The following is a 57,165-nucleotide window of genomic DNA, read 5'->3' on the forward strand; positions in this document are numbered from 1 at the left end:
TTTCCCACGGCACACTGTCATCCTTCATCCCCTGCAACAGATGCACCGGACAGGTGATGCCCAGCGGGCCGGTCATGACAAAGTTGCGCGGGCCATCCTCCAGCAACTTTCGGGTAATCACGTACGGCTCGTCAGAATATTCCGACGGCTGCGCCCAGAAGCCCTTTTCCTCAATATCCTTCAGGCCCTCGGGCGGCATGTCTTCCTTCATGCGGGCGGTGAAATCGGGCGCGGCGGCAATGCCGATGAAGCCCTTGACCCGATCCGGACGGAGCAGGGCCATGCGAAGCCCGATCCATCCCCCCATGGAGGAGCCAACCACGATTTGCGGTCCGGCGGTGCATTCGTCAAGCACGGCCAGTGCATCGTCCGTCCAGCGGCTGATGGTGCCGTCCTCGAAATGGCCTGTCGATTGTCCGTGCCCCAGATAGTCAAAACGTGTATAGCTTCTTCCCAGTCCCGTCAGGGCCTGTTCGAGAATGGTTGCCTTTGTTCCCTCCATGTCCGACATGAAGCCGGAACAGAAGATGACCCCCGGTGTGGACCCCGCTGTGTGATGGTAGGCGACGGACTGGCCATCGGGACGCGGCAGCATTTCCGGATCGGTAGACGGGCTGTTGGGAAGTGTCATTGGTATAACCGTTTTGTGCAGTTTATGAAGAATATTGAAATGCAACATAGCACCGGGAATGAGGCAAAAGAAACCCGCCGCCCCGTTGTTTTGCAAATTTTGCCAAACCTGAACGGCGGCGGTGTGGAGCGGGGCACCATCGAGATGGCCGCCGCGTTGAAGGACGCAGGCTGGACGCCGGTGGTGGTGTCGTCTGGCGGGCGGATGGTGTATGAACTGGACCGCATCGATGCGGTTCATGTGACCTTGCCGGTGGCGTCCAAGAACCCGTTTGTCATGCGGCGGAATGTGCGGCGCCTGCGCAAGGTGATCCGCGAGTATGGTGTCGATATTGTCCATGCCCGCAGCCGTGCCCCGGCATGGAGTGCACGGGCCGCTGCCCGCAAGGAAAAGGTGCCCTTTGTCACCACCTTCCATGCGGCCTATACGCGGGGCGGCTTCCTGAAGAATTTCTATAACGCGATCATGGCCAAGGGCGACCGGGTGATCGCGATCTCGAACTTTATCGCCGATCATGTGCGCACCCACTACAAGGTGCCGGAAGACCGGCTGGTGACCATTCCGCGGGGCGTTGATTATCACAAGTTCAACCCCGCCGCCGTCAGTGCCGAACGGATCATCAAGATGGCCACGGACTGGGCGCTGCCCGACGGGGTGCCGGTGGTGATGCTGCCGGGCCGACTGACGCGCCTGAAGGGGCATGTGACCCTGATCGAGGCGCTGGCACGCATGAAAACCCGCGAGTTTCTGGCCCTGTTTGTCGGCGCGGGCGAGGGGCGCGAGGCCTATCGCCGGGAGTTGAACGACCTGATCGAACGGCACGGCCTGCAGGGACGGGTGCAGATCAAGGATTATTGCCACGATATGTCCGTCGCCATGATGCTGGCCGATGTGGTGGTGTCGGCAACGCTGGTGCCGGAAGGCTTCGGGCGGGTCTCCGTCGAGGCGCAGGCCATGGGCCGCCCGGTGGTGGCCACGGCCCACGGCGGATCGCTGGAAACGGTTCTGGACCGGGAAACCGGCTGGCTGGTCCCGGTTGATGACCCGGATGCCATGGCGGAAGCGCTGGACGAGGCGCTGGGTATGTCGCCTGAGGCACGGCAGAAAGTTGCCGCTCGCACGCGGCAATTCGTGATCGACCATTTCACGATCGAGAAAATGTGCGCCCGGACCCTTGAGGTCTACCGCGATGTGCTGGCGGCGAAGCAGGACCCGTATGACCAATAGGGCGCAGAATATTCTGGTGATCAAGCACGGGGCGTTCGGCGATGTGGTGCTGGCTCAGGCTTTGTTTCAGGCCATTCGCGCCCATCATCCGGCGGCCCGGATCACCCTGCTGACAACCGCCCTGTTCAAGCCCTTTCTGGAAAAGTCCGGCCTGTTCGATGACATCTGGGTGGATGACAAGCCCAAGCTGTGGCAGGTGCGCCGCCTGCTGGCCCTGAAACGGAAACTGCGAAGCGGGAATTTCGACCGGGTCTATGACTTGCAGACATCCAGCCGGTCCAGCTCGTATCTGAAGCTGTTTCCCGCAGGGCGCCGCCCGGAATGGTCCGGGGTTGCGCCGGGATGCAGCCACCCGCACCGGAACCCGAATCGTGGCCGCCTGCATACGGTGGAGCGTCAGTCCGAGCAACTGGCCCAAGCCGGGATTACGGATATGCCGCCCGCTGATTTCTCGTGGGCCATCAAGGCGGCCCGGGATTTCGCGCTGCCGGTCCCTTATGCCCTGCTGGTGCCGGGCGGATCGGCGCACCGGCCGGAAAAACGCTGGCCGGCCGCCTCATATGGGGCGCTGGCCGGGCATCTGGTGTCGCAAGGGGTCACCCCGGTGCTGATCGGCGGCAAGGCCGAGGCGGATGTGCTGGCGGAAATTTGCGGGATCTGTCCCGAGGCGATCGACCTGTCGTCCAAAACCAGTCTTGAGGATCTGGCCGGTCTTGGGGCAGGGGCGGCGCTGGCGGTTGGAAACGATACCGGCCCCCTGCATATGATCGCGGCGGTGGGCTGTCCGGTGACGGTTCTGTTCTCGCGGGCGTCCGACCCGTCGCGGGCCCGGCCACGGGGGCAGGCGGTGACGGTTTTGCAGCGCGATGACCTTGCCAGCCTGTCGCTGGACGCGGTAATTGCGACCCTGCCATCCGGTGCCTGAGGGCCGATCTGCAACTTGTCGGGGGAAAAACCCGTAAAATCCTTGGTTTTCTGTGGCAATCGCTTGACATCGATTGCCATATTTTTAAAGTCGCATTTCTCGAAACCAGGTTCAGTTCAGGGTATTGTTCGGAACCCAACATAGTGGTGGTATATTTTGCAAAACGGAAAAGTGAACATTACGCTTCCAGATGGCAGCGTTCGTGTGTTTGACGGGCCCCTGTCGGGCGAAGCGCTGGCAGCGGATATTGGGCCCGGACTGGCCAAGGCGGCAATCGCCTTGCGGATCGACGGCGAGATGAAGGATCTCAAGACCGTTCTCGATACCGACACCACCGTTGAAATTGTCACCAACCGCGAGGAAAGCGACGATGTTCTGGAACTGATCCGCCATGACGCGGCCCATGTGATGGCCGAGGCGGTGAAGGAACTGTATCCGGAAACACAGGTTACCATCGGCCCGGCCATTGAAAACGGGTTTTACTACGACTTTGCCCGCGACAAGCCGTTCACCCCGGAAGATCTGGAAAAGATCGAACAGCGGATGCACGAGATTGTCGATCGTGACGAATCCATCGACCGCGAAGAATGGGACCGCGACGAAGCGGTGAAATTCTTTGAAGGTCAGGGCGAGAAATACAAGGCGGAAATCATCGGCTCGATCCCGGCCGACCAGCCGATCGGCATTTACCGTCAGGGCGAATTTCAGGACCTGTGCCGGGGGCCGCACCTGCCGTCCACCAAGAAGCTGGGCCATGCGTTCAAGCTGATGAAGCTGGCCGGTGCCTACTGGCGCGGCGATTCCAAGAACGAGATGCTGCAGCGTGTGTACGGCACCGCGTGGCGGAACGAGAAGGAACTGAAAGCCCATCTGCACCGTCTGGAAGAGGCCGAACGCCGCGACCACCGCAAGCTGGGCAAGGAAATGGACCTGTTCCACATGCAGGAAGAGGCCGTCGGCATGGTGTTCTGGCACGAACAGGGCTGGACCCTGTACCGGACCCTTGAAAACTATATCCGGCACAAGCTGGAACTGGCCGATTACAAGGAAGTGAAGACGCCGCAGCTGGTGGATCGCAAGCTGTGGGAGGATTCTGGTCACTGGGACAAGTTCCGCGAGAACATGTACACCACGGAATCAGAGGAGCGGACCTTCGCCCTCAAGCCCATGAACTGCCCCTGCCATGTGCAGATTTTCAATCAGGGCATCACCAGCTACCGCGACCTGCCGCTGCGCATGGCCGAGTTCGGCTCCTGCCACCGGTATGAGCCGTCCGGGGCGCTGCACGGTATCATGCGGGTGCGCGGTTTTACGCAGGATGATGCGCATATCTTCTGTACCGAGGACCAGATCACCTCGGAAACCGAGACTTTCTGCGAACTGCTGCTGGATATCTACAAGGATTTCGGCTTTACCGAGGTGAAGGTGAAATTCTCGGACCGTCCGGAAACCCGGGCCGGTGATGATGCCATCTGGGACAAGGCGGAAGGGTCGCTGAAAGAAGCGGTCGAAGCCACGGGGCTGTCCTATACGCTCAACCCCGGAGAGGGCGCGTTCTACGGGCCGAAACTGGAATTTGTCCTGACCGACGCCATCGGCCGGGACTGGCAGTGCGGCACCCTGCAGGTGGACTTCGTGCTGCCGGAACGCCTGAAAGCCAGCTATATCGGCGAGGATGGGGCCAAGCACCGTCCGGTCATGCTGCACCGGGCCATCTTTGGGTCCATGGAACGCTTCATCGGCATCCTGATCGAGGAATATGCCGGACGCTTCCCGCTGTGGCTGGCGCCGACCCAGTTGGTGGTGGCGACCATTACCGACGAAGCGGACGAGTATGCCCGTGAAGTGCTGGCAAAGGCCGCCAAACTTGGCCTGCGCGGCAAGCTGGACCTTCGGAACGAGAAGATCAACTATAAGGTTCGGGAACATAGCCTTGCCAAGGTTCCGGCCCTGTTGGTTGCCGGACGCCGGGAATCGGAAGAGGGAACCATCTCTGTCCGTCGCCTTGGCGACAAGCACCAGAAGGTGATGAGCCTTGATGAGGCACTGGCGCAACTGGCCGAAGAGGCCGCCGTACCGGGTTCCCGATAACGGAGCGGAAACAGGAACAGAATATTGACGGCCTGTTGAAGGAAATTCTGGCACCGGGCCCGTAACAATGTAAAATAAGGGCAGGTGATGGGTGTCGCCATCACCTGACTTCTGTCGAAATAACGAAGGAGAAGGTAAATAGCTCGTCCACAGAGAAATGCGGTTCCGGCCAAGGACGGCCCCCGCACGAACGAACAGATTGACAATGCCGAAGTACGCCTGATCACCGAGGAAGGCGACAATATCGGCGTCGTCCCTATTGAAGTGGCGGCGGGCCTGGCAGATGAAGTGGGACTGGATATTGTCGAAGTCTCCCCCGGCCAGATACCTGTCTGCAAGATCATGGACCATGGCCGCGCCAAGTTTGAGGCGCAGAAAAAAGCCGCCAAGGCCCGGAAAAAGCAGAAAACCGTCGACATCAAGGAAATCAAGATGCGGCCAAACATCGACCAGCATGACTATGACGTCAAAATGCGGGCGGTGGAAAAATTCATTGGCGGTGGTGACAAGGTCAAGCTGACCATGCGGTTCCGCGGGCGTGAAATGGCGCACCAGGAACTGGGCATGGAACTTCTGAAGAAGGTTCAGGCCGAGACCGTGGAAATTGCCAAGGTAGAGCAGCATCCGAAGATGGAAGGTCGCCAGATGACAATGGTGATCGCGCCCGTCAAATAATCCGAATTCTTCCGGAAGACAGGCCGATTCCCCATCGGCCTTTTCCCTCCGGTGGTTCATCAGAAACAATTGGTGAAACAAGGCTTGAATAAATTCGCAAGCCTCGTTATAACCCTCGTCTCGCAGAGCATTCCGGCCAATTGGGGCTGCCGAGTTTGCTCTATTGCTTCAACGGTTAATTAAAGGAAGCCAAAAATGCCCAAGTTGAAAACAAAGAGTGGCGTTAAAAAACGTTTCTCTCTCACAGCCAGCGGAAAGGTCCGTGGCAACCAGGCTGGTAAACAGCACGGTATGATCAAACGGACCAACAAACAGATTCGCAACCAGCGCGGCACGACCATTCTTGCCGACCAGGATGCCCGGATCGTCAAAAAATTTCTTCCATACGGCTAAGGAGAGTAAATCATGGCACGTGTAAAACGCGGCGTGACTACTCACGCACGTCACAGAAAAGTTATCAAGGCAGCCAAAGGTTACTATGGTCGCCGCAAGAACACCTTCCGCACGGCAGTACAGGCGGTTGAAAAAGCCGGTCAGTACGCATACCGCGACCGTCGCGCCAAGAAGCGTAGCTTCCGCGCCCTGTGGATCCAGCGTATCAATGCCGCGTCCCGCGAGCTTGGTATGACATACGGCAACTTTATGCACGGCCTCAAGCTGGCCGGCATCGATCTGGACCGTAAGGTTCTTGCCGATATTGCCGTACGCGAGCCTGAGGCCTTCAAGGCATTGGTTGAAGCTGCTGAAAAGGCATCTGCCAAAGCCTGATTTTGATCGGGCCCTCGATTAGGTTACAAGCTTAGCTACTAGACTTATTCGACGACCACTTTATTAAAAGGGGGCCCACTGCAATGGGTTCCCTTTTTTATTTGCGAGTGATGATGCAGGATATTGAAACGCTTGAAAGCGAGTTGCTGGGGGAGATCGGCAACGCAAAAGATCTCGACGCCCTTGAGGCAGTCCGGATTTCCGCCGTCGGCAAAAAAGGCCGTCTTAGCCTGATGATGAGGGGCCTTGGACAGATGGCCCCCGAAGAACGGCAGGCCGTTGCGCCGAAACTGAACGGTCTGAAACAGACGGTTCTTGACGCCATTGACGCTGCCAAGTCCGACCTGAACCGGGCGGCGATGGAAGCCCGTCTGGCTTCGGAGCGGGTGGATATCAGTTTGCCCGTTCGGCCAGAAATGCAGGGCCGCATTCACCCGATCAGTCAGGTGACTGACGAAATCACGGAAATTTTCGCGGATATGGGCTTTACCATTGCGGAAGGCCCGGACATCGAGGACGATTTCCACAACTTCACCGCGCTCAATATCCCGCCGGAACATCCGGCCCGCCAGATGCACGACACGTTCTATCTGCCGGAAAAGGCGGATGGCACCCGTCAGTTGCTGCGCACGCATACATCACCGGTGCAGATTCGCACCATGCAGAATATCGAGCCGCCGCACCGTATCGTGGTGCCGGGCCGCACGTTCCGCTGCGATTCCGACCAGACCCACACCCCCATGTTCAACCAGATTGAAGGCCTTGTCATCGACAAGACCAGCCATATGGGGCACCTGAAAGGCGTTCTGAAGGAATTCTGCCGGGCTTTCTTTGAGGTGGATGATGTGGAGATGCGGTTCCGCCCGTCCTATTTCCCGTTCACCGAACCGTCCGCTGAAATGGATATCCGCTGCACCTTTGCCGGCGATCACATCAAGATCGGCGAGGGCGACGACTGGATGGAAATTCTGGGTTGCGGCATGGTCAACCCGAAGGTTCTGGCTCATTGCGGGTTGGACCCCAATGAATATCAGGGCTTTGCGTGGGGTATGGGCATCGACCGGATCGCCATGCTGAAATACGGCATTCCTGACCTGCGTGCTTTCTTTGATTCCGATCTGCGCTGGTTGAAACATTACGGATTTGTTCCTTTGGATATCCCGACACTTGGGGGAGGGCTGTCACGATGAAATTCACTGTCTCATGGCTTCGTGAACATCTGGAATTCGACGCCTCGCTGGACGCCCTGTCCGAAAAGCTGACGGCCATCGGGCTGGAAGTTGAGGAAATCACCGACCGGGCCAAGGAACTGGAAGCCTTCCGGGTCTGTCATGTGATCAAGGCTGAACAGCATCCCGATGCGGACCGCCTGCGCGTCTGTCAGGTGGATACCGGCACGGAAGTGGTGCAGGTTGTCTGCGGTGCGCCCAACGCCCGGACCGGTATGAAGGCGGTTTTCGCCCCGTCCGGTGTCTATGTTCCGGGGACCGACCTGTTGCTGAAACCGTCCAAGATTCGCGGCGTTGAAAGCAACGGCATGCTGGTCTCCGAACGTGAAATGGGCATTTCCGACGAGCATAACGGCATTATCGACATGCCGGAAGATGCCGAGATCGGCGCCAGTTTCGCGGTTCTGGCCGGTCTGGATGACCCGATCGTGGAAATTGCCATCACACCGAACCATCAGGATGCCCTTGGCGTTTACGGGATTGCCCGTGACCTGGCGGCTGCCGGTTTCGGGACGCTGAAGCCGCTGAACACGGCTGCTGTTGAAGGGGTGTTTGACAGCCCGATTGGGATTGAGCTGAAATTCAGCGGCGAGAAACCGCTGCCCTGTTCAAAATTCCTCGGTCGCTATGTGCGCGGTGTCAAGAACGGCCCCAGCCCGAAATGGCTGCAGGATCGTCTGACCTCTATCGGATTGCGGCCGATTTCCACACTGGTGGACATCACCAATTTCTTCACGTTCGATCTGGGCCGCCCGCTTCATGTGTTCGATGCGGACAAGCTGTCCGGTAACATCCAGCCGCGCATGGCCAAGGCCGGGGAAACCCTGCTGGCGCTGGATGGGGATGAATACACCCTGTCCGCCGAGGATTGCGTGATTGCCGATGATGCCGCCCCGCAAGGTATTGGCGGGATCATTGGCGGGGAACTGAGCGGCTGTACCGACGAGACCGTGAATGTGTTTATTGAGGCTGCGCTGTTTGACCCGATCCGCATTGCGACGACAGGCCGGACACTGGGCGTTGAATCCGATGCGCGTTACCGGTTCGAGCGGGGCGTTGACCCGGATTTCGTTGAAACCGGCATGGAAATGGCAACCCGTATGGTCATGGAACTGTGCGGCGGCGAACCCAGCCATGTTGTTTCTGACGGCACAGGCCCGGACTGGAAAAAACAGGTGACCTTGCGCAAGGCGCGGGTTCAGGAACTTGGCGGTGTCGAGGTTGCAGAAACCGAGATGGTGGCCATTCTGGACCGTCTGGGTTTCAACCCGCAAGACAAGGGCGAGACAATCGTTACGGATGTGCCGTCCTGGCGCATGGATGTGGACGGGGAGGCCGATCTGGTCGAGGAAGTCCTGCGGATCGTGGGCTACGACCACATCCCGACCGTACCGCTGCCGGCCCTGAGTGCGGTTGCCAAGCCGTCTGTCAATCTGGGGCAGCGCCGGGTTCGGATCGCCAAGCGGGCGCTGGCCGCACGCGGGATGATCGAGGCGGTGACCTATTCCTTCCTGCCGCGCGCCCATGCCGAGCTGTTCGGTGGGGTGAACGAGGATATTGTCCTGTCCAACCCGATCAGTTCCGATCTGGACGTGATGCGTCCGTCCCTGTTGCCCAACCTTGTGGCCGCAGCCGGTCGGAACCAGTCCCGTGGTTTCCATGACATCTGCCTGTTTGAGGTGGCCGGGGAATATCATTCTGACCAGCCGGACGGACAGCGCACGGTTGCCGCCGGTATTCGGACAGGCCAGACAGGGGGCCGCCACTGGGCGGGCGCGGGCCGGGCATTTGATGTGTTCGATGCCAAGGCCGACGTTCTGGACCTGCTGGAAGCGGTGGGCGGACCTGCCTCGACGGCGCAGGTGGTGACCGGGGCCCCGGAATGGTATCACCCGGGCCGGTCCGGCGTGATCCAGTTGGGGCCGAAGAACCGTCTGGCGGTCTTTGGTGAATTGCATCCGGCAGTTCTGGAAGCCATGAAGGTCAAGGGGCCGATCATGGCGTTCGAATTGTATCTGGATGCGGTGCCCCTGCCGAAAGGGGAGCGGAAAACCGCCAAATCGCCGCTTCAGGTGTCTGACTATCAGGCCGTGGAACGGGATTTCGCCTTCCTGATGGATCAGGATGTGCCGGCCGAGAAAATCCTTCGGGCCGCCCGCGGGGCGGACAAGAAGCTGATTGCGGACGCCACGATCTTTGACATCTATGAAGGCGACAAGGTGGAAGCGGGCAAGAAGTCCGTCGCCCTGTCCGTGCGCCTTGAGCCACAGGACAAGACCCTGACCGATGAAGAGATCGACGCGGTGTCGGCCAAGGTCGTCATGAATGTTGAAAAGACCAGCGGTGGTACTCTTCGCCGCTAGGGAAAACAAGAAGTGAACCGGCAAGGGGGGCGTGTAAGCGGCCCCCTTGCGTCTTTCAGGAGAACAGTTGTGTCACAGGTAATTCCCGCCGGGTTCGAGGCGTTTGACGGGATCAAGGGGTTTGTTGAGACAACCGGCCCCCTGTTTATGAAAACAGAAGAAGGCAAGGCCATTCTGGGCCTTCGCGTTGAGGAACGGCATTGCAATATCGCTGACATTTGCCATGGCGGCATGTTGATGACCTTTGCGGATATGCAGCTTGGTGTGGGCTCCCAGTTCGAGACGAAGGTGGGCAAGTTCCTACCGACGGTCCATATGAGCTGTGATTTCGTGGCACCGGCGCCGCTGGGATGCTGGCTGGAGGGGCGGACAACCGTCCTGAAGCAGACCCGCAAGACGATTTTCGCGACCTGCCTTCTGACAGCAGACGGGGAAACCGTGTTCAGCGCCAGTGGCATCATGAAGATTCCCGGTGACGGGAATGGAAAATTCAACGATATTGTGCTGCCTAGGCGCGGATAGATATTGCATCCCCTTTAAACTATGTTACTTGGAGACTAGGCGCTCCGCTTGTTTCATTTGACGGCTTGGAAGATGACAGACCTCAGCAAAATCAGAAATTTCTCGATCATTGCCCATATTGACCATGGCAAGTCCACCCTGGCGGACCGGCTCATTCAGGATTGCGGCGGGCTCGACCAGCGGGAGATGCAGCAGCAGGTCCTCGATAACATGGATATCGAGCGCGAGCGGGGCATTACCATCAAGTCCCAGACCGTGCGTCTTCTCTATACCGCGAAGGACGGAGAGACCTATACGCTCAACCTGATCGACACACCGGGCCATGTGGACTTTGCCTATGAGGTTAACCGGTCCCTGTCCGCGTGTGAAGGCTCGCTGCTGGTGGTGGATGCCAGTCAGGGCGTTGAGGCCCAGACCCTTGCCAACGTCTATCAGGCCATCGAAGTCAACCACGAGATCGTTCCGGTCCTGAACAAGGTGGACCTGCCAGCCGCCGATGTGGACCGGGTGTCCGAGCAGATTGAGGAAGTGATCGGCATCGATGCGACCGATGCCATTGCCGTATCCGCGAAAACAGGCCTTGGGATCAACGAGGTTCTGGAAGCCGTGGTCAACCGCATGCCGGCCCCGACCGGTGATCGGGACAAGCCGCTGCAGGCGCTGCTGATCGATAGCTGGTATGACGCCTATCTGGGTGTTGTGGTCCTGTTCCGGGTGCGCGAGGGCTTTATTCGCAAGGGTCAGAAGATCCGCATGATGGAAACCGGCGCGTCCTATCTGGTGGACCGGGTGGGTGTGTTTACGCCGAAGGGCCTGATCGTCGACGAACTTGGTCCGGGCGAAATCGGCTTCATGACCGCGGCCATCAAGGAAGTGGCGGATACCAAGGTGGGTGATACCATCACCGACGACCGTAAGCCGGCCGCCGCGCCGCTGCCGGGCTTCAAGCCGAACCAGCCGGTGGTGTTCTGTGGCCTGTTCCCGGTCGATTCCGCTGATTTTACCGAACTGAAAGCCAGCCTTGGCAAGCTCCGCCTCAATGACGCCAGTTTCTCCTTCGAGGCGGAAACCTCCGCCGCGCTCGGCTTCGGGTTCCGTTGTGGCTTCCTCGGCCTGTTGCATCTGGAAATCATTCAGGAACGGCTGGAGCGGGAGTTCGATCTGGACCTGATCACCACCGCACCGTCCGTGGTCTATCACCTGTATATGACCAATGGCGAGCGGATCGATCTTCATAACCCGGCGGATATGCCGGACATCATGAAGGTGGAGCGGATCGAGGAGCCGTGGATCAAGGCAACCATCATGGTGCCGGACGACTATCTTGGCCATGTTCTCAAGCTGTGCGAGGAAAAGCGCGGCGTCCAGTTGGACCTGACCTATACGGGCAACCGGGCGATGGTGGTCTACAAGCTGCCCCTCAACGAGGTGGTGTTCGACTTCTATGACCGCCTCAAATCCGTCAGCCGGGGCTATGCCAGCTTTGACTATGAAATGTATGCCTATGAGCAGGGCGACCTTGTGAAGCTGAGCATTCTTGTCAATGCGGAGCCGGTGGACGCGCTGGCCATGCTGGTGCACAGAAGTCAGGCGGAAAACCGGGGGCGCCAGCTGTGTGAGCGTCTGAAGACCCTCATTCCGCGCCAGCTGTTCAAGATTGCCCTGCAGGCGGCCATTGGCGGCAAGGTGATTGCCCGTGAAACCATCAGCGCCATGCGCAAAGACGTGACCGCAAAATGTTACGGCGGTGATATCACCCGTAAGAAAAAGCTGCTGGAGAAGCAGAAGAAGGGTAAGAAGCGGATGCGCTCTGTCGGCAACGTCGACATCCCGCAGGAGGCCTTCCTGGCCGCCCTCAAGATGGGCGACGACTGATCGGACCTGATGCAGGCCCTGTCCCCGGTGGGCAGGGCCTGTTTTCTATCTCAGGAACCGCTTGGGCTTGTTGCGGCGGCTCCGCCAGAGGCTGAGGGCCAGCAGCAGGCTCCCTGGCACCAGAAACACCGCCCACGCCGGCAGCAACAATACACTCAGAATGACAGGGTCCCAAAGGACCGGGTGCAGATAGCGCTGAACGACCGCCTGAAGCAGGTTGAGGCTGGACGAATCTATCATGAACCAAAGCTGTCCCAGCAACTGGGGCGTCCATTCCCCGGCCTCCAACGACGCGACAATCTCGGCGCCGCCCAGTAACAGGGCCAAAATGATCAGGCCCCACGCAACAATCTTCAAAAACACGTGCAACGTCCCCCCGAGGCCGTTTTGTCCGATCGCGGGAAAAATCCCCGTTTTTCGGCACTATTGCTCACTTTCGTTCCGATATTTCGGGTCAGCCTAGCCATAAACAGACAGCGGGTAAATGATTTTCAATTTTTTACGGTTTGTGGGCTTGCATTCTTCGTCTTGTTGGGTATATTCCCCCGGTCCCGGTAATACCGGGCCCCGCGGAGGGGTGGCCGAGTGGCTGAAGGCGCACGCCTGGAAAGTGTGTATACGGCAACACCGTATCGGGGGTTCGAATCCCCCTCCCTCCGCCATTTTCTCTTTCCTGACATAGCGATATACTGTTCCGCCAAGTGGTCCTACTTGCTTTAGGTGGCTGCATATCTTGCGAAGTCGGCAGTCAATCCTGTAGCTGGGCCTTCATTTAAAGATTATGGCTTTTTACAGTGTGCAGAAGCCAGGTTGGGGAGGTGAATTATGGGTTTGTAGCTTTATGATGAGCTTGTCTTTTGGCGGTGCTGTATTTTGGTTTTGCCTTGCTCTGGCTTCAGCGTGAGGCCTGATTATTCGCTTGAAAGTTTTAAAAAAAACTATATCTACTAAATAAACCTTAGGTAGGTCGCATTCATTATATTAGTTGTCACATAACGATCTGGTTGTTCGTTTTAATTTGTGAAAAGCTACATTAAAAAATCTTAACCAAGTATAAATCTCAACTAGTGTAAATTGACTTTACCTAGATTTTGGGCTTATTCTGCCTTGTAAAGGGGTTGTGAGACATGTCGAAAACAAATAAATCCAAGGGACAGGCATTCCTCTCTGGCTTTTTGCTGGGAATGAGTGCGACTGGTTTTGTTCAGGGTTCTCATACTTATGCAATGAAGCGCCACCCAGTTGGTGGGTTGAATTCAGATTGGGTCGCTGTCGGTAGCGATATGCGTCGGGGGATGCGCAAAGTTGAACAAGAACAGTTGCGAATTGGAACGTACTTTAGAGGACGAAAATCGGCATAATCCAGAAGCTGATGGTATGACACAGCCAGATGATTATGTGACAGTTCCCGAAGAAGAAATCGAAGAAGTTGTAACTGGGTCGCTTGCTAAGGCAGTGAAGGAGGCTGGGCTTCAGAGAAAGTTGCGCAAGCAGGATTTGCAGCGGCTATCTAAGAAGATGACAGAGTTTGCTGCTGTTGGAATGTCAGCGACAGTGGTTAGATCAGGCCCTCTCCCGGCTCCTGAAGAGTTTGCCAAATACGAAGAAGTTCAGGAAGGGACTGCTGATAGAATAATTCGATTGACCGAGAAGGAGCAATCTCATAGGCATGAGATTGAGGAAAGGCAGCAATCTCAGGATTTTGTATTCTCTACTTTAGGCTTGATTTTAGGTTGGCTATCGTTTGTTACTTTGGTAGGTGGCGCAATGTATGGTGGATATATTGGCAATAAATGGCTTATTGTAAGCTGTTTATCTCTTGCCGCGCTTGGTGCTATTGGCCAGTTTGTTAAGGCCGCAATAAAAAAGAAAAAGTAATTTAAGTCACCGACTAAAGATAATTGAAAGCATTTCAAGCCTATAAGTCTCTTACTTTTTAGGTTCCAGAGAGAATTTAAAAAGCGAGGCACTTTGGGGTGCCTCGCTTTGTAGGGGATCAGATCAGCCGTAGCGGTAGGGGACGCCGGCTTTTTCCATGACCTTCTGGTATTTCTTGAAGATTTCGACGACCTTGGCGGCGCGTTCGTTTTCGGAGGCGAGTTCTTCCCAGAAGCTTTCCGCATCCTTCACAACGGTTTCCCATTCCTGTGCCGGGATGGTGGTCAGTTCCAGCTTGTCGCCGTTGACGCGCAGGTCGGCTTCGCCGCCCCAGTACCAGACCTGACGGTAGTAGTGGGACTGGTCCATGGTGATCTTGAACAGTTCCTGCAGGTGCGGCGGAACCTTGGCCCAGCTTTCGGAGTTGGCGAAGTAGGAGCCACACCATGCACCGGTGACGTTGTTGAGGAGGCCGTATTTACAGATGTCGGCCCAACCCACTTCATAGGCTTCGGTAAAGCCGCACCAGGCCACGCCGTCCAGTTCGCCGGTCTGCAGGGCCACTTCCACGTCTTCCCACGGAACCGTGACCGGGATCAGGCCATAGCGGGACAGGAAGCGACCGGCGGTCGGAACACCAAAGACGCGCAGGCCGCGCATGTCCTCGATGGAGCGGATGGCCTTGTCCTTGGTGAAGATGTGAAGCGGATCCCAGGCGCCGGCACCCAGCCATTCAACACCTTCAATCTCGTCATAGGCGGATTTCCAGATTTCGTTCAGGCCATAGCGTTCGAACAGCACCGGCAGGTCGAGGCTGTAGCGGGTAGAGAACGGGAAGTACCCGCCAAAGGCCGCAACATCCGCCGGGGACGCCATGGTGGCATCGTCGGACTGAACCGCATCGAGGGTACCGTTCTGCAGGGCGCGGAACAGCTCGCCGGTGGGAACCAGCTGGTCGGCGTAGAACAGCTCGATTTCCATTTCGCCGTTGGCTGCCTTGTTAAAGGCCTCGATCTGCGGCTTGATCACATGGGCGCCGAGCGGGGCACCGGAATAGGTTTGCAGGCGCCACTTGATCGGGGCCTGTGCCCGGATGATGTTCGGTGCTGCGAAGGTCGCGGCACCGGCGAGACCGGCTGTGGTCAGAAACTTTCTTCTTGTCGTCATTGAAACCTCCTTGTTTGCTGTTTCTTGGGTGACATTGGGTAATCAGAACTTATGGGTTATTTCCCGTAAACCAGATCGGGAAGCCACATGGCAATGTTCGGGAACATCATGAGCAGGGCCAGCGCCACCACCATGACCATCACGAACGGGATGATCGATGAATAGATGTCCCGCAGCCCGATTTCCTTGGGGGCCATGGCCCGCATCAGGAACAGGTTGTAGCCGAAGGGCGGCGTCATATAGGCGATCTGGGTGGTGATGGTATAGAGAACGCCGTACCACACGAGATCGAAGCCGAGAACCTTCACCAGCGGCACATATAGCGGCGCCACAATGACCAGCATGGCCGTGTCATCGAGGAACGTGCCCATCAGCAGGAAGGAAAGCTGCATCAGGATGAGGATGGTCCACGGGGACAGGCCGAGCTGTTCGGTGAACAGGTTGTCGATGGCCTTGACCGCGCCAAGACCGTCAAAGACCGCGCCAAAGCCAAGCGCCGCCAGCACGATCCACATGAACATGCAGGAAATGGCCAGCGTGTTGCGGACCGACACCTCGAACACTTCGCGGGTCATGCGGCCCTTCAGGATGGCCGCTGCCATGGCCGCCAGCGCACCGATGGCGGAACTTTCCACCAGACTGGTCCAGCCTTTCAGGAACGGGATCATCATGGTGAAGAAGATGCCAAGCGGCAGCAGACCGGCCAGCAACAGCCGGTATTTCTCGGCCTTGGTGACGGAGCGTTCCTCTTCCTTCAGGGCCGGGCCCAGTTCCGGCTGCACCTTGCAGCGAATATAGATATAGACAATGAACATGGCCGCCATCATCAGGCCCGGAACCACACCGGCAAGCCAGAGCTGGCCAACGGGCTGGCGGGCAATCATGGCGTAGAGCACGAGAACCACCGAGGGCGGGACCAGAATGCCGAGCGAGGACCCGGCCTGAATGACCCCGGTGACCATGCGTTTGTCATACCCCCGCCGTAAAAGTTCCGGCAGGGCGATGGTCGCCCCGATGGCCATGCCGGCAACGGACAGGCCGTTCATGGCAGAGACCAGGACCATCAGGCCGATGGTGCCAATGGCAAGGCCGCCATTGATTGGCCCCATCCATACATGGAACATCCGGTACAGGTCTTCGGCGATCTTGCTTTCAGACAGGATGTAGCCCATGAAAATGAACATGGGCAGGGTCAGCATGGGATACCATTTCATGACCTTCATGGCCGCGGCGAACGGGATGGTCGAGCCCCCCGTGCCCCACAGGGCAAGGGCCGCAAGGGCGGCGATGCCCCCGATGGCACCAAAGACCCGTTGACCGGTCATGAGCATCAGCATCATGGAGGAGAACATCAGGATGGCGATAAGCTCATAAGGCATTACAGTTTAACTCCGCGGATTGTGGCGATGTCTTTGATGAGTTCGGAAACGGCCTGAAGCAGCATCATGGTGATGCCAAAACACATCACGACCTTGACGGGCCACATATAGGGGCGCCACAGGCTGGCGCTGCGTTCCTTGAATTCAACGGCATAAATGGTGGATTCGATGCCGCCATAAAGCAGGACGCCCAGATAGAAAATAAGAAGCAGGACGGTGATACTGTCCACCCACGCCTTCTTGCGCACGGACCAGTTGCCATAGAACAGGTCCATGCGGACGTTGGAGCCAAGCTGGATGGAGTAGGGACCACCCACCAGATAATAGGCAACCAGCGCAAACTGCGCCAATTCCAGTGTCCAGAAGGAAGGGACGACAAAGGCGGCCTTGGAAATGGTGGACCATGCCAGAATGGCCATCAGCACGAACAGGCCATACATCATGATCCTGCCCAGGCGATAGTTAACCTTGTCGACGATTGATACGTAGTGTTTTGCGAATTGATACATCCGTGCCCCCTCCTTTTCCCTACTGCGCGGTAATCACGGTGACGCCGGCCGCATTCAGGGCATCCAGGAAAGCCGGGTCGGGAGTTTTGTCGAGTATGAGGCGATCAATCTGATCCAGGCCGCATACGTGAAATGTGGATCGATGGTTGAGCTTGGAGCTGTCGGCCACCACGGTGACCTGTTCTGCCGCATCGATCATGGCGCGGGCCACCTGCGCCTCGCTTTCCGAGAAGTCGGCGGCCCCCTTGTGGTCCAGTGTTCCCACTGTCAGGACCGCATGGTCGGCCCGGAACTTGCCAACTTCGGCAATGGTGGTGGAACCCACGGTCTGGTCGTTGTCGTGGCGATACCGTCCCCCCAGCATGATGGCGTCAGACTGTCCCGGTCCCGCCGCGAAGACATGGGCAATGCGGGCGGAATTGGTGATCACCGTCAGGTTCTTGATCCGGGAGAGTGCTTCTGCGCAGATCAGGGTGGTTGATCCGGTGTCCATGAACAGGGACTGGCCGGGCGAGATGGTGCGGGCAAGCTGGTCGGCAATGATCTGTTTGGCAAGGGTATTGCGGGTCAGGCGCTCCCCGAAAGAGCCTTCATCGGAGGGGGTGATCCTGACAACGCCGCCATGCACTTTTCGAACCTGACCGGCCTCTGCCAGTGCGTTCAGGTCACGCCGAACGGTTTCCGGGGAAGTGGAGAATTTTTCGGCAAGTTCTTCAACACTTGCCTTCCCCCGGCGTTCAACAAATTCAAAAATTGCAGCTTTTCGAGGCCCCGGCCGTAAAGCCTGTCGCCTTCCTGACATGTCTAAAAGCCCTCCAAAAAGTTGCTAAATAATCTATATTTTCTCGCAAATGTGTCTACCTAAAAATGACCAAATGGTCACCGGCTTGTAATATTCTTTTAAAATCAGTATTTTAGTTGTTGTCATTTTTGAATTTTTTCGTCCTGATTGGTCATCTTATGTTTTTCTACTTGTCAGGCGAGCCGGATTTTGACTACCAATACCGAGAAATTTGATGAACTGGAAAAAACCTGTGAGACACCGACACGATGGCTGAGCCGCAGACTGCATCCCGGAAATTTGACGTCGCCATCATCGGGGCGGGTGTTGTCGGCTGCGCCCTTGCCAGACGATTGACGCTGGACGGCGCCCAAGTGGTCGTTCTGGAAAAGGCGCCGGACGTTCTGGACGGCGCGTCCAAGGGCAACAGCGCCATTTTGCATACCGGTTTCGACGCCCCGCCGGGGTCGTTGGAGCAGGCCTGCATTGCACGGGGATACCGGGAATATCTGGACCTGTCCGAAGAACTGGGCCTGCCCATCCTGAAAACCGGGGCCCTTGTTCTGGCGTGGAATGACGAACAGGTGGCCAAGCTGCCCTCCCTGATGGAGAAGGCCCGTAAAAACGGGGTTGAGGATGTGGAGGAACTGGACCGGGCTGACATCCTGAAACGGGAGCCACACCTGTCGGAAACGGTGGCGGGCGGGTTTCTGGTGCCGGGCGAGTATCTGATTGACCCGTGGACAACGGCCCATGCCTATTTGTTGCAGGCGCTGGAAAACGGGGCCGAGGTCCGGCGGGATGCCGAGGTTCTGTCCGGCAATTTTGATGGGGCCGGATGGACCCTGTCCACCACAGCCGGGCCGGTGGAGGCCGGGCAGGTGATCAACTCTGCAGGTCTGTACGGGGATATTGTGGACCAGCGGCTTCTGGGTCAGTCCAGCTTCAAGGTGACACCGCGCAAGGGGCAGTTCGTGGTTTTCGACAAGACCGCCGCTGCGCTGGCGTCGGCCATCCTTTTGCCGGTCCCGACGGAAAAGACAAAGGGCATCGTGGTATGCCGGACCATTTTCGGCAACCTGCTGGTTGGTCCAACTGCCGAGGATCAGGAAAGCCGAACCGATGCGTCCACGGATGCGGAAATGCTGCAAGGCCTGCGCGACCGGGGGATCGAGATGATCCCCGAACTTGAGGCGCAGGAAGTGACAACCGTTTATGCGGGATTGCGCCCGGCAACGGAGTATCAGGATTTCCAGATACAGTATCGGGAAGATCAGGCATATGTAACGGTCGGGGGTATTCGGTCCACCGGGCTGAGTGCGGCCCTTGGAATTGCCCGGCATGTGTCGGAACTGATGGGCGCAGAGGCCCGTTTTTCCGGGCCTTTGGAGGCCCCGATCCTGCCCCGCGTGAACGCGCTGTCAAATTACCATGAGCGGGATTGGGAGCGACCGGACAATGGCGGAATTGTCTGTCACTGTGAGTTGGTGACCCGGCGGGAAATCGAGGCGGCCCTTGACGGGCCCCTGCCGCCAGCCACCCTTGCGGGCCTGAAACGACGGACGCGGGTGTGCATGGGCCGATGTCAGGGCTTCTATTGCACAGGGGAGCTGGCAAAAATCACCGCAGGACGGTTCAAGACACCAATAGGCGATAAAAAATGATGCGTCGTGACACTGATATACCCGAAACCTGTGATGTGGCCGTTGTTGGCGGCGGCACATCGGGATTGGCCCTTGCCGCCGAATTGAAGCGGTTGGGGATCGGGTCCGTTGTGGTTCTGGAGCGCGAGCAGGACGCGGGCGGCATTCCCCGCCATTGCGGGCATTATCCCTTTGGGGTGCGGGAGTATGGACGGCTTTTGAAGGGGCCGGAATATGCCCGTCGCAATGTGGAGGCCGCGGTCAAGGCCGGGGTCGCCATTCATACGCAAACGACAGTAACAGCCCTGCATCCGGACGGGGAATTGAGCCTGTCCACACCGGCCGGGGTATGCACCTTGAAGGCGCGCCGGGTTGTCCTGTGTACGGGCGTGCGGGAAAGCAGCCGTGCCCAGCGTTTTGTGGGCGGAGAGCGTCCGCAAGGGGTGATGTCCACGGGGGCGTTGCAGTCGCTGGTCTATCTTGGCGGGATGCGGCCGTTCAGAAATCCTGTCATTCTGGGATCGGAACTGGTGTCCTTTTCCGCCATCGCCACCTGCACGCATCTTGGGATTCGGCCCGTTGCCATGATCGAGGAGGAATCGCGCATTGTCGCCCGCCCGGTTTTCAGGCCATACCTGATGATGCATCAAGTGCGTCTGTTTACCGGTGCCCGGAAAACCCGGATCATCGGTCGGGACCGGGTCGAGGCGGTGGAATTTGAAAATGCGTCCGGGGCGCTGACCCATATCGAGACGGACGGGGTGATCATTTCCGGGCGCTTCCGCCCTGAATCTGCCTTGTTGCGGGCCAGTCATCTGGAACTGGATAGGGGCAGCGGGGGACCGGCCATCGACCAGTTCGGGCAATGTTCGGACCCGGCCTATTATTCCACGGGGAACCTGCTGCGACCCGCGGAAACATCCAGTTGGTGCTGGCATGAAGGGGTGGAAACCGCCCGTAATATTGCCGAAGACCTGTCCGGGTCGGCCTGGACCGTGCGGGGATCGGTTTCCTTGACGATCAGCGATCCGGCTATCCGGTTTGTTGTTCCGCAACGCCTGACGCTGACGGATCGCCCGGGAGGTATGACACAGATGCAGGTGGGGCTGAGCGCGCCGGTGCAGGGGCGGATGAGCGCGAAAAGCGGGGACCGGGAAATCTGGTCCGCCCGTCTTCATTCCCGCCCTGTGCGCAGAATTCTTTTCCCGCTGGACCCGTTGCGGACAGCCTCTCTTGAAAAGACAATCGAACTATCCGTTTCAAGGAGGGGGTAACGTGAAAATTGCCGGTATTGATCAGGGCACCACAAGCACCCGCGCCCTGTTGGTTGATTCAGATGGCCGCATCGAGGTGGTTCATTCGGTGGAGCATCACCAGCTTTACCCCCGCGAAGGATGGGTGGAGCATGACCCTGAGGAACTGATCGCCAATATTCAGGCTTGCGTTGCGGCAGCGGGCAAGGTGGATGCCTTCGGGATCGACAATCAGGGGGAAAGTTGCCTTGCCTGGGATGCCCGGACCAAGGAGGCGTTATCGCCGGTGATTGTCTGGCAGGATAACCGGACACTGGCGGAAATCGAGCGCCTGAGGGAAGAGGGGCGGGAGCCTGAGGTTCTGGCGCGGGCGGGATTGCCGCTGGACCCGTATTTTTCCGCCAGCAAAATGGCGTGGATCGTCCGGAATATCCCCGAGGCGGCAGCGGCCCTGTCGCGGGGGAGCTTGCGGCTTGGGACGACGGATGCGTTTTTCCTCGACCGGTTGACGGGGCGCTTTGTCACCGATGTGAGCACGGCCAGCCGGACATCCTTGATGAACCTTGAAACCCAGTGCTGGGACGAGACGCTGTGTGCGCTGTTCGGGGTTCCTGTTGAAACCCTGCCGGACATTGTCCCGACAACAGGGGATTTCGGGGCGCTGGACACGGAATACGGGCCTATCCCCGTGACCACCAGTGTGGTGGATCAGCAGGCCGCCCTGTACGGTTTCGGATGCCGCCAGAAAGGCGATGCCAAGATTACCTTCGGGACCGGGGCGTTTGCCCTGATGGTGACGGGGGCGGAAATTGTTCGTGACCCGGAGGCCGGACTGTTGCCGACGGTAGCATGGCAGAAATCCGGCGAGGCGCCGGTTTTCGCTGTGGATGGCGGGGTGTATACGGCCAGTGCCGCGCTGAACTGGGCAAAGGGACTGGGGCTGTTCAAGGACCTGTCGGAGATCAATTCCTTCTATACCCCGTCGGCCATCGGCACCGGGCTTGCCTTTGTTCCGGCGCTGGCCGGTCTGGGGTGCCCGTACTGGGACCCGCGGGCGCGCGGGGCATGGGTCGGGCTGTCGCTGGATCACAAGCCGCTGCAATTGGTCCAGTCCATTCTGGAAGGGGTGGCCTTTCGCGCCGCCGAGGTGATCGAGGCCATGAATGCCTGCGTCCCGGTTCGGGAGGCCCTGTCCATTGATGGCGGCATGAGCAAGAACCCCTATTTCGTGCAGTTTCTGGCCAATGTAACCGGACGGGAAATCCGCCCAGCCATCATGCCGGAACTGACCGGGCTTGGGACCGTGCAACTGGCGGCCGATTATCTCGGTTTCAAGCCGGCCACGGTGTCGCAGTTCAGCGAATGCAAGCCCGCCGCGGATGGCCGGGGTGATTTGCGGCGGTTCAAGGAAATTGTCGAGCTGTCTCGCGCTCTTGGGAAACAGTAATCAGGTCAGGGCCTTGCGGCGCTGCCATGCTCGTTCAAGATGGTCATGCAGCAGGCGGGATAGGGTGTCCGGCTCCTCGTGGGCAATGGCGTCAAGAATTTCCTGATGCTCCTCGTTGGCCTCGACCCGGTGGTCGGGAGACAGGTTCTTGCCCGCAAGGCTGATATGGACGCGGCGCTGCAGGTTGGTGGCGATTTCCAGCAGGGTCTTGTTGTGTGAGGCTTCCATCAGGATGCGGTGGAACTCGGTATTGGCAAGGGACCATTCAAGGGCGTCGTCCGGTCCGACACGATCCTGCATTTCCTTGTGCAGGACTTGCAGTTCGGCCATTTCCTCGAACGAAATGTTGCGGCAGGCCAGTTGCCCCAGCTTTTCCCAGATCCAGCACATTGTGTGGACCATTTCGGTGACTTCTTCCTTGCTGGGCAGGACCACTTCGGCGCCGAAATTGGGCCGGATGCGAATAAGGCCCCGTTCGGCCAGCGTCTTGAAGGCTTCGCGCAGCGGTGTACGGGACACCCCCAGACGATTGGACAGGTCCTGTTCCCGCAGGCGGTCGCCTCCCCGTAGCTGGTTGGTGGCGATCATGTCTTCAATCACACTGACAATTTCAGCGGAATAGGACTTGGCGCGCAGTCGTTGTACAGAAGTGCTCATATCTTCAGGACCATATTCTTGATTCGCGCCCTGTATAGCGAAAACAGGACGCGACTTCATTCTTCTTTCAGGTCAGGGGGCGGAAAACATCAGGAACTGTTGCCTTCCGCCTCCTTGATCCGCTGTTAGAGGCCCAGCATCTGCTTGGACAGGATGGTTCGCTGAACCTCACTGGAACCGGCATAGATGGTGGACGCCCGACCGTTCAGGTGCTTGGCGGTCACGGCCTGTGCATATTCCGGCCCGACAAACCGCTTGTTGCTGGACGGCTCCCGGGTTTCCGGCTCGTTCGGAACGGCGTAATAGGAAATGGCATCCATTCTGAGTTCAGACAGGCGCTGCCCGATCTCGGACCCCATCAGCTTGAACATGGAGGCTTTCGGGCCGGGGTTCTGACCCTGACTGAGGGCGGACATGAACCGCTTCTCGGTATATTCGGCAGAGATGACCTCAACCTCAAGGTTGGTCAGCCGGCGACGGAAATCGTCGTCTTCCATCAGGCTGCCGCCCATGCCGTTGCGTTCCATGCTGGCGATTTTCCGGATGTCGAGGATACCGGCCTTCAGGGCCGGGGTATAGGCAACCGCGCCGCGCTCGAATTCCAGAAGATACTTGGCCACGGTCCAGCCTTCATTTTCGGCGCCAACGCGGTTGGATTTGGGAACCCGCACATCGTCGAAGAAGACCTGATTGAGGTCATGATCGCCGGACAGCATGATGATCGGCTGAACGGTCACGCCGGGGGCTTTCATGTCGATCAGCAGGAAGGAGATGCCTTCCTGTTTCTTGCCTTCGTTGGAGGTCCGGACCAGACAGAAGCACATGTCGCCATAGTGGGCGCCGGTGGTCCAGATCTTGGTGCCATTGACGATATAGTCGTCCCCATCGCTTTTCGCCTGTGTCTGCAGGGAAGCAAGGTCGGAACCGGAGCCCGGCTCGGAATATCCCTGACACCAGTTCAGTTCGTGACGGGCGATTCGCGGAAGATGCTCGGCCTTCTGTTCGTCGGTGCCGAACTTGTGAATGATCGGGCCAACCATGCGGAAACCCATGCTGTTGACCAGCGGGGTACCGGCCAATGCGCATTCTGATTCGAAGATATAGCGCTGCACGCTGTTCCAGCCCGGGCCGCCCATTTCCTTCGGCCATGTATAGGCCAGCCAGCCCTTCTGACCCAGAATCCGGGCCCATTTGTCACCCGTGGCCGGGTCCGAACGGACCGCGCCGCCAAGGGCTGTGTTGTATCGAATGTCTTCTGTCAGGTTTTCTTTCAGAAAAGAGCGTACTTCCTCCTGAAAGGCCTGATCCTCTTTACTCAGTTTTAAATCCATCTAACCGCTCTCTTGTTATTATTTTTCGTTTGTTTCACAAATTTTGGAATTTACCAAAATTCAATATTGCACATTGTATACAATTTTGCTAGTAAGATACTCGTGACGCTCAAAAGTCCGATGAATGCAAAGAATAATAATAAAAAGGGCAATCTGACAGGTAATCCATTTCAAGTGTCATTTCGGTATCAAGCTGAACCTTCTTGCTACCTCTTCCTGGACCGGATTATCTATCAGATTCACGGAGGCTCTGGGCGTCACATCCCCAGCCTCGAATCGCCGATACAGTTCAGGAGTTTCCCGTGAGCAATACTGATACCGAAAATAGCTATGATCCGTTTCAGCATAAACTTGTTCCGACAAAGACATTTGATGAACTGAAGGTCGGGGATCGGTTCCCCATTCCCTCCCGGACGCTTGGCGATGCCAACTTTGCCGCGTTCCAGCTTGCCTCCGGGGACAATCACCCGATCCATTACGATGACGAATATTGCCGGAAGCTGGGCTATTCCGGTCTGCTGGCGCACGGCTTTCAGGTCCTGATCCAGACAGCCCCCGGCGCCGGTCTGTTCCCTCATGTTCTGGGGGATATCATGATTGGCTTTATTGATCAGTCCAGCCGGTTCCTGAAACCGTTGGTCAGTGGTGACACGGTCTATCCCATGCTTGAAATTTCCGAGCTGAAACGCCAGAAAAGCACGGGGATCGTGACCTTGAAATCAACAGTTCATAATCAGAGGAATGAACTGTTGATGGAGGGAGAGCAGCGGTTCCTGGTTCGCCTAGGCTAGGAACTCACGCTAGAAATACGAGGCAATCCGCTCATTCATCATTTCGGTTGTACCATCGGTATAGGCTGAGATTTTCGCGCAGATCATATGATGACCGAGACGATTTTCCTCCAGCAGTCCATTCGCTCCCATGGACTGAATGCACGCCGCTATTGCCGGGATCGTGACCTCCCCCGATACCTTCTTGGCGATAGCGGCGCTTCGCACGGCATCCTGTCCCGCATCAATCAGGCCCGCCGCTTTTTCCGACAGGACATCCAGAATTTCCAGTTTTGTGGCAACATCCGCAAGCGACCAGCCAAGGCCCTGATGATCGATCAGCCGGGTTCCGAAGGTGGTGCGCTCCCGTCCATAGGCGAGGGCGGTTTCAAGGGCATCCTCAACCATGCCGGCGCACATTCCCGCCACATAGGTGCGCGCGCCATTGATGCTGTTCATGGCAATCTTGAACGCCTCGCCCGGCGGGGAGAGCATGTCCTCTGCGGTTAGCCGGTAATCTTCCAGCGAGAAGGTCGCAGCGCCGATGCCCGTGCCGCCCATAACCGCATGGGGTTCGCCGCGCACAAAGCCGGGCCGGGAGGCGTCAATCAGGAAAGAGGCAATGCCGCGCCATCCCTTTTCAGGATCGGTTTGGGCGTAAAGCATGAAGATATCCGCCTTGTCCGCATAGGTGATCCACGCCTTCGATCCATTGAGGACCCAGCCGTCGCCGTCCCGTGTGGCGGTGGTCTGGATCGCGGCAAAGTCACTGCCAGCGCTGGGCTCGGTCAGGGCGGTGCAACCGATCAACTGGCCGGAGCGCACCTGCGGGGCAATATCCTCGCGGTGCCGGGCGACGGGGCTGCTCGCGAGGCGGGCGGCGATATTCTGGCTGTTCACAAGGGCAAAAGTGTGGGACATGGAATGGCGCGCCAACGCTCGCGACAGTTTCAGTTTTTCAGAAAAACTGGCCCCAAGGCCGCCCTGTTCCGTCGGGGTTTCAAGGGACAGGAACCCCACCTTCCCGGCCGCCTGAAAAAGAGAGCGCGGGGTCGATTTCGCCTGTTCCCATATCAGGGCGTTGGGGCGCAGAATTTCGGTTCCAAGGGTATCGGCGATATGCTGGAGATCGGGGCGGAGCGCGGTCATTTTCTTTCCTTTTTTCCGTTCAGGGTATCAAAGCCGGACGCCAAGGCAAGCGCCTTGCCCCGCAAGTGGCGAGATTTCCGCAATGAAGAAAAAAGCCGCCATTGCCGATTGTTCGGAAAATCAGCCATACCTTATTTTCCGGGTTTCTGTAGTATGGGCGGTCGGGTCCGGCCTGACCCGCATGAAGGATGAGAGTGGCAGGTGACATGAAAACAGCAATTCGCGGCAGTATCGTTTCTTTCCGGGATGACCCTTTTCTCGTTGGGGAAGAGGATTTCCTCTATTACGAGCAGGATGGGCTTGTGGTGATGGAGGCCGGGAAAATCACGGCGGTCGGCCCGGCGGACAGGTTGCTGCCGACCCTAGGAGATGATGTGCCCGTAACCCGCTATGGGGACGGGTTGATCCTGCCGGGGTTTATCGATTGTCATGTGCATTACCCGCAAACCCAGATCATTGGCGCCTATGGCAAGCAGCTTATCGACTGGCTGAACAAATACACCTTTGTGGCAGAGCAGAATTTTTCCGATCGGGATCATGCCTCGCTGGCGGCGCACCTGTTCCTGAAAGAGGCGCTGGCCAGCGGGACGACCACGGCCTCGGTTTTCTGTACGGTGGACCCCGTATCGGTGGATGCGTTCTTTGAGCAATCCGTGCGGGCCGGAATGCGCAATATCGCCGGTAAGGTCCTGATGGACAGACATGCCCCGGCCGCCCTTCTGGATACGGCGCAAACCGGATATGACCAGACCAAGGCGCTGATTGAAAAATGGCACGGCAAGGGCCGGTCCCTTTACAGTGTGACGCCGCGCTTCGCCCCGACCAGCACGCCGGAACAGATGGAAATGACCGGCGCCGTCTGGAAAGAACATCCGGGCACCTATCTGCAATCCCACATTTCAGAAAACCTGAAGGAAATCGAATGGGTCAAGGAATTGTACCCGGATCAGCAGGGGTATCTGGATGTGTATGAAGCCTTTGGCCAGCTTGGCCCGCGGGCCATCTATGGCCACGGTGTCCATCTGAAGGAACGGGAATGCCAGCGCCTGCATGAAACCGGCACGGCGCTGGCCCATTGTCCCACATCCAACATGTTTCTGGGCAGCGGCCTGTTCAGGGTTCGAAATGCCGCCAAGGCCGCACGGCCCGTTCGGGTCGGACTTGCCACGGACCTTGGCGCGGGGACCAGTTTCTCGATGCTGCGCACCATGGGGGAGGCCTATAAGGTGGCGCAACTGGGGGGCGCCAGCCTGAATGCCTTTGAGGCCTTTTATCTGGCAACACGCGGGGCGGCGAAAGCCCTCTATCTGGAGGATACCATTGGCTCCATTGCCCCCGGCATGGAGGCGGATATGGTGGTTCTGGACCTGAAGGCGACGGAATTGCTCCGCTATCGGTTGCAGGGGGTGAACTCGCTGGAAGAACAGTTGTTCGTCCTGATGACACTGGCTGATTCGGAGATTGTCCGGGCGACCTATGTGGCGGGGGAAGTGGCCGCCAGCCGAAATTCGGAAAGTGGGCGCGTCAGTTTTTCGAAATTGTAACGTTTCCATTCGTTTTATAGGTGTTTGTCGGGAAAACGCCTTTTATTCCGGCATTTTGGAGTGTCACAAAGGTTTAACGGAACTCCTTTTGACAGTCTCCGGTTGAGAATCAATTCTCCTGATCAAATGAATAAGTAAATCTGATCTCAGGAGGCTTTTCAGTCCCATGATCCAATATCTTGCGGCGCCGTTTCCCGGGCGCCGGAGTATCCAAAACCGTTTCGCCCGTCTCGCCCGCTTTTTGCCCACCCGGTTCCCATCCCTTTCCATTCGGGGAAAGCTGGCCACGTCGTTTGTCTTCATGATCTTGATGACGGTTCTGGGCACCGTGACGGGCACATCGGGCCTGAACGAATTGCGGCGTCACGCCCGTGATGTTGCCGATGTGGTGCTGCCCGCCATGATGGAGGCGCGGGAGCTGCAGGCCTCAATCGACAAGATCAACAGTCTGGCCCCGTCCTATCAGAATCTGAGCAGCAAGGAAGAGGCCGAGGCGCTTTCCGTGCGGGTCTCAAGCCTGTTTGAGGAAGCCTTTGAGCAGTTGAACCGACTGGCCGAGACCGCCGGGGAGGGGCAGGAGGATGCCCGCGTGGCCGGATTTACAGAGAAACTGGTCGCGCTCAAGGCGGGCCAGAAGGCGATGGAGAAAGAGCTTCGGGAAAAACTTGTTCTGCAAGGCACCATCGACAGTCTGGAGGCCCGGCTTGGCAAGGCCCATGAGGCAATCAGTGCCGCCGTCCTGCCGATTACGGTCAATTCCCTGTTCGACCTGCAATCGGTGCTGAACAATCTGGCCACGGTTGACGATACGGTGGCTGTGGGGCAGGCCCTTGCCAAGAACGAGGTGAACAAGGCCTCTTTTGCGGGAACCATGCTGGCCTCGGCCAACCTTATTCTGGGCAATATACGGACCCTTCCGTCCCTTGCGGGGAAAAAGGAGATCGTTCCCCTGATGCGCCAGAATGCACGGGAGGCCGGCCGGCTTGAAAGCGCCTATCGCGGTTTTGTGGGGACACCGGAATATGACATCCTGAAGCAGCCGGTCAGTGATTTTCTGGAGTTCGGGAAGCGCAATTCGGAAAACAACCTGTTCCTGAGATATATGGAACTGGCCGAGTTTGACGCCCGTCTTGCAACTCTGGCCACCCGGCAACGGGAGGGGATGGCCGAGGTGAACGGCTTGATCCAGGCCTTTGCCGAAAAGAATGGCCAACAGGTTCGCGGGGCCATGCAGGCCGTCCAGTCGGAAGCGGCTGCCAGAATGCAGGAGATGCTGGTTCTGCTGGGGGCCATCATTCTGCTGGCCGCCGGGGTCATGTATTTTGTCGTTCACCGCAATATCATTCAGCGCCTGACCGGCCTTGCCGCCAGTATGGCGAGGCTGGCGGCGGGCAATACGGCGGACCCGGTTCACATGAACGGGCAGGACGAGATTGCCCGGATGGCCGCACAGGTGGAAACCTTCCGCCTGACAGCGGTCGAGCGGGAGGCCCTGAACGCCGAGGCGGCCCGCCGGGCAGAGGAAGACAAGCAGCGGGAACGCCGTCAGGCAGAACAGGCCCGTGCCGATGCCGAGCGGGACGCACAGCAGCGCGACGAACAGCAACGCGCCATGGAGGAAATGCGGCTGGCCACCCTGAACAGTATGGCCGAACAGTTTGAGGGGGCGACCTCGGAAATTCTGGCCGGTGTGGTGGCGTCCGCCGCCGGGCTGCAACGGACGGCGGAACAGCTTGCCAATACGGCGACCGATACGGTTGGCAAGGCGGGCGACGTGCGATCCCTTGCGACAAAGGGGGCCGAAAACATGCAGGATGTGTCCCGGTCCAGTCTGGAGCTTCTGGACAGCATGAAGCGGATTTCCGGTCTGGTCGAGAAATCCCGCAGCGCGTCGGACAGTGCCTGTCTGGATGCCAGCAGCGCTTCTGCCGGGATGCGGCAACTGGGCGTTGCCATTACGGAAATCGACAAAAGCGTCACCCTGATCGAGGATATTGCCCGTCAGACCCACCTTCTGGCCCTCAACGCCTCGATCGAGGCAAGCCGGTCCGGTGAGGCGGGCAAGGGGTTTGCGGTTGTGGCATCAGAGGTCAAGAAGTTGGCCAGCCAGACGGCCCATGTCACCAGTGAAATTTCCGAACAGATTCGGGATATCCAGACAGAAAGCCGGGAAGCCGGACGGGCCACGGAAACGGTTCATGAAACGGTCACAGGGATGAACGATATTGTGCGCGAAATTACCCGGACAATCGGGGAGCAGCAGATGTCGGTGACCGGAATTGCCGATGCGATCGGCGGCGCCGCCGCAGAGGCCGAACAAATCCGCTGCCATGCCCGGGATGTGGATGCGTTCGCGCAAGAGTCTCGTGACGGGGTCGAGGAGGCACGGGCGGACACAACGGTTCTGAGTACCCGCGCCCAGGAACTGGCAGGGGAGATCGACACGTTTCTTTCCCGAATCTGTAACGGCTGACCCTGTCGGGGTACGGCTTTCAAGAGGGAAGGAAAGGGGCAGGAGTGATGATGTTGCAGCTTGAAAACAAACAGGGTCAAACCCCGACCATGGCCTGCATCCTGGAGTATGTGCCGGCCATTTGCGAGGAAACCCGGTGCGAGGATGTGGCGGAGATGTTCCGCAAGTTTGAGGGGGTTCACGGGTTTGCCATTGTGAGAGGAGATCGGCCGGTGGGGTTGATCGCCCGGGAGACCCTGACCATTCGGCTGGCAACCCAGTTTGGCCATGCCATCTATGCCAAGCGGCCGGTATGGGAACTGATGGAGGAGGCCCCCCTGATCGTTGAGCTTTGCGAGGATATTGACGCGGTGGAGCGGATGATCACCGATGGGTATCATCACGCCTTGTCCTCCGGCTTTATTATCGTGCAGGATGGGGCCTACCGGGGGATGGGGACGGCCCTGTCCCTGATGCGAAAAAGCGTGGAGCGGACCCGCATTCGCAATGCCCAGCTTGAAATCAGTAATGAGCGTGCCGAACATGCGGCCCGTGTAAAGTCGCAATTTCTGGCCAATATGAGCCATGAGTTGCGCACCCCGCTGAACGCGGTTATCGGCTTTTCAGAACTGATCGTGTCCAAGGCGTTCGGCGAGATTGAGCCGCCCCGCTATGGCCAATATGTGGTTGATATTCTGGAAAGCGGTCGGCACCTTCTGTCCATGATCAACGATATTCTGGATATGTCGAAAATCGAGGCCGGGCGCTACACCGTTGATGAGCGGCAGATCGATCTTTGTCATGTGATCAGGACCGTTTGCAAGATGTGCGGCGTTCTGGCCTCAAGAAAAGGGGTGCAGATCCAGTGCGACATGCCCGCCGAAGGCCCGATCCTGATCGGGGACGAGCGGGCCATCAAGCAGATGCTTCTGAATCTGGTGTCCAACGGTGTCAAATATACCGAACGGGGCGGGGCGGTAACCTTGCGGGGGCACAGCCAGCCCGATGGCAGTGTGTCGCTGGAGATTATTGATACGGGGATCGGCATTCCGGAAGAGGAACTGCCGGGGATCATGGAGCCTTTCGTTCAGGCGGGCAACAACCGGACCAGCAAGGACGAGGGAACCGGGTTGGGGCTGGCAATCGTCAAGGCGCTGGCAGACCTGCATGACACAAGAATTGACATGAAAAGCGCGGTCGGGGTCGGGACCACCGTGATCCTGACATTCCCGGCGGCCCGAAATTTCAGCCTTCGTCCGGCGGCGTGACGCTCAGGCCCCTTTCGGGGGCTGGCCACCAAGGGCGGTGGTAATCTCACCTGCGAAAAAGCGGGTCGTTTCGCCAATTTCCTGAAGCTGGGCGGTGGAAATGCGGGCGGCCGGGCCCGAGATGGAAACCGCCGCCATGGGTTCGGCATATTCGTCATAGATAACACTGGCCACACAGCGAAGACCGACGGCGTGTTCCTCGTCATCAAGGGCGAAGCCAAGCGGGCGGCAACCGGCCAGATGCTGTTTCAGTTGGTCCGGGTCGGTAATGGTCTTGTCTGTCAGTCTGGCAAGTCCTTCGGTTGAAGCAATCCGGTCAATATCGGCGTCGGTCATGGTCATCAGGATGGCCTTGCCCACCCCCGAGCAATGCAGGGGAACCCGCTTGCCGGGCTTGGAGTAGACCCGCATCATTTCCCGGCTTTCCACTTGCGCCAGATAGATCACATGGTCCCCGTCCGGAATGGCAAGATTGATGGTCTCGCCGCTTTTTTCCATCATGCGCCGCATGAACGGGCGGGCAACGGACACCAGATCGCGGGAGGACAGAAACCCGTTGCCAGCGACAAAGGCCTGAAGGCCGATCTGCCAGTGGCTGCTGTCCCGGTCATACTGAACGTATCGTTCCTCCTGCAGGGTGGTCAGCAGCCGGTGGGTGGTGGACGGGGCCAGCCCCAGCTTGCGGGCGATGCCGGTCAGGGTCAGACCCGGCGAGTTGTCCGCGATTACATTGAGAACGGAAAGGGCGCGGGTCAGGGACTGGACCTGTCCGCTGCGGGATTTGGGGGCGTCGGGCGCGGTGGTCATTTGGCTATTCATTTCCATATTGTGAAAACGTTTCCAAATAATATTCCATCCCTGTCGCCGACCTGTCAATATGACAACAGGAAAATGCCGGTCCGCCCGGTGCGGGGCCGCAATATGAGGCAGAAGAGGTATTGGAATGTCTGATCGTGTGACTATTGGAAATCTTCAGGTTGCCCGGCCGCTGTTCGATCTGGTGGAAAATGAAATTCTGCCCGGGCTGGATGTGGCGCCGGATACGGTTTGGGGAACGCTTGAGCGGATCGTAGGGACTTTCGGCCCCCGCAACCGCGCCCTTCTGGAAAAGCGCGAGGATTTGCAGGCGCAAATTGATCAATGGCACCGGGACCGCAAGGGCCAGGCCCATGATCCGGTTGCCTATAAGACATTTTTGACAGAGATCGGTTATCTGGTGCCGGAAGGCGACCCGTTCACCGTGACCACGGACAAGGTGGACCCGGAAATCGGCCGGGTCGCGGGGCCGCAACTGGTGGTGCCTGTCATGAATGCCCGCTACGCCCTGAACGCCGCCAATGCCCGGTGGGGCAGCCTGTATGATGCCCTGTACGGAACGGATGTGATCCCGGACGAGGGCGGGGCCGAAGCCGGCGGTGCCTACAACCCGGTGCGGGGGGCGAAAGTTGTTCGCTATGCGGCTGAATTCCTTGATCGCACGGCACCCCTTGCCAACGGATCGCACGCGGATGCCGCCCGGTATGCGCTGGATGGTCAATCCTTGCAGGTCACCCTGACCAACGGGACCGTTACCGGGCTTGCAAAACCGGAACAGTTCGCCGGGTATCGGGGCACAGACAGCCTGACATCGGTGTTGCTGGTGAATAACGGCCTGCATCTTGAAATCCAGATTGACCCGGACCATCCGATCGGGCGGGACCACCCTGCCGGGGTCAAGGATGTGCTGATGGAAGCGGCCCTGTCCACCATTCAGGATTGCGAGGATTCCGTTGCTGCCGTGGATGCGGACGACAAGGTGACCGTCTATCGCAACTGGCTGGGCCTTATGAAGGGGGATCTTGCCGACAGCTTTGATAAGGGGGGCGCGCTGGTAACCCGCCGTCTGAACGGAGACCGGGCTTATACGGCGCCGGACGGATCGGACCTGTCCCTGCATGGGCGCAGCCTGCTGCTGGTGCGGAATGTGGGGCATCTGATGACCACGCCGGCCGTTCTGGAGGGGGATGGCCGGGAAATCCCGGAAGGCATTCTGGACGCGGTGATGACAAGCCTTTGTGCGGTGCATGACCTGAAGGGCAATGGTCCCTATCGGAACAGCCGTGCCGGCAGTGTTTATATTGTCAAACCCAAGATGCATGGCCCGGAAGAGGCGGCCTTCACCAATGACCTGTTTAACGCGGTCGAGGACGGGCTGGGACTGGCCAGAAATACCCTGAAGGTCGGCGTCATGGACGAGGAACGGCGGACAACGGTCAACCTGAAGGAATGTATCCGGGCGGTATCAGAACGGATTTTCTTCATCAATACGGGCTTTTTGGACCGGACCGGCGACGAGATTCATACCAGCATGGAAATGGGCCCCTTCATGCGCAAGGACGATGCCAAGGGCGAACCATGGATTGCGGCCTATGAGGACTGGAATGTGGATATCGGCCTTGAGGTCGGCCTGCCCGGTCATGCCCAGATCGGCAAGGGGATGTGGGCCAAGCCCGATGAAATGGCAGAGATGATGAGTGCGAAAATCGGGCATCCCATGGCCGGGGCCAACTGTGCCTGGGTGCCGTCGCCAACCGCGGCCACCTTGCATGCCATGCATTATCACGGGGTTTCCGTGCGGGCACGGCAGGAAGATTTGAAATCCCGTCCGCGGGCCAGCCTTGATGACATCCTGACCCCGCCGCTGCTGGCCGGGGAAAATCTGGCGCCGGAGGATATTCTGGCCGAGATTGAGAATAACGCCCAAGGGATTCTTGGCTATGTGGTGCGCTGGATCGATCAGGGGGTTGGCTGTTCCAAGGTCCCGGATATCAACAATGTGGGCCTGATGGAGGATCGGGCGACCTTGCGGATTTCCAGCCAGCATATCGCCAACTGGCTGCATCATGGCATTTGCAGTGAAGATCAGGTGATGACGATCATGAAGCGCATGGCCGCCGTGGTGGATGACCAGAATGCCGGTGATCCGCTCTATCGGAACATGGCCGATGATTTTGCCGGGTCCGTTGCGTTTCAGGCGGCCTGTGATCTGGTGTTCAAGGGACGGGTCCAGCCCAGCGGCTATACGGAACCTGTCCTGCATGCCCGCCGGATTGAAGCCAAGGCCCGTTCAGCCGGATAAAGAAGACCCTGCAAGGGCAGGGGCGGCACTTTTCGTGTGGTCGCCGCCCTCCCTTGAAGTGGAAGTGTCAGGTTATCGCCCTTGATCAGTATTGCAAATACACCTAAAAGATGTTCAATATTTGGTTGAGGGGCTGTCAGGGTTGCGTATGGTGATCCACACTCACCTGCCGCGCCCTGTTTGTGGTCGCCGTGCAAGCCTGCAAGACAACAGGCTTGTCTGGTTCCGGCATTGGGAAAAGTCCATTAGGGGAAGATATTGAGCGAAAAAAACAAACCCAAAAATGCGGTCGAGGGTGACATGGATATGGACCTTGGCGCATTGGACAACAATGTCGGTTACCACATGCGAAAAGCGGTCCTTGCGTCGCAGGGCTCCTTTCTCAGGGAAACCGGTGTCAAACTGCTGACCGGGCAATATTCGGTCATGGAAATCATTGCCCAAAATCCGGGCCGAACCCAATCCGCCATCGCCCATGCGGCCGGTCTGGACCGCTCGTCGCTGGTGCCGATCCTCAACCAGTTTCAGAAAAATGACCTGATCGTTCGCGAACCCGTCGAGAATGACAAGCGGGCCTATGCGGTTTCGCTGACGGAGAAGGGCCAGAAGGAGCTGGAGGACCTGCGGGAAAAGGTCACCCGGATGGAACAGCGGTTCATCACCGGCCTTGGTGTTCGCAACCACAAGCAACTGATCACGCTGCTCAAAAAATTCCTGGACGTGCTCTAGCGTCCGAGGGGGGTAAAGTGTTCAAACCGGGCCACCTCCACCACAGGCGGAGGCAGCCGGGCTTGTCGATCAGGAATGTTCCAGAGTGAGACGGGTGCGTCTCAGGAATTCCGGTGGGTTGGAGAGTTCCGGGTTTGGCCGAATTCCGATGAACCCACCTTTCTGGAACAGCCTGACAGGCCGGTCCATCCGGGTTTCCAGACTGATTTCGCCGCCTTCCATCAGGAACGATTTCCATTCTTCCGAAACGCTTTCGGCGACAGACGGACGGATACTTCCCTTCTCAAGAACCGTGAGCATATGGCCCTGTGCGGTCGTCGCAAGCTGCTCCCGGAAATCGTCCGGCTCGGCCGGGGTGAGCAGGTCCAGTTCCTTGCTGGCAAAAACCCTGTCCAGTAGGCCGTCATCGGTGAAGGAGGCCTCAAGATGGGCCAACTCCACAATGCGGGTGCTGTCGATAACGGCCTGCAGGTCTTTCATGTTGCCCCGAAACAGGGTTTGAAGAATATTGCCATCCTGTATCAGATTGGCGGCAAGGGGGGCGCCAGTTTCCCACAGCCGTGCGGCATCGGTCCGTTCAAGGGCGACCTTCATGGCGATGTCCCCAAACTCGGGCGCCTCACCGGTCAATGCCAGATCAACGCTGGAGGCTTCCAGGTCAGCCGTGAACGACACCGACAGGTCAACTGTCAGGTTCTGGTATCCGGCATAGAGGATATAATTTGACCAGTACCGTGCGGGACAGCGGATGCTTGAACATTTTCGGGCAACGTCCAGGACCGGTAGTGTCGCGGATGATAATTGGACCGTTGCTTCGGTCAGAAACTCATCCTCAAATGCAAGGCCAGTGAGCCGGGCGCTTTCAATATCGACGGGAACTTGCCCGAAAGCATCGTGATACAGGGTCACATCCGACAGGGTTGTGGCGCCTGTTAGGACATTGTGGGACACCGTTTCATATCGGATATAGGTGTCCAGTTTCCATTGGTACAGCGCGTCTTCCACCGCCCGTTTTGCCTGACCCGAGGCATAGTGGTTCAGGCCGGTAATGCCCGCGATCAGCAGGCCGGAGATACCAAGACCGGCAAAGAGGAATTTTTTGTTCATTGGTCAGTCTTCGAAGGGGCCTGGATCGGTGTGTCGATCAATTCCGGATAGGCATGGTCCATAAGGTATTGCAGGTCTTCCGCCTCCCGGCAGCGTTCTTGCGTGCAGATAACGACCGTGTCAGCCTCTACCGCCACATCAAGGGCAAGGTCCAGATCGGCTTTCGGGGCTGTATTCGTGGTTTCCAGATTTCCCTTAATCAGCATCCAGTCTCCCTTTTTGGGTGCCTCTGGCAGTCCCTCCGGCAGGGTGATGGTTATGGGGCGGGGCCAGTTGGCTGTGGCAATCGGTCCGTCCATATCCGAAAGACGAACCATCAGTTTGGTCTGCCGCGTCCCGTCATCGACCAAGCTGTGCGAGATTGTCTCTGACAGGGAAGGCATGTGGAAAGAGCGGTCAAGATAGAAGGCCAGACGGGCCGGATAGCCACCAAGTTCGAGCCTGTTGCTCAATGTGTCTTGCAGTTCTCGTAAGGCCGCCAGCTCCTTTTCCTTTTGTACTTTTTCCTGCTGAGCCCGTTCCTCTTCTGCAGCTTTTTCCCTCGCGATCCGCTCTTGTTCCTCGCGCAGGCGGATGGCCACAACCCTGCTGTTGATGTCTTCTTCCGTAAAGGTGTGGAGGAGTTGTTTGCGACCCTCATCCGCATAGACCTTCAGTTCCAGAATTTTGAGGTCCAACTTGCCGTATCCATGACGATAGTTATAGTGAGCCCGCGAATTTGCTTCTACAAGGTCAATTCTGTCAATTCTGACAAGATAATGGGTATAGACTTTTCTCCCATACTTTTTCTGCGCGACCAGCGTCTCGGCCTTTTGCCGGGACAGGGGAAGTTCTGTGATAATGGGCGAAGGAAGGGCATCCTGCCTGAAAATCTGAGGATATGTACCAGAGGACGCGTTAATATTGCATGCTAGTCTTGGGGGGGCATACTGCGCAGAAAATTGGCCTCCGAATGACACGGGAAAAACTTCTTTTCCAAAGTCGTAGGACTTAAATTTTTCAGAATAGAAATAGGTTGCATAGATCGGGGTTGAGATCAGGTTTTCCTGTAAATCTGCCTTTGCCGCGTCCAGATACGCCCGAAGATCAAACTCGTTATCTTTTGTCTTACGATAGCGGCCGCAGTTCCACTGTCTTGCATAGTTCCGGATATCCCCGTCATTTGCCAGCAGGGCCGGGTTGTCGCCAAAGAATTTACGCACCAGTTTCAGGGTTTTGATCGGCTCAGCCGTATTCCAAAAGTTTTCAATCTCCCGCTGCCGGGGGGAGAGGGCGGCCATTGTCGGGCTGTCCTGATCGTTTTCAGATGTGCCTGATGCCTCGGCTGTGCTGGCAGGGTCAGCGATTGCTGTGGTAGCGGGGGCAGGGCTCTCGGACGCTTTGGGAGTGTCAGACGTGTCGGGGGTGGCAGTCACGGTGGGGGTGCCTGATGCCTTGGCCATGTTGGCGGGGGCATCGGCGGTGGCGGCAGGTTTCCAGCCATCGGCGGCCTTGGCATTCCCCTGAAAGAGGGGCTGTGCCATATTTTCTGCAAGACCGGTGACCGTGGCCGTTTCCGCGTCGGGGCATTCCCGATCGATGATCTGTCCGACCTTCGGCAGGAAGGATGGGAAGGTCTCCCCTTCAAAGAAGGTGGGGTCCTTGGCGCGGACTGTGACTGACAGGTCTTTTCGGCACCATTGCCCGTCCCGGACATCCATTTCGATGGAGACACCCAGTTTGGATGACTTGGCAAAGACATGTGTGGGGGGCGTATCGGCGGAGGCCGCCGGGGACACCAGCCCTCCGAAGAGGGCGAGTGTCACGCCAAGGGCGCGAAGAGGGGGCCTGGTCATTACAGAATCTCCCAGGCACCATCCGTTGCTTTACAGGCGGTGAAGCTGTCTTGCCCCTGTTTGTCGCCCTTTTTGGAGGTAACCTCAAGGTCCCGGCATGTGGTGGCAACCTGAACCTCTTCGGCAATCAGGCCCTCGGCATCCAGATCAATGGGCTCACCAAGGCTGTCCTGACCTTTGCCTTCTTTCTCCAGCTTGGCGGCATTTTCTGCGAAGGTTGACTGGTTACGAATTGCCGGTGTGGGCGCAGCCTCGGCGACGGTTGCAGCCGCGGGAGCTTTCTCCACAAGGGGCTCATAGACAAAGCCGACGGTCCGGTTGTTTTTGGCAACGACAATCCACGGCTTGCCCTCGACCCGGCCAACCGCATTGAAGCGTTCCTGCTCTTGCAGGCTGCCGACAATTTCGGCGTCGGTTGACGGAGATTTACGGATGTTCGAACTTTTCAGGGAGTGATATTCTTCGCCCAGCAGGGTCAGCGGGGGCATTTCGGAAATCCGCCGGTCGCGATAAAGGGTGACTGTCTTCGTTTCTTGGCGTGTATTGACGGTCTGAATTTCGGCTTCAGCGCCTGTTTTCGGGCTGTTCCAGACGATCTTCTGGCCGTCCTCGCTCTTCTCAAGGGCGGTTGCGGTTTCAGCTTCGACGGCGGCCTGTTCCTGCTCATCAAGGATCTTGCCAAGCTGGTTGCCGATATAGGCGCCGGCAAGGGTCCCGATGGCCGTGCCCACCAGTTGCCCGGCGCCTTTTCCAAATTGCGCCCCGATGATGGCCCCGCCTACGGCGCCGAGAACAGTTCCGAATGTTTCGCCGGAATTGGTTGTCTGGCAGCCAGACAAGACCGCAGTTGAAATCAGGAGGGCGGCAACAGCTTTTTTCGACATGCTTTTTCCTTGCTTACCGGTTAGGAATTGAATTTTCTTCACTAATAATCCAAATAGTTGAAATTAAACAATAAATTTAATTTATCTAAAATTTTACAGACAGGGGCGCGAGGGAGCGGGGAAAGGCGGAGGGGAGCGGTCCGGCGGTGTTGATTCGGGCTTTTTTGGCTGCCGCATAGGTTGTGGATGTGTTTATTTAACATTTACCTAAAATTGTATTATTTAATAAAATCAATATTTAGTAGTGCGGATGTTTGCTTTACACACGTTATAGTAATTTAATCGCTAAAGCTGTTGTTTTGTAAATTTTAACAACTTTAACGCTTGTTTTTCGGTGCCGATTTTGGAATGTTTTTCAGGACGAGCAGGGATCGAATGATAAAAGGGGAGTTGATATGCAGTTGATGTTTAATGAATTGGGCCGCTTTATTTCTGTAAAATCTCACTATTCAAGTTTTGTTTTTACATATTCTTTAATTCTTCTTGTTTCCATCCTGTCTGTCTTCCTTTTCCTTGCTGAAGCGGATGCCCCGGACCTTGATGGACAGGTGGCCGTTTTTTCCGATATCCGCTAAAGGATTGATTGCGGTGCTGACCGGTCTTTTGTGCTTCACATTTTCCTGAATAGAGAGAGGCACACACTTAATTAAGATATGGGGATTTATGCTGTCCGTCCGAAGAGCCGGTTTATTCCGGTCAGGCCGGCGCCTGCTGGAAGGCGGCGCGGGAATGGGTACAAGGTTAAGGAAGACTGTCACCGACAGCGGGCATGATGACGGACACAGCGGACAGGTTAGAGATATACAGGGCACGGGCCGTTGGAACGAACGTCAATGAACGATCGCTATTGGCGACCGATTACCTGAACCATTTCAACGAAGCCCTGATGCTGGCCGAACTGGTTCTGGACATGCCGGATATGATCGATGAATTTCAGGAATGGCAGCCGCGCCCCTATAAGGAACATTTCAGGGGCAGCGGCATCGCGGACAGGGAATTGGCGATTGAAGCCTATGACATTTCCCCGCCGGAATACCGGCAGGCATTTGACACCATTGTCAAAATGTTGAATAAGCAGATACTGTATTTGCAAAGACTGTTTAAGGAAGAGCGTGCCGCGTTGGAGGCCGGGAAACCGGTGGCGTTGTTACCGGCAAAATGCGCCCTGATCCGGCAACTGATTGACCGGGCGGCTGCGGTGATCAACGGTCATGTGAAAGAGGTCGCCCCGATTGCCGGAGGGCAGGACGCACCGAACGGGGAAGCAAGGGTGGGCGCGGAGGCGCCTCGGAACACATCCCGGCACGTCGCAGCGGAAGGAGAGACGCTGGATCAGTCGGATATTGACGCCTTGTTCAGTTGAGCAGGGAAAGAGGAAAGGGGCGATCCGCATGCTGCGAGCGCCGAGAGGAACGGGGACAATAACAGCGGGACTTTTGGCCGGGATGATGGTTCTGGGCGGGGGGACGTTGGCGCAGGCTTCCACGGCGGCCTTTGGCAACACGGACCGGGCGTGTCTTGCCTCCTTTCAGAAGCCGGAGACAGGGCTGGCCCGAAAATCGGTTGAAACCACCATCAATAACAAAAAAAGTTCTTCGGAAATAAAGACCTTTGCCCGCAGCGTTGATGGCTTCAAGCCGTCCGCCAAGGGCCGGCAACTGGGGCTGGCGCATTCGCGTTTCGCCTATAATCTCAGAATTCAACTGGCCTCGAAACGGATTGAAGGCAGACGCTGTTTCGGGGTCCGCAAGGTGGGCGTTGAACTGGCCCTCGTCCGCTCTGAAATCTTCATCGACAAGAAATACCGACCGGGCAGTTGTGCCTATAAGGCAATTCTGGCCCATGAGCGGGAACATGTGGCGATCAATGAGCGGGTCTGGGACCAGTATAGCAAACATATCGAGGCGGAGGTGGCCCGGTTGGCGGCGGACATCAAGCCGTTCTATGGCAGCCGGTCCGACAAGGCATCGAAAATGGTATCGGAACGGCTGTCCCGGGAATTGAAACCCTTGCTGGATCAGGTCAACGAAACGCGTGCCGAGGAAAACAGCCGGATCGACAGCGAAAAAAGCTATCGGGAGGTCCGCGCCCGATGTGTGCACTGGTAATCAGGGCAACCGGGAGTTTACAATTCTTTTAGGGTATTGCCTGTATGATTGCCAAAGTGGGGCCGGCGAAGGCCTCGTCGGAGAGTGGGAAAAGCCTATGACGATCGGTCCGGATATCAAGGGATTGTTGGATGAACTGGAGGCGCGGCAGGCGGCGGTGGAAGCCGCAGCCACAGACACTGCGCCCTATTCGGAAAACAGACGCTATCGCAGGAGCCGGGTTGTCTGGGAGGCCCGCCTGAAAATGTCCTTGCAGGACGTGACATTGCGCAGCAGGATCACCGAGGTGAAAGGGGTTGTGCGGGATGTGTCGGCCAACGGCGCCCGTGTGGACCTGTTTGGCGAACTGGATCTGGAGGCGGACCTGGAAATGATCCTGCCCAGTATTGCCACGTTCCCGTGCAAGGCTGTCTGGGCAAAGGGGCAACAGGTCGGGCTTCAGTTCAAGGACAGCCCGGATCAGGTCTATCAGGCGATTTCAAGAGTGTTTACCGGTTTCAAGTGATGACGTGAGATGGAAGACAGGCGATTTCAAAAAGCCTCTGTGCTGCTGTATGATCCTCAGTCGACCATGCGTTACAATACCCGTGTCGCGTTACTGCATATGGGCTTTGGGGATGTGGAAGCGGTCAGTGACTTCAACGAGTTTCTGCACAAGGCCAGCACCGGCAGTTATGATCTGATCATCGGCGATACCCGGGAAGGCGGCGGAGATACCTGCAGCATTGTCCGCGATATCCGGCAGAGCCAGGTTGGCAAGAACCCGTTCGTCAATGTGATTGTCACCCTTTGGGATACCAGCCCGGACCTTGTCAACGAGGTGATCGGGTGCGGTGCGGATGACCTGATCAGCCGCCCCATGTCGGAAGCCCAGTTGCGGGACCGGATTTCCGGCCTGATAACGGCCCGCAAACCCTTCATCGTGACCAAGGATTATATTGGCCCGGAGCGGCGTCAGATTGTCCGGGGGTTGTCCTCGACCCCGCCCATGGTGGTCCCCAACTCCCTTCAGGCCAAAGCCGAGAACCGGCCCGAGATGGATGCCACGCCGGACAATATCAAGCTGGCCCTTGAGGCGGTCAACGAGCGGAAAATCTCCATTTACACGGAACAGTTCCTGCGGGGATCGGCCCGTATTCTCAACCTGCCGGAAACGCTGGAAGGGCTGGATGAACGCCAGATACTGGTGCGGGACATGTTGAAAATGAACGAGGATCTGGCGGAACGCTTAAGCGGCGATGCGTTCGCCCATGTTGTGGTGCTGTGTGATGCCATGCGGGACTTGTTGCGGCGTATTCTGGGATCGGCCAGTCCGTTGCAGGAAATGCAGAAGGAGTTGCTGCTGCAAATCCCGTTTGCCATTCACAAGGCCTGTAAGGATGCGCGGGAGTCGGCGGAAATGGCGTTTGATATCGGGGCACTGTCGGAACAGTTGAGGGAGGCGGGCTCCCTTGAGGGTAAAAAGAGGACCGGGGCGGATCGTCGCCAGTCTTCGGATGCGGATGAGGTTGTTTGACGCAAGGGACAACTTGTGTTCTGTTGGGGTAACGAGTGGCGCCAGCCTGTACGGTGATCATTCGATCGACATAATTATTTGATAGGCAAAACCTGTTGGCTGGGAACGCAACGGGTTACGGGAAAGTCAGGGGTAGTAGAATGTTTTTTCAAGGGTTTCAAAAGCGGACAGGAAGTCTCCTTCTTTCCCTGCTGGTGCTGTTGTTTTCCCAGTCCCTTGTTTTCGCCCAGGATGTTACCTTCTTTCGGATCGGAACCGGATCCACATCGGGAACCTATTTCCCCATCGGAACGCTGATCGGGGCGACCATCACAGGCCCGCCCGGCAGTCGCCCCTGCGAGGATGGCGGGTCCTGCGGTGTACCGGGCCTGATTGCGGCGGCCCAAACCACGCGGGGGTCTGTCTCGAATATTCTCGGGGTTCTGGATGGCAGTCTGGAAAGTGGTCTGGCGCAGTCCGATCTTGTCTATGCCGCCTATCACGGCGAGGGGGTCTTCAAGGACAACAATGCTGCCCGGGATCATTTGCGGGTGATCGCCAACCTGTATCCTGAGGATGTACATCTTGTGGTGCGGAAAGACAGCGGCATCAAGACAATCGCCGGGCTGAAGGGCAAGCGCATTTCCATCGATCTGGCCGGATCGGGAACCCGCGAAAATGCCAGGGCCATCCTGTCGACCTCCGGCATTTCCGAGGCAGACTACACAGCGGTGGAAACCAACCCGGACAAATCCGTGGACATGTTGCTGAACGCGGAACTGGACGCCTTTTTCTTTGTTGCCGGCTATCCTGTATCGGCCATCGAAGAGCTTGCGGAAATCGGGGCCATCGACCTGTTGCCGCTGGAAGGGGTCAGTGCCGACAAAATCCTGAAAAAGTACCGGTTCTTCTCGAAAAGCACGATCCCCGAGGGGATCTATCCGGGCATTGGCAGGCGGAACACCCTTGCGGTCAGTACCCAATGGGTGGTGAACGCCGATATGGATGATGAACTGGTCTATGGGTTGACCAAGGCTCTGTGGCACCCAAGAAACCGGGTGCTGCTGGATAGTGGCCATGCCAAGGGAAAGCTGATTCACTATGAAACCGCCCTTGACGGGATTGCAACGCCGCTGCATCCCGGCGCCAAGCGCTATTATGATGAGCATCCCCTAGACGGTCAGTGAGGGTATGGAGCGGTTGTGGCTGTGCTTTTCGCAGCCTGTCCGCCCGAAATGATCTGAGGGCGGGCCGTGTCGGTTTAGCCTGTGCGAGAGGGGATCGGGTAAAAAAAGCGCCTGCCGAACGGGCTCATACTCTAATTGGTTGTCCGTTCGCCCGGCCTTTGATAGTTTTTTAAAAAACGCCATGGAGACACCCGTGATCCCTTTTATTTCGCAATTTGATGATATTTCTACTGTTCCGATTTCCATCGTTCAGGCGGATGCCTTTGATGCCTGGCGGGAGGGGCAAAGCGAGCGTGACAAAAACTGGATCGCCGCCAACCGGTTCGAGGGGAAGGCCGGGACCCAGTTGTGCCTGCCGGGGGATGATGGCAGTGTGGCCAGTGTTGTCTGTATCCGGGACAAGGACACATGGGATATCTGGTCGTTGGCGGACCTGCCCGCCAACCTGCCGCCGGATGTCTATCATCTGGATGTGTCCCTGACCGATGAGGAAGCAACCAATGTGGCCATTGGCTGGTCACTGGCGACCTATGTGTTTGATCGGTACAAGGCGGCACCGAAACGCTTCGCCACCTTGCGCCTGCCGCTGAACGCCGATGCGGATCAGGTGGCGCGGACGGTCTTTGCCACCAATCTTGCCCGTGATCTTGTCAATATCCCGACCGGGGATATGGGGCCGAAGGCTCTTGAATCCGCCGCGTCCCAGATTGCCGCCGAATTCGAGGCCCGTCAGATCAACGTGGTGGGCGATGACCTGCTGACCTATCACTATCCCATGGTGCATGCCGTGGGCCGGGCAGCCGATCAGGCGCCCCGCCTGATTGACATGGTTTGGGGCGATGCGGATGCGCCGAAGGTGACACTGGTTGGCAAGGGTGTCTGTTTCGATACGGGCGGGCTGGACCTGAAACCGTCCTCGGCCATGTTGCTGATGAAGAAGGATATGGGCGGGGCGGCCATGGCGCTGGGCCTTGCCTACATGATCATGGATGCGGGACTGCCCGTGCGCTTGCGGGTCCTGATCCCGGCAGTTGAAAATTCGGTGTCGTCCAATTCCTATCGGCCCGGTGATGTGCTGACCAGCCGGTCCGGCAAAACCGTCGAGATCGGCAATACGGATGCGGAAGGGCGGCTTGTTCTGGCCGATGCACTGACCGCCGCCGGCGAGGAAGAGCCGGACCTGCTGATTGATTTCGCCACCCTGACCGGGGCTGCCCGTGTGGCCGTTGGCGAGGAAATCGCCGCCACCTTTACGGATGATGAGGACCTTTTTGACGCCATCCGACGCCACGCAGAGACGGAAAAGGATCCGGTCTGGCGGCTGCCTTTGTGGTCTGAATATCGGTCCATGATCGACAGTCCCATTGCGGACCTCAACAATTCCGGCAGCAGCCCCATGGGCGGTGCCATTACCGCGGCCCTGTTCCTGAAGGAATTTACGGCAAAGGCGAAGTCATGGGTTCATTTCGACATCATGGCCTATAACAAGCGGGCCCGTCCGGGCCGCCCCGTCGGCGGGGAGGCCTTTGCCATCCGCGCCATGTTCGCCCTGCTGCGCGAGCGTTACGGACGATAGGGAAAGCCGCCCGCCCTTGACCAAAAGGGCGGGTTTTCTCTCTGGCCGTCTTTCGGCGTGCGCGGGGGAGGACGCGGATACCGTTCCGCTTGCGGAATGGGTTGGCCTGTGCCACACTCCCGCCCATGGACGGACAAAACACAACCCAGGCCATTCTGAAACTGTGGCAACAATCCCTGAATGAAATGGTGCGCCGTTCCGGCCCGGACCTGTCGTCCCGGCAGATGGCGATCATGCTGATGGTGTATCTGGATGAGCCGCCGCATACGGTGCGGGGCATTGCCAGCCAGTTGAATATTTCCAAGCCGGCAGTGACACGGGCGCTGGATGCGCTTGGCAAGATGGATCTTCTGCGCCGCAAGCCGGATGACAAGGACAAACGGTCCATCAATGTGGTGCGGACGGTCAAGGGGTCGGTCTTCCTGAGCGAGTTTTCCGAGATTATTGAAAAATCAGCCTGGAAAAATCTGACCTGACCCCTTGCCTGTTCAGGGATGGAGACGCGGCTTAGTAGCCGCGTTCCGCGTCCACGGCGTTCAGCAATGGCTCACCGTTTTCAAGACGTTTGATATTGGTTCCCACAAGCGCGGCAACCCGTTCCGGCAGAGCAATACTGGCCACATGCGGGGTGATCCGTACCTTCGGATGGTTCCAGAGCGGATTATCCGCCGGCAGCGGTTCCGTCCGAAAAACATCCAGCGTGGCAGCAGACAGGTGACCGCTGTCAAGGGCGGCCATCAGGTCTTCTTCCACCAGATGCTGGCCCCGTCCGGGGTTGATCAGGGCTGCGCCCTCCGGCAGGGCGGCGAACAGGTCCGCGTTCAGGATATTCTCCGTCTGTTCCGTCAGCGGCAGCAGGCAAACAAGGATTTCGGTTCGGGCCAGAAAATCCTTGAGCTGATCCGGGCCATGAAAGCCGGTAACGCCTTCCACATCCTTGGGGCTGCGGGTCCAGCCGGCCACGTCAAAGCCAAGATAGTTCAGGGCCTTGGCCGCACCGGTGCCAAGGGCCCCCATGCCAAGGATACCGACCTTGCGTTCAGACGACGGCGGCGCAAAGCGCTCCTTCCATTCGTTCTGGCGCTGCTGGGCGTCATATTCCATCTGGTAGCGGTGATGGTTCAGGACATGCTGGACCACATATTCGGTCATGCGGCTGGTGACTTCCGGGTCAACCACGCGAGAGAAAGGCAGGTGGCGCGGGAAATCCGGGTCGGCCAGCAGGTGGTCGACGCCAGCACCCAGTGAAAAAATGGCCTTCAGGTTCTTGAATTTCGCCAACTCCCCGTGGGGCATGGCAAAACACAGGGCATATTCAATCTCGTCAGGGTTGCCGACTTCTGGCCAGAAGCGAACCTCCATGCCCGGCACTTCCTTGTCGAGCACTTTCCGCCACCAGTCGTCTCGTTTCAGTTTGCTATGGAACAGCAAGGCCATTGTTATTCTCCAGTTTATTGATTGGCCGGATCAGTGATCCAGTGTTTCGAGATTAAACGCCGCCTTCATCAGGGCTTGGGTGTAGAGGGTTTGCGGATTGTCGAAGATCTGGTCCGCATCGCCCTGTTCGACGACTTTTCCTTTTTGCATCACTATGACCTCGTCCGCAAGGGCGCGCACAACTTTCAGATCATGGCTGATAAAAAGATAGGCAAGATTATAAGTTTGCTGCAAGTCCCGCAAGAGGTCGACGATCTGTGCCTGAACGGACATGTCGAGCGCCGAGGTGGGCTCGTCCAGAACCATGAAGCGGGGCTTCAGGATCAGGGCGCGGGCAATGGAAATCCGCTGCCGCTGGCCGCCGGAAAACTCGTGGGGGTAGCGGTCCTGCGCATCGCGGGGAATGCCGACTTCCTCTAGCGTATCCCCGATCAGCTTGCGGCGGGCGGCGGGATCACCGCGCCCCTGATGCACCAGCAACCCTTCCTCGATGATCTGGCCGACGGACAGGCGCGGGCTCAGGCTTGAATAGGGGTCCTGAAACACAATCTGCATCTCCGCCCGGAGGGGGCGGAGTTCCTTCCAGTTTTTTCCCTGAAGGGGGGCGCCTTCAAACAGAATATCGCCTTTGGAGCGAAGCAGCCGCAAAAGCGCAAGCCCCAGCGTTGACTTGCCAGAGCCGCTTTCGCCCACAATGCCGACCGTCTGTCCGGCCCGGACGGAGACGGAAATGTCATCCACCGCCTTGACGTAATCGACGGTGCGCTTGAAGAAGCCTTTCTTGATCGGGAACCAGACCCGGATATTGTCGCCGCGCATGATCTCGGGCGCGGACAGGTCCTTTTCGGGCGGGCGTCCCTTGGGTTCAGCCGCCAGCAGCATTTTCGTATAGTCATGCTGCGGATGTGCAAACAGATCGGGGCAGGGGGCAGCCTCGACAATCTCGCCCTTTGTCATGACGCAGACCTTCTGGGCCATCTTGCGGACAATCCCAAGGTCATGGGTGATCAGCAGGATCGCCATGCCAAGACGCTTTTGCAGGTCCTGCAGCAGTTCCAGAATTTGCGCCTGAATGGTGACATCCAGGGCGGTTGTCGGCTCGTCGGCAATCAGCAGGTCCGGCTCGTTGGCGAGGGCCATGGCAATGATCACACGCTGTCTTTGCCCGCCAGAAAGCTGATGGGGGTAACTGTTCAGTCGTTCCTCGGTGGCTTCAAGGCCGACGAGTTCCAGCAGTTCCCGAACCCGGCTGGCGGCATCCTTCTTGTTCATCCCCTTATGGACCAGCAGGGTTTCATTGATCTGCTTTTCAATGGTGTGAAGGGGATTGAGGGCGGTCATGGGCTCCTGAAAAATCATGGAGACCTTGTTGCCGCGCATCCGGTGCATACGGGACTGGGGCGCGCCAACCACATTTTCCCCCTCCACCAGAATGCGTCCATGCGGGTGGGACGCCAGTGGATAGGGCAGCAGTTGCAGGATGCTGAGCGCGGTAATGGATTTACCCGATCCGCTTTCCCCCACAAGGGCGACGGTTTCCCCCTTGTTGATGGAAAAGGACACGCCTTTCACGGCAGGGACATCCTGTCCCTTGACGCGGAAATTGATCCACAGGTTATCGATTTCGACAAGGGCGGTCATTGCTGGAACGTCTTTCTGGGATCAAAGGCATCGCGGATGCCTTCCTGCATGAAAAAGGCGAGGGTCAACATGACGGACAGCACCATGAAGGCGGTAATGCCAAGCCACGGGGCCTGAAGGTTGGCCTTGCCCTGCGCCAACAGCTCGCCCAGTGACGGGGAACCGGGCGGCATGCCAAGACCAAGGAAGTCGAGAGAGGTCAGGCTGACGATGGACCCTGTCAGGATAAAGGGCAGGAAGGTCAGCGCAGAGACCATGGAGTTGGGCAGAAGGTGCTTGTACATGATCACGGAATCCCGGACCCCAAGCGCCCGCGCCGCCCGGACATAGTCAAAATTCCGGGAGCGGAGGAATTCCGCCCGCACCACGCCCACAAGGCTGGGCCAACTGAACAGCAGCAGCAGAACCAGCAGGATCGTGAAGGTGGGTTCAATCATGGCCGCCAGAATGATCAGGATATAGAGGCTGGGCATACCGCCCCAGATTTCCAGAAACCGCTGAAAAAACAGGTCGGTCATGCCGCCGAAATATCCCTGCACGGCCCCGGCGGCAATCCCGATGATGGAACTGAGGATGGTCAGGATCAGACCGAACGCCACCGAAATGCGATAGCCATAGATCACCCGGGCCAGCACATCCCGGCCCTGATCATCGGTTCCCAGCCAGTTTTCACTGTCCGGTGGGCTGGGTGCGGGGCTTTTCAGGTCATAATTGATGGTGCTGTAACTGTAGCGGATCAGTGGCCAGAGCATCCAGCCGCCGTCCTCTTCGATCAGTTCCGCAACAAACGGGTCGCGGTAATCGGCCTCGGTCTCGAAATCCCCGCCAAAGGTTGTCTCGGGATAGCTGACCAGAAAGGGCGTGTAAAACTCGTCCTTGTAGGAGATCAGAAGCGGTTTGTCGTTGGCGATCAGTTCGGCGAACAGGGACAGGATGAACAGGCTGAAAAACAGCACCATGGACCAGTATCCACGGCGGTTCGAACGGAAGTTTTCCAGTCGGCGCTGGTTGATAGCAGAAAGAGCCATGCTTATGCCTCCCGCGCTTCGAAATCGATGCGGGGATCAATCAGCGTATAGGTCAGGTCCCCCACAAGGTTCATGATCAGGCCCAGCAGGGCAAACACATAGACGGTTGCGAAAATCACCGGATAGTCCCGATTGATGGCCGCCTCAAAGCCGAGAAGACCGAGGCCATCAAGGCTGAAGATCACCTCGATCAGCAGGGAGCCTGTGAACAGGATGCCGATAAAGGCGCTGGGAAAACCGGCAATAACGATCAACATGGCATTGCGGAAAACATGGCCATAGAGAACCCGCTTTTCCGTCAGGCCCTTGGCGCGGGCGGTCAGGACATATTGCTGGCCGATCTGATCCAGAAACGAGTTTTTGGTCAATTGGGTCAGGGCGGCAAACCCGCCAATGACCATGGCCAGAACCGGCAGGGTGATATGCCAGAAATAGTCGGCAACCTTGCCGAGCAGGCTGAGGTCGTCAAAATTCTCGGAGGTCAGGCCGCGCAGCGGGAACCAGTCCAGATAGGAGCCGCCCGCGAACAGGACGATCAGGGCCACAGCGAACAGGAAGCTGGGTATGGCGTTGCCGATGATCACCAGGCTGCTGGTCCAGAGGTCAAACCGGGTTCCGTCCCGAACCGCCTTCTTGATCCCGAGGGGGATGGAAATGAGATAGACAAGCAGTGTGGTCCAAAGGCCAAGGGAAATGGAGACCGGCAGTTTTTCAATGACCAGATTGATAACGGTTTCGTCCCGGAAATAGCTGGTCCCGAAATCGAACACCAGATAGTTCTTCATCATCAGGAAAAACCGTTCATGGGCCGGTTTGTCAAAGCCGAACTGCTTTTCCAATTCCTTGATAAATTCCGGGTCAAGGCCCTGTGCCCCGCGATAGCTGCCCTGATCCCCGGACGCGGCGGTGCCCCCGCCGGTAGAGCCCGCAGATACATCCCCCGCCCCGCTGCCGCCGATGCGGGAGGTGGCGCCAACGGCGGTGCCTTGAATTTCGGCAATGATTTGTTCAATGGGTCCGCCGGGTGCGAACTGGATCACGGCGAAGTTCAGAACCATGATCCCGAACAAGGTCGGGATCATCAAGAGAAGCCGCCTTAGAATATAGGCATACACTGCCGTCTCCCCCTTTATTGACTCTTTACTGTGTGCAGGCGTGCCGCCTTGTTCCCGTCATACCACCATGTCATCAAGGCAGAACGATGGTATCCCGGTTTTGGTTTGTCCGGCCTGCCAAATTTGTCCCAATAGGCAATGAAATGGGTCGGTTTATACCATTGCGGGATCACATAATGCCCCCACATCAGGACCCGATCAAGGGACCGCGCTGCTGTTTTGAGGCTGTCCCGGTCCCCGGCTTGAACGACGGCCTCGATCAGGGCGTCAACGGCCGGGCTTTTGATCCCCGGCAGGTTCAGGCCGCCTTGAATATCCGCCGCGTCAGACCCCCACCAGTCCCTGAGCTCCACTCCGGGATAGGCAGCCTGTCCAAGGCGGCGAACGATGATGTCGAAATCAAAATCCTGCATCCGGTTTTGCCAACTGGCCACGTCAATCACGCGGATGCTGGCCTTGATGCCGGCCCGTTCCAGATTGCGGATAAACGGGTTGATGATCCGGGTGAAGGCATTTTCATAGAGCAGGAACTCAATGGTCATTTGCTCGCCCTCAGCGTTCAGCAACTTGCGATCCCGAACGGTCCAACCCGCATCCTGAAAATCCTTGAGGGAGGCGCGAAGCTGGGTTCGGATATTGCCGCTGCCATCGGTGAGGGGGGGCTGGAAGGCCGGGCCAAAGACCGTGTCCGGCATCTGTCCCCGCCACAGGGTGAGCAGGGCCAGTTCACCCGGGCCGGGTTCACCGGTTGCCTTCATGTCCGAATTTTCAAACACCGACCCAAGCCGCTTGTAGGAACCATAGAACAGGTTCTTGTTGGTCCATTCAAAATCGAACAGGCGGGCGATGCCCCGCCGCACCCGGATATCCCGGAACTGGTCCCGCCGGGTGTTGAAAAAGAATGCCTGAAAACCGGTGAGGGAGGCATCGGGCAGAACATCCTGCTTGATCAGTCCCTGATCCACAGGGGTCTTGCCCGCATATTCCGTGGCCCAGCTTCGGGCGGTGAATTCTTCGCGAAAATCATACTCACCGGCAAAGAAGGCCTCGGTGGCGATGGTCCTGTCCCGGTAATAGTCAACCCGAATGGTGTCGAAGTTATACCGGCCCCGCTGCACCGGAAGGTCTTCGGCCCAGTGGTTCCTGATCCGCTCATAGGTGACGGACCGGCCGGGATCGACCTTGGCCATCTTGTAGGGGCCGGACCCCAGCAGCGGCGTCAGGGTCGTTTCCTTGAACGGGCGGTCTGCAAAGGATTTCCGGGATAAAATGGGCATTTCCGCCACAAGGACAGGCAGGCCCCGCGTAAAGGCGCCTTCCCGGAACGGGAAGCGGATGCGATTGTCGCCGGTTATGACGGGGGTCTCAATATCCCGATAGCGTTGCCGATAGCGGGGGTGACCGTCCTCTTTCAGGGTGGTGAAGCTGAACAGGATGTCATCAGGCGTGATGGGGGTGCCATCATGAAAGCGGGCCGTATCCCGCAGGATAAATTCCACCCAGTGACCATCCTCGTCCAGCAGGGCCTTTTCCGCCACCAGCGGGTAAACCGCATCCGGTTCGTCGAACGAGCGGGTCATCAGGGTGGCATAGGTGAAGGACAGGTCCCCGCCCCGGTCACCGTTCAGGATCTCGGTGGTTCCCTTCAGGATGAACGGGTTGACGCTGTCAAAGCTGTTCAGGTTGCGAAGGGTGATCTGCCCGCCCTTGGGGGCTTCTGGATTGACATAGTCGAAATGCTGGAAACCCGCCGGGTATTTCAGGTCCCCGAAGCTGGAAAGGCCATGCACCTCAATCCCGGCGGCAGCGGCAGCGGCGGGGGCGAGGGTCAGGGGTGCCGCCGTCAACAGGCACACCGCGACCGCCAGAGACCCAAGCCAACGGGTGTTTTTCAGCCTTTTGGAAAGCCGCATCAGTCCGACTTTTCCTTGAGGGATTCCAGCCCGGATTTCAAGGCTGTTTCCTTATCAGGGGAAACCCACCATGACAGCAGGTCCGGCCCTTGTGACGGGTTGATGTCCGTCTTGCCGAACTTGTTCCAGTAAGCGATGCGGTCATAGGCGGCGGTGAACTGGGGAATGACATAGAAGTTCCAGGTTAGCACCCGGTCCAGTGCCCGGACAATGGGGATCAGGCTTTCATAGTCGGGGGCGGCCACAATCTGTTCAATCAGGTCATCCACAACCGGATTGTCGATCCCCATGAGGTTTCGACTGCCGGGGCGCTTTCCGGCGGCACTGCCCCAGAATTCCCGTTGCTCGTTACCGGGGCTGACGCTTTGCCAGAAGCCGCTGGTGACAATGTCGAAATCGTAGTTGCGCACCCGTTCCGTATATTGGGCACTGTCCACGATCCGGGTGTTGGCCGTGATACCCAGTTTTTTCAGGTTGTTGATGAACGGCCCGATAATACGCTGGCTGTTCTGGTCAAAAATCAGGAACTCGATTTCAAGCGGCTGACCGGTGTTCGGATTGATCAGCGCCCCGTCCTTCACATGCCATCCGGCACCTTCCAGAAGGGCACGGGCCTTGCGGAGGGGCTTGCGGTCCCGACCGCTGCCATCCGTGACAGGGGCCTGATAGGCCGGTCCGAACACACGGGGGGGAAGCTGGTCCCGGAATGGCTCCAGTATGGCCAGTTCCTCAGGCGAAGGCTCTCCTTCCGCATTCATAACCGAATTATGGAAGAAGCTGTCCGTGCGCTCATACTGATCATAAAAGATGTTCTTGTTCAGCCATTCAAAATCGAAGGCATAATTCAGGGCCTCGCGAAGTGCCGGGTCCTTGAACTTGTCGCGGCGCAGGTTGAAGACAAAGGCCTGCTGTCCGGCGGGAACCTTGCTGGGGATTTCCTCCTTGACCACCAGTCCCTTTTGCAGGGCGGGGAAATCATAGCCCGTGGCCCAGTTCTTGGCGCTGTTCTCGGCCCGGTAATCATATTCACCGGCCTTGAATGCCTCCAGCAGGACGCTTGTATCCCGGTAATAGTCGTAGCGGACCGTATCAAAGTTGTAGCGTCCCTTGTTAAGGGGAAGGTCGGCGCCCCAGTAGTCGCGGACCCGTTCATACACGACAAAGCGGTTGGCCTCGAACTCTCGCACCCGGTAGGGGCCGGAGCCCAGAACCGGTGTCAGGGTTGTTTCATCAAAGACCCGGTTCTGAAAATGGGCCTTCGAGATCACCGGCAGCATCTGTCCGACAATTTGCGGCAATTCCCGGTTGGGCGGGCCGGAGAAATGGAACTTGATCCGCTGCGGTGACAGGATTTCGCCCCGCTCCACGTTGGCGTAGTAATAGCGGAACAGGGGCGCGCCTTTTTCCTTTACGGTTTCAAGGCTGAAGGCCAGATCTTCGGCCGTGACAGGGGTGCCATCCTGAAAGCGGGCTTCGGGCCGGATGTTGAAAATGGCATAGCTGAGATCGGCGGGGACCTCCACGCTTTCCGCAACCAGACCATATTCCTGACTGGCCGTGTCATTGGGCTGGGCCATCAGGGTATCGAAGGTCAGGCCAAGGCCGCTGGCCGACTGGCCGCGGGAAATGAACGGGTTCAGGTTGTCAAATCCGCCAAGCGCGGACAGCTTCAAACTGCCGCCTTTGGGGGCGTCGGGGTTGGCATAATCCAGATGGGTAAAGTCGGGGCCGTATTTCAGCGGTCCGGCGAGGGACAGGCCATGACTTTTCGTCACCGGGACGTCGTTTGCGAAGGAGAGGGAGGCCGCCATCATGAAAGCCGTCCCCAGTACAATCGATGCCTTTAGCGTGCGCATTTTACCCCTGTTGGTTGCGTATTTTGACATACGTCAACATGGGACCAAACGGCCAAGACATCAAGATTAAAAGACTTTTTTCCGTTAGTCCCGGGACAGCAGGGCGAGGGCCTGCTGGTGCAGGGCTTCATTGCCGGACGCCAGAACATAACCCGGCGTGGTCAGGGTCAGGGGATTGCCATCCCAATCGGACATGACACCCCCGGCATTCTCGACGATGGGGACGAGGGCGCAATAATCAAATGGCTTCATGTCGAAGTCGGCAACCAGATCGACAAAACCGTGTGCCAGCAGGCCATAGGCGTAACTGTCGTAACCGAAGCGTTTACGGGCGGCTGAGGTGCAAAGGCGCTCGTATTCCGGGCCGCGGTCACTCTTGAACAGTTCGACCCCCCATGAGAAGAGGGAGGCCTGCTCTACCGTGTTGATGGCATCACGGGTCTGGATGGGAACATCATTGAGGGTGGTGACGCCATTGGCGCCAACCCAGCGTTCCCCGGAAATGGGCTGGTACATCAATCCCATCACCGGTGCCCCGTTTCTGACCAGCCCGATCAGGCAGGTAAAGGTCGGGGACCCGGAAATAAAGGAATGGGTGCCATCAATGGGGTCCAGAACCCAGACATATTCCGCATCGGTGCGAACCTGTCCGTGTTCCTCTCCGTAAATCCCGTGATCGGGAAATTCGGCCTCGATGATTTTTCGCATGGCCATTTCGGCGTTCCTGTCAGCGATGGTGACAGGGCTGGCATCTTCCTTGCTGATGATGTCCAGCTTTTGCCGGTAAAGAGGGCGGATCACCTCACCCGCAGCGTCGGCAAGACGGTGGGCGAGGTCAATAAAGCTCCGAGGGCACTCTTTTGTCATGCGAAAAGCCGATCAGGTTGCTTATTCAGCAGCCGGAAGAGGGGTGGACTCGGTTCCCAGTGTCCGAAGATAGGCGATCAGGTCCGCGCGATCGTCAGCCTTTTTCAGGCCAGCGAAGGACATTTTCGTACCGTTGATGAAATCTTTCGGTTTTTTCAGGAAAGCATCCAGATCCTCATAGGTCCAGGTGCCGCCGTGGGAAACCATGGCATCAGAGTAGGAGAACCCTGCGTGGGATGCCTTGGCGCGATCCAGAACAGCATAGAGGTTCGGGCCGATCTTGTTGGCTCCGCCTTCCTCGGTTGTGTGGCAGGCGCTACACTTTTTGAAAACTTTTTCACCCTTGGCCACATCGGCAGAGGCCAACAGGGCACCCAGTGACGGGCCTTCTTCCTTGACTTCTGCAGCGGCTGAGCTATCCCCACCCGTACTTGCGACCTCAATTGCGTAGGCGTTCTGTTCCGGGAAAGTAGGGGAAACCGCGATGTTGGCGATCTCGCTGATAGCGACAACTGCGAGCGCTCCGCCAAGCACGGCACCTGCGATTTTGTTTAGCTCAAAATTATCCATTGCTTACCTCAGCTCATGATTTCTGCGTAGCTCTAGCAAACGCAGTAAAAAAAAGCGAGTGGAATTTAACGGCTTTCACTTCAAAAGCGCAAGCCGTATATATTCTTTCTTGAAAAGTTTCCGCTGAAATGCGGCTGTATCATTGTTTTCGTATCAAAGAGCAGGGTCCCACCATGGCTGCTGGTAAAAGTCCGATCATTGTTATCCCCGCCCGCATGGCCTCTACCCGTTTGCCGGGTAAACCGCTGGCGGAAATCGACGGCAAACCGATGATTGTGCAGGTTCTGGATCGCGCCCGCGAGGCGGATGTGGGGCCGGTGATCGTCGCCTGTGCCGAGCCGGAAATTGCTGCCGCCGTGACCGAGGCGGGCGGGCAGGCCGTGCTGACGCGGGTGGATCATCCGTCTGGGTCCGACCGGGTTCATGAGGCCGTTGAGCTTTTTGATCCCGAGGGTCGCCATGATGCGATCATCAATTTGCAGGGGGATCTTCCCGCCCTTGATCCGGCGGCGGTGTCGGCTGCCCATGAGGCGCTGATCCGAAATAATGCGGATATCGCGACGCTGGTGGCGGAAATTACCGATCCGGCGGAACTGGATGATGAAAATGCGGTGAAGGCGGTGGTTAGCCTGTCCGAGGGGGCGCGCATGGGGCGGGCCATCTGGTTCAGCCGCCTGAAGGCCCCGTGGGGCGAAGGGCCGCATTATCACCATATCGGAATCTATGCCTATCAGCGTGCGGCGCTGGCCCGCTTCGTCAGCCTGCCGCCGTCCCCGCTGGAGCAGCGCGAGAAGCTGGAGCAGTTGAGGGCCCTTGAAGCGGGTATGCGGATTGATGCAGCTCTCGTTGACACGGTGCCGCTGGGCGTTGATACTTCCGACGACCTTGCGCGTATTCGTGCATTGTTCGAATCCCGCCGGTAAAACGGCATTCCCGATCACATACCAACTTATTTATCGTCAATACCCATAATAATCGGATTAAAATCATGGCCGAAATAGACCCAGAAAAGTCAATTGCCTTCCAGGGCGTCCCGGGTGCGTATGGACATTTGTCCTGCAGCAACGTTTTTCCGGATATGGAGGCAATCGCCTGCGAGACCTTTGCAGATGCGCTGGCCATGGTGTCCGAGGAACGGGCAAAATATGCGATGATCCCCATTGAA

Annotated in this window: 53 protein-coding genes and 1 tRNA gene (2 of these 54 cut by a window edge); 31 read left to right on the forward strand and 23 right to left on the reverse strand. The window is 57.9% G+C overall.

All coding sequences use genetic code 11. The features are described from left to right. A protein-coding gene (locus FQB27_RS03025; RefSeq protein WP_169559380.1) for an alpha/beta fold hydrolase crosses the window boundary here: on the reverse strand, positions 1 to 631 show its 5' portion. Its footprint begins 152 nt before the window's first position; only the first 631 of its 783 coding nucleotides appear in the window; it begins with the start codon at positions 629 to 631; the stop codon falls past the left edge of the window. A gap of 39 nt (positions 632 to 670) precedes the next feature. On the opposite strand from FQB27_RS03025, the gene FQB27_RS03030 reads away from it, so the two are divergent. From FQB27_RS03030 to lepA, 10 genes are all read left to right on the forward strand, one after another. Further along, complete coding sequence (locus tag FQB27_RS03030; RefSeq protein WP_169559381.1) at positions 671 to 1,858, forward strand: glycosyltransferase family 4 protein; 1,188 nt, start codon at positions 671 to 673, stop codon at positions 1,856 to 1,858. Then, a complete protein-coding gene (locus FQB27_RS03035) occupies positions 1,848 to 2,783 on the forward strand; it encodes a glycosyltransferase family 9 protein (RefSeq protein WP_169559382.1) in 936 nt (311 codons plus the stop codon). The genes FQB27_RS03030 and FQB27_RS03035 overlap by 11 nt, the downstream gene beginning before the upstream one ends. Positions 2,784 to 2,954: 171 nt before the next feature. Next, positions 2,955 to 4,874: a threonine--tRNA ligase gene (gene thrS / locus FQB27_RS03040; protein ID WP_169559383.1), complete on the forward strand. Its 1,920-nt coding sequence runs from the start codon at positions 2,955 to 2,957 to the stop codon at positions 4,872 to 4,874. 138 nt (positions 4,875 to 5,012) lie between these two features. After that, complete coding sequence (infC, locus tag FQB27_RS03045) at positions 5,013 to 5,549, forward strand: translation initiation factor IF-3 (RefSeq protein WP_169560050.1); 537 nt, start codon at positions 5,013 to 5,015, stop codon at positions 5,547 to 5,549. Between the two features lie 195 nt (positions 5,550 to 5,744). Then, complete coding sequence (rpmI, locus tag FQB27_RS03050; protein WP_169559384.1) at positions 5,745 to 5,942, forward strand: 50S ribosomal protein L35; 198 nt, start codon at positions 5,745 to 5,747, stop codon at positions 5,940 to 5,942. 12 nt (positions 5,943 to 5,954) lie between these two features. After that, complete coding sequence (gene rplT / locus FQB27_RS03055) at positions 5,955 to 6,317, forward strand: 50S ribosomal protein L20 (RefSeq protein ID WP_169559385.1); 363 nt, start codon at positions 5,955 to 5,957, stop codon at positions 6,315 to 6,317. Between the two features lie 113 nt (positions 6,318 to 6,430). Continuing rightward, positions 6,431 to 7,507 (forward strand): phenylalanine--tRNA ligase subunit alpha, encoded by a 1,077-nt coding sequence (gene pheS / locus FQB27_RS03060; RefSeq protein WP_169560051.1) that lies wholly within the window; start codon positions 6,431 to 6,433, stop codon positions 7,505 to 7,507. After that, positions 7,504 to 9,909, forward strand: coding sequence for a phenylalanine--tRNA ligase subunit beta (pheT, locus tag FQB27_RS03065; RefSeq protein ID WP_169559386.1), 2,406 nt, complete (start codon positions 7,504 to 7,506; stop codon positions 9,907 to 9,909). The genes pheS and pheT overlap by 4 nt, the downstream gene beginning before the upstream one ends. A gap of 69 nt (positions 9,910 to 9,978) precedes the next feature. Continuing rightward, entirely contained in the window at positions 9,979 to 10,431 is a 453-nt protein-coding gene (locus tag FQB27_RS03070; RefSeq protein ID WP_169559387.1) for a PaaI family thioesterase, read from the forward strand. A 72-nt stretch (positions 10,432 to 10,503) separates the two neighbouring features. Beyond that, positions 10,504 to 12,306 carry a translation elongation factor 4 gene (gene lepA, locus FQB27_RS03075; protein ID WP_169559388.1) on the forward strand — a complete coding sequence of 601 codons (1,803 nt, stop codon included), beginning with the start codon at positions 10,504 to 10,506 and terminating at the stop codon, positions 12,304 to 12,306. A gap of 45 nt (positions 12,307 to 12,351) precedes the next feature. On the opposite strand, the gene FQB27_RS03080 is transcribed toward lepA, so the two are convergent. Then, positions 12,352 to 12,669 (reverse strand): hypothetical protein, encoded by a 318-nt coding sequence (locus tag FQB27_RS03080; protein WP_206374246.1) that lies wholly within the window; start codon positions 12,667 to 12,669, stop codon positions 12,352 to 12,354. A gap of 208 nt (positions 12,670 to 12,877) precedes the next feature. On the opposite strand from FQB27_RS03080, the gene FQB27_RS03085 reads away from it, so the two are divergent. From FQB27_RS03085 to FQB27_RS03095, 3 genes are all read left to right on the forward strand, one after another. Then, a tRNA-Ser gene (locus FQB27_RS03085) sits at positions 12,878 to 12,968 on the forward strand. Between the two features lie 465 nt (positions 12,969 to 13,433). After that, positions 13,434 to 13,667 (forward strand): hypothetical protein, encoded by a 234-nt coding sequence (locus FQB27_RS03090; protein WP_169559390.1) that lies wholly within the window; start codon positions 13,434 to 13,436, stop codon positions 13,665 to 13,667. Next, the gene (locus FQB27_RS03095) at positions 13,633 to 14,184 is read left to right on the forward strand and encodes a DUF2335 domain-containing protein (protein ID WP_169559391.1); all 552 of its coding nucleotides are present in this window, start codon (positions 13,633 to 13,635) and stop codon (positions 14,182 to 14,184) included. Before FQB27_RS03090 ends, FQB27_RS03095 begins: the two co-directional genes overlap by 35 nt. 123 nt (positions 14,185 to 14,307) lie before the next feature. Here FQB27_RS03095 and FQB27_RS03100 read toward each other — a convergent pair whose 3' ends face one another. From FQB27_RS03100 to FQB27_RS03115, 4 genes are read right to left on the reverse strand one after another with little or no spacing between them, the layout of a single operon-like run. Next, entirely contained in the window at positions 14,308 to 15,351 is a 1,044-nt protein-coding gene (locus FQB27_RS03100) for a type 2 periplasmic-binding domain-containing protein (protein ID WP_169559392.1), read from the reverse strand. 56 nt (positions 15,352 to 15,407) lie between these two features. Further along, the gene (locus FQB27_RS03105) at positions 15,408 to 16,730 is read right to left on the reverse strand and encodes a TRAP transporter large permease (protein ID WP_169559393.1); all 1,323 of its coding nucleotides are present in this window, start codon (positions 16,728 to 16,730) and stop codon (positions 15,408 to 15,410) included. Next, positions 16,730 to 17,239, reverse strand: coding sequence for a TRAP transporter small permease subunit (locus FQB27_RS03110; RefSeq protein WP_169559394.1), 510 nt, complete (start codon positions 17,237 to 17,239; stop codon positions 16,730 to 16,732). Before FQB27_RS03110 ends, FQB27_RS03105 begins: the two co-directional genes overlap by 1 nt. Before the next feature lie 19 nt (positions 17,240 to 17,258). Continuing rightward, the gene (locus FQB27_RS03115; RefSeq protein ID WP_169559395.1) at positions 17,259 to 18,041 is read right to left on the reverse strand and encodes a DeoR/GlpR family DNA-binding transcription regulator; all 783 of its coding nucleotides are present in this window, start codon (positions 18,039 to 18,041) and stop codon (positions 17,259 to 17,261) included. Between the two features lie 248 nt (positions 18,042 to 18,289). Here FQB27_RS03115 and FQB27_RS03120 point away from each other — a divergent pair, with 248 nt between their 5' ends. Genes FQB27_RS03120 through FQB27_RS03130 form a run of 3 tightly spaced genes read left to right on the forward strand, consistent with a single transcriptional unit; the run spans position 18,290 to position 22,363 of the window. After that, positions 18,290 to 19,684 (forward strand): NAD(P)/FAD-dependent oxidoreductase, encoded by a 1,395-nt coding sequence (locus FQB27_RS03120; RefSeq protein WP_169559396.1) that lies wholly within the window; start codon positions 18,290 to 18,292, stop codon positions 19,682 to 19,684. Next, positions 19,681 to 20,937, forward strand: a complete 1,257-nt coding sequence (locus FQB27_RS03125) for an NAD(P)/FAD-dependent oxidoreductase (RefSeq protein WP_206374249.1) — start codon at positions 19,681 to 19,683, stop codon at positions 20,935 to 20,937. The genes FQB27_RS03120 and FQB27_RS03125 overlap by 4 nt, the downstream gene beginning before the upstream one ends. Position 20,938: 1 nt before the next feature. Beyond that, positions 20,939 to 22,363: an FGGY family carbohydrate kinase gene (locus tag FQB27_RS03130; RefSeq protein ID WP_169559397.1), complete on the forward strand. Its 1,425-nt coding sequence runs from the start codon at positions 20,939 to 20,941 to the stop codon at positions 22,361 to 22,363. On the opposite strand, the gene FQB27_RS03135 is transcribed toward FQB27_RS03130, so the two are convergent. Together FQB27_RS03135 and FQB27_RS03140 are read right to left on the reverse strand one after the other, a co-directional pair. Beyond that, a complete protein-coding gene (locus FQB27_RS03135; protein WP_169559398.1) occupies positions 22,364 to 23,020 on the reverse strand; it encodes a GntR family transcriptional regulator in 657 nt (218 codons plus the stop codon). 125 nt (positions 23,021 to 23,145) lie between these two features. Continuing rightward, positions 23,146 to 24,351: an acyl-CoA dehydrogenase family protein gene (locus FQB27_RS03140; RefSeq protein ID WP_169559399.1), complete on the reverse strand. Its 1,206-nt coding sequence runs from the start codon at positions 24,349 to 24,351 to the stop codon at positions 23,146 to 23,148. A gap of 302 nt (positions 24,352 to 24,653) precedes the next feature. On the opposite strand from FQB27_RS03140, the gene FQB27_RS03145 reads away from it, so the two are divergent. Then, on the forward strand, positions 24,654 to 25,142 hold the full coding sequence (locus FQB27_RS03145; protein WP_169559400.1) for a MaoC family dehydratase: 489 nt from the start codon (positions 24,654 to 24,656) through the stop codon (positions 25,140 to 25,142). A gap of 9 nt (positions 25,143 to 25,151) precedes the next feature. Here FQB27_RS03145 and FQB27_RS03150 read toward each other — a convergent pair whose 3' ends face one another. Both FQB27_RS03150 and FQB27_RS16775 read right to left on the reverse strand, forming a co-directional pair. Further along, positions 25,152 to 26,270: an acyl-CoA dehydrogenase family protein gene (locus tag FQB27_RS03150; RefSeq protein ID WP_169559401.1), complete on the reverse strand. Its 1,119-nt coding sequence runs from the start codon at positions 26,268 to 26,270 to the stop codon at positions 25,152 to 25,154. Then, positions 26,267 to 26,398, reverse strand: a complete 132-nt coding sequence (locus FQB27_RS16775) for a hypothetical protein (protein ID WP_277346007.1) — start codon at positions 26,396 to 26,398, stop codon at positions 26,267 to 26,269. Before FQB27_RS16775 ends, FQB27_RS03150 begins: the two co-directional genes overlap by 4 nt. 78 nt (positions 26,399 to 26,476) lie before the next feature. Between FQB27_RS16775 and guaD the strand changes: the two genes are divergently transcribed. The 3 genes from guaD (at position 26,477) to FQB27_RS03165 (ending at position 31,534) form a co-directional block, all read left to right on the forward strand. Next, positions 26,477 to 27,814, forward strand: coding sequence for a guanine deaminase (gene guaD / locus FQB27_RS03155; protein WP_169559402.1), 1,338 nt, complete (start codon positions 26,477 to 26,479; stop codon positions 27,812 to 27,814). 166 nt (positions 27,815 to 27,980) lie between these two features. After that, positions 27,981 to 30,287 carry a methyl-accepting chemotaxis protein gene (locus FQB27_RS03160; protein WP_169559403.1) on the forward strand — a complete coding sequence of 769 codons (2,307 nt, stop codon included), beginning with the start codon at positions 27,981 to 27,983 and terminating at the stop codon, positions 30,285 to 30,287. A gap of 47 nt (positions 30,288 to 30,334) precedes the next feature. After that, positions 30,335 to 31,534, forward strand: coding sequence for a sensor histidine kinase (locus FQB27_RS03165; protein WP_169559404.1), 1,200 nt, complete (start codon positions 30,335 to 30,337; stop codon positions 31,532 to 31,534). 3 nt (positions 31,535 to 31,537) lie between these two features. Here the strand turns inward: FQB27_RS03165 and FQB27_RS03170 are convergent, their stop codons facing one another. Next, positions 31,538 to 32,341, reverse strand: a complete 804-nt coding sequence (locus tag FQB27_RS03170; protein ID WP_169559405.1) for an IclR family transcriptional regulator — start codon at positions 32,339 to 32,341, stop codon at positions 31,538 to 31,540. A 136-nt stretch (positions 32,342 to 32,477) separates the two neighbouring features. On the opposite strand from FQB27_RS03170, the gene FQB27_RS03175 reads away from it, so the two are divergent. Continuing rightward, complete coding sequence (locus tag FQB27_RS03175; protein WP_169559406.1) at positions 32,478 to 34,652, forward strand: malate synthase G; 2,175 nt, start codon at positions 32,478 to 32,480, stop codon at positions 34,650 to 34,652. Positions 34,653 to 34,910: 258 nt separating this feature from the next. Further along, positions 34,911 to 35,381: a MarR family winged helix-turn-helix transcriptional regulator gene (locus tag FQB27_RS03180; protein WP_169559407.1), complete on the forward strand. Its 471-nt coding sequence runs from the start codon at positions 34,911 to 34,913 to the stop codon at positions 35,379 to 35,381. Positions 35,382 to 35,450: 69 nt separating this feature from the next. On the opposite strand, the gene FQB27_RS03185 is transcribed toward FQB27_RS03180, so the two are convergent. From FQB27_RS03185 to FQB27_RS03200, 4 genes are all read right to left on the reverse strand, one after another. Next, on the reverse strand, positions 35,451 to 36,488 hold the full coding sequence (locus tag FQB27_RS03185) for a hypothetical protein (protein ID WP_169559408.1): 1,038 nt from the start codon (positions 36,486 to 36,488) through the stop codon (positions 35,451 to 35,453). Next, entirely contained in the window at positions 36,485 to 38,323 is a 1,839-nt protein-coding gene (locus tag FQB27_RS03190) for a DUF4852 domain-containing protein (RefSeq protein WP_169559409.1), read from the reverse strand. Before FQB27_RS03190 ends, FQB27_RS03185 begins: the two co-directional genes overlap by 4 nt. Next, positions 38,323 to 39,207: a glycine zipper 2TM domain-containing protein gene (locus tag FQB27_RS03195; RefSeq protein ID WP_169559410.1), complete on the reverse strand. Its 885-nt coding sequence runs from the start codon at positions 39,205 to 39,207 to the stop codon at positions 38,323 to 38,325. Before FQB27_RS03195 ends, FQB27_RS03190 begins: the two co-directional genes overlap by 1 nt. A gap of 473 nt (positions 39,208 to 39,680) precedes the next feature. After that, positions 39,681 to 39,821, reverse strand: coding sequence for a hypothetical protein (locus FQB27_RS03200; protein WP_169559411.1), 141 nt, complete (start codon positions 39,819 to 39,821; stop codon positions 39,681 to 39,683). A 155-nt stretch (positions 39,822 to 39,976) separates the two neighbouring features. Here FQB27_RS03200 and FQB27_RS03205 point away from each other — a divergent pair, with 155 nt between their 5' ends. The 7 genes from FQB27_RS03205 (at position 39,977) to FQB27_RS03235 (ending at position 46,049) form a co-directional block, all read left to right on the forward strand. Next, entirely contained in the window at positions 39,977 to 40,570 is a 594-nt protein-coding gene (locus FQB27_RS03205; protein WP_169559412.1) for a hypothetical protein, read from the forward strand. 28 nt (positions 40,571 to 40,598) lie between these two features. Next, on the forward strand, positions 40,599 to 41,315 hold the full coding sequence (locus FQB27_RS03210; protein WP_169559413.1) for a hypothetical protein: 717 nt from the start codon (positions 40,599 to 40,601) through the stop codon (positions 41,313 to 41,315). A gap of 97 nt (positions 41,316 to 41,412) precedes the next feature. Then, positions 41,413 to 41,820 (forward strand): PilZ domain-containing protein, encoded by a 408-nt coding sequence (locus tag FQB27_RS03215; RefSeq protein WP_169559414.1) that lies wholly within the window; start codon positions 41,413 to 41,415, stop codon positions 41,818 to 41,820. A 9-nt stretch (positions 41,821 to 41,829) separates the two neighbouring features. Then, entirely contained in the window at positions 41,830 to 42,831 is a 1,002-nt protein-coding gene (locus tag FQB27_RS03220) for a response regulator (RefSeq protein ID WP_169559415.1), read from the forward strand. Between the two features lie 140 nt (positions 42,832 to 42,971). Next, positions 42,972 to 43,997, forward strand: coding sequence for a TAXI family TRAP transporter solute-binding subunit (locus FQB27_RS03225; protein WP_169559416.1), 1,026 nt, complete (start codon positions 42,972 to 42,974; stop codon positions 43,995 to 43,997). Between the two features lie 193 nt (positions 43,998 to 44,190). After that, entirely contained in the window at positions 44,191 to 45,573 is a 1,383-nt protein-coding gene (locus FQB27_RS16780; protein WP_169559417.1) for a leucyl aminopeptidase family protein, read from the forward strand. Positions 45,574 to 45,698: 125 nt separating this feature from the next. Next, positions 45,699 to 46,049, forward strand: a complete 351-nt coding sequence (locus tag FQB27_RS03235) for a MarR family winged helix-turn-helix transcriptional regulator (RefSeq protein ID WP_169559418.1) — start codon at positions 45,699 to 45,701, stop codon at positions 46,047 to 46,049. Positions 46,050 to 46,080: 31 nt separating this feature from the next. Here the strand turns inward: FQB27_RS03235 and FQB27_RS03240 are convergent, their stop codons facing one another. The 8 genes from FQB27_RS03240 to FQB27_RS03275 form a co-directional block, all read right to left on the reverse strand. Continuing rightward, positions 46,081 to 47,010: a 2-hydroxyacid dehydrogenase gene (locus FQB27_RS03240; protein ID WP_169559419.1), complete on the reverse strand. Its 930-nt coding sequence runs from the start codon at positions 47,008 to 47,010 to the stop codon at positions 46,081 to 46,083. A 30-nt stretch (positions 47,011 to 47,040) separates the two neighbouring features. Further along, positions 47,041 to 48,651, reverse strand: coding sequence for an ABC transporter ATP-binding protein (locus tag FQB27_RS03245; protein ID WP_169559420.1), 1,611 nt, complete (start codon positions 48,649 to 48,651; stop codon positions 47,041 to 47,043). Beyond that, on the reverse strand, positions 48,648 to 49,679 hold the full coding sequence (locus tag FQB27_RS03250) for an ABC transporter permease (RefSeq protein ID WP_169559421.1): 1,032 nt from the start codon (positions 49,677 to 49,679) through the stop codon (positions 48,648 to 48,650). The genes FQB27_RS03245 and FQB27_RS03250 overlap by 4 nt, the downstream gene beginning before the upstream one ends. Positions 49,680 to 49,681: 2 nt before the next feature. Continuing rightward, entirely contained in the window at positions 49,682 to 50,794 is a 1,113-nt protein-coding gene (locus FQB27_RS03255) for a microcin C ABC transporter permease YejB (RefSeq protein ID WP_169559422.1), read from the reverse strand. Positions 50,795 to 50,808: 14 nt separating this feature from the next. Continuing rightward, a complete protein-coding gene (locus FQB27_RS03260; RefSeq protein WP_169559423.1) occupies positions 50,809 to 52,707 on the reverse strand; it encodes an extracellular solute-binding protein in 1,899 nt (632 codons plus the stop codon). Then, entirely contained in the window at positions 52,707 to 54,563 is a 1,857-nt protein-coding gene (locus FQB27_RS03265; protein WP_169559424.1) for an extracellular solute-binding protein, read from the reverse strand. Before FQB27_RS03265 ends, FQB27_RS03260 begins: the two co-directional genes overlap by 1 nt. 84 nt (positions 54,564 to 54,647) lie before the next feature. Further along, a complete protein-coding gene (locus FQB27_RS03270; protein WP_169559425.1) occupies positions 54,648 to 55,430 on the reverse strand; it encodes an inositol monophosphatase family protein in 783 nt (260 codons plus the stop codon). A gap of 21 nt (positions 55,431 to 55,451) precedes the next feature. Beyond that, positions 55,452 to 56,000, reverse strand: a complete 549-nt coding sequence (locus tag FQB27_RS03275) for a c-type cytochrome (RefSeq protein WP_169559426.1) — start codon at positions 55,998 to 56,000, stop codon at positions 55,452 to 55,454. 173 nt (positions 56,001 to 56,173) lie between these two features. Here FQB27_RS03275 and FQB27_RS03280 point away from each other — a divergent pair, with 173 nt between their 5' ends. Together FQB27_RS03280 and FQB27_RS03285 are read left to right on the forward strand one after the other, a co-directional pair. Beyond that, positions 56,174 to 56,923 carry a 3-deoxy-manno-octulosonate cytidylyltransferase gene (locus FQB27_RS03280; protein WP_169559427.1) on the forward strand — a complete coding sequence of 250 codons (750 nt, stop codon included), beginning with the start codon at positions 56,174 to 56,176 and terminating at the stop codon, positions 56,921 to 56,923. Between the two features lie 65 nt (positions 56,924 to 56,988). After that, positions 56,989 to 57,165, forward strand: the start of a protein-coding gene (locus FQB27_RS03285) for a prephenate dehydratase (RefSeq protein WP_169559428.1). Its footprint extends 684 nt past the window's final position; only the first 177 of its 861 coding nucleotides appear in the window; the start codon lies at positions 56,989 to 56,991; the stop codon falls past the right edge of the window.

Source organism: Sneathiella chinensis (genome assembly GCF_012720115.1).
Taxonomy (GTDB): Bacteria; Pseudomonadota; Alphaproteobacteria; order Sneathiellales; family Sneathiellaceae; genus Sneathiella; species Sneathiella chinensis.

Bases quoted from the DNA above. Each gene is read 5' to 3' on its own strand.
- FQB27_RS03115 (WP_169559395.1), bottom strand. From the start codon at position 18,041: ATGTCAGGAAGGCGACAGGCTTTACGGCCGGGGCCTCGAAAAGCTGCA.
- FQB27_RS03195 (WP_169559410.1), bottom strand. From the start codon at position 39,207: ATGTCGAAAAAAGCTGTTGCCGCCCTCCTGATTTCAACTGCGGTCTTG.
- FQB27_RS03280 (WP_169559427.1), top strand. From the start codon at position 56,174: ATGGCTGCTGGTAAAAGTCCGATCATTGTTATCCCCGCCCGCATGGCC.
- FQB27_RS03215 (WP_169559414.1), top strand. From the start codon at position 41,413: ATGACGATCGGTCCGGATATCAAGGGATTGTTGGATGAACTGGAGGCG.
- FQB27_RS16775 (WP_277346007.1), bottom strand. From the start codon at position 26,398: ATGGCTGATTTTCCGAACAATCGGCAATGGCGGCTTTTTTCTTCATTG.
- FQB27_RS03125 (WP_206374249.1), top strand. From the start codon at position 19,681: ATGATGCGTCGTGACACTGATATACCCGAAACCTGTGATGTGGCCGTT.
- FQB27_RS03235 (WP_169559418.1), top strand. From the start codon at position 45,699: ATGGACGGACAAAACACAACCCAGGCCATTCTGAAACTGTGGCAACAA.
- FQB27_RS03205 (WP_169559412.1), top strand. From the start codon at position 39,977: ATGATGACGGACACAGCGGACAGGTTAGAGATATACAGGGCACGGGCC.
- FQB27_RS03165 (WP_169559404.1), top strand. From the start codon at position 30,335: ATGATGTTGCAGCTTGAAAACAAACAGGGTCAAACCCCGACCATGGCC.
- FQB27_RS03035 (WP_169559382.1), top strand. From the start codon at position 1,848: ATGACCAATAGGGCGCAGAATATTCTGGTGATCAAGCACGGGGCGTTC.
- FQB27_RS03090 (WP_169559390.1), top strand. From the start codon at position 13,434: ATGTCGAAAACAAATAAATCCAAGGGACAGGCATTCCTCTCTGGCTTT.
- FQB27_RS03150 (WP_169559401.1), bottom strand. From the start codon at position 26,270: ATGACCGCGCTCCGCCCCGATCTCCAGCATATCGCCGATACCCTTGGA.
- FQB27_RS03245 (WP_169559420.1), bottom strand. From the start codon at position 48,651: ATGACCGCCCTTGTCGAAATCGATAACCTGTGGATCAATTTCCGCGTC.
- FQB27_RS03170 (WP_169559405.1), bottom strand. From the start codon at position 32,341: ATGACCACCGCGCCCGACGCCCCCAAATCCCGCAGCGGACAGGTCCAG.
- guaD (WP_169559402.1), top strand. From the start codon at position 26,477: ATGAAAACAGCAATTCGCGGCAGTATCGTTTCTTTCCGGGATGACCCT.
- FQB27_RS03105 (WP_169559393.1), bottom strand. From the start codon at position 16,730: ATGCCTTATGAGCTTATCGCCATCCTGATGTTCTCCTCCATGATGCTG.
- FQB27_RS03110 (WP_169559394.1), bottom strand. From the start codon at position 17,239: ATGTATCAATTCGCAAAACACTACGTATCAATCGTCGACAAGGTTAAC.
- FQB27_RS03175 (WP_169559406.1), top strand. From the start codon at position 32,478: ATGTCTGATCGTGTGACTATTGGAAATCTTCAGGTTGCCCGGCCGCTG.
- FQB27_RS03225 (WP_169559416.1), top strand. From the start codon at position 42,972: ATGTTTTTTCAAGGGTTTCAAAAGCGGACAGGAAGTCTCCTTCTTTCC.
- FQB27_RS03160 (WP_169559403.1), top strand. From the start codon at position 27,981: ATGATCCAATATCTTGCGGCGCCGTTTCCCGGGCGCCGGAGTATCCAA.
- FQB27_RS03190 (WP_169559409.1), bottom strand. From the start codon at position 38,323: ATGACCAGGCCCCCTCTTCGCGCCCTTGGCGTGACACTCGCCCTCTTC.
- FQB27_RS03275 (WP_169559426.1), bottom strand. From the start codon at position 56,000: ATGGATAATTTTGAGCTAAACAAAATCGCAGGTGCCGTGCTTGGCGGA.
- FQB27_RS03265 (WP_169559424.1), bottom strand. From the start codon at position 54,563: ATGCGCACGCTAAAGGCATCGATTGTACTGGGGACGGCTTTCATGATG.
- FQB27_RS03220 (WP_169559415.1), top strand. From the start codon at position 41,830: ATGGAAGACAGGCGATTTCAAAAAGCCTCTGTGCTGCTGTATGATCCT.
- FQB27_RS03260 (WP_169559423.1), bottom strand. From the start codon at position 52,707: ATGCGGCTTTCCAAAAGGCTGAAAAACACCCGTTGGCTTGGGTCTCTG.
- pheS (WP_169560051.1), top strand. From the start codon at position 6,431: ATGCAGGATATTGAAACGCTTGAAAGCGAGTTGCTGGGGGAGATCGGC.
- FQB27_RS03250 (WP_169559421.1), bottom strand. From the start codon at position 49,679: ATGGCTCTTTCTGCTATCAACCAGCGCCGACTGGAAAACTTCCGTTCG.
- FQB27_RS03240 (WP_169559419.1), bottom strand. From the start codon at position 47,010: ATGGCCTTGCTGTTCCATAGCAAACTGAAACGAGACGACTGGTGGCGG.
- rplT (WP_169559385.1), top strand. From the start codon at position 5,955: ATGGCACGTGTAAAACGCGGCGTGACTACTCACGCACGTCACAGAAAA.
- rpmI (WP_169559384.1), top strand. From the start codon at position 5,745: ATGCCCAAGTTGAAAACAAAGAGTGGCGTTAAAAAACGTTTCTCTCTC.
- lepA (WP_169559388.1), top strand. From the start codon at position 10,504: ATGACAGACCTCAGCAAAATCAGAAATTTCTCGATCATTGCCCATATT.
- FQB27_RS03185 (WP_169559408.1), bottom strand. From the start codon at position 36,488: ATGAACAAAAAATTCCTCTTTGCCGGTCTTGGTATCTCCGGCCTGCTG.
- FQB27_RS03270 (WP_169559425.1), bottom strand. From the start codon at position 55,430: ATGACAAAAGAGTGCCCTCGGAGCTTTATTGACCTCGCCCACCGTCTT.
- FQB27_RS03120 (WP_169559396.1), top strand. From the start codon at position 18,290: ATGGCTGAGCCGCAGACTGCATCCCGGAAATTTGACGTCGCCATCATC.
- FQB27_RS03210 (WP_169559413.1), top strand. From the start codon at position 40,599: ATGCTGCGAGCGCCGAGAGGAACGGGGACAATAACAGCGGGACTTTTG.
- FQB27_RS03135 (WP_169559398.1), bottom strand. From the start codon at position 23,020: ATGAGCACTTCTGTACAACGACTGCGCGCCAAGTCCTATTCCGCTGAA.
- pheT (WP_169559386.1), top strand. From the start codon at position 7,504: ATGAAATTCACTGTCTCATGGCTTCGTGAACATCTGGAATTCGACGCC.
- FQB27_RS03030 (WP_169559381.1), top strand. From the start codon at position 671: ATGCAACATAGCACCGGGAATGAGGCAAAAGAAACCCGCCGCCCCGTT.
- FQB27_RS03140 (WP_169559399.1), bottom strand. From the start codon at position 24,351: ATGGATTTAAAACTGAGTAAAGAGGATCAGGCCTTTCAGGAGGAAGTA.
- FQB27_RS03100 (WP_169559392.1), bottom strand. From the start codon at position 15,351: ATGACGACAAGAAGAAAGTTTCTGACCACAGCCGGTCTCGCCGGTGCC.